The organism is Micromonospora sonchi (assembly GCF_014646235.1).
GTDB lineage: Bacteria > Actinomycetota > Actinomycetes > Mycobacteriales > Micromonosporaceae > Micromonospora > Micromonospora sonchi.
Genome location: NZ_BMNB01000029.1, coordinates 1 through 57,133, shown reverse-complemented (window position 1 = coordinate 57,133; position 57,133 = coordinate 1). Strand labels below are relative to the sequence as shown.

Sequence of the window (57,133 nt, the reverse complement as noted above, 5' to 3'; positions counted from 1 at the left end):
AAGCGCAGGTAGAAGTAGCTGCCGAGCAGGCAGGCGAAGAGGGTCGCCTCGGTGACGACGAACATCACCATGCCCCACCAACCGGTCGACCGCCCGACCGGCAGTTCGGTGGTCAGCGCCGCCGTCCCGGTGGCCGCCCGCACGCCGCCACTCACGCGCTCACCCCGAGTTCCCGCTCGGGCCGACGCGGCGGCCAGAGCCAGGTCGCCACGGTGCCGGCCACCGCGACGGCGGCCACCGCGGCCACCGGGTACCACGCGAAGAGCATCGCGGTGAAGAAGAGCAGCATCGCCAGGGCGAGCAGCAACGGTTGCCAGGAGGACGCCGGCATCTCCACCACCCGTTCCCGCCGGCCGTCGAGTTCGCTGGTGAGCAGCGTTCTGCGGCCGTCGGCCAGGACCCGGTCCGCCTCGGCGCCGGCCCCCATCGACTCGCGGCTCGACTCGTCCCAGGTCGGGTGCAGGCTGTGCACCTGCGGCAGGACCGCGAAGTTGTACGGCTTCGGCGGCGAGTCGGTGGACCACTCCAGGGTGTCGCCGCCCCACGGGTCCGGCGGTGCCGGCCGACCGCGCCGGATCGCGTGCACCACCCCGGCGAGGACCAGGAGCAACCCGACCGCCAGCAGGTACGAGCCGACGGTGCTGACCAGGTTCCACGCGTCCCAGCCCGGCTCGCTGGGGTAGGTGTAGACGCGGCGCGGCATGCCGAACAGGCCGTACAGGTGCATCGGGAAGAACGTCACATGCATGCCGGCGAAGACCAGCCAGAACGCCCACCGGCCGAGGCCCTCGTGGTACATCCGGCCGGTGATCTTCGGCAGCCAGTAGTAGACGGCGGCGAGGATCGGGAACACCGCGCCGCCGACGAGCACGTAGTGGAAGTGGGCCACGACGAAGTAGGAGTCCGTGACCTGCTGGTCGAAGACGGTCAGCGCGAACATCGTGCCGGTGAAACCGCCGAGCACGAAGGTGACGATGAAGCCGATCACGAACAGCAGCGGTACCCTGACCACCAGACGGCCGAGCAGCATGGTGGCCAGCCAGGCGAAGATCTGGATCCCGGACGGGATCGTGATGATCGTGCTGGCCGCGCTGAAAAAGCTGTAGGACAGCCGGGGTAGGCCGGTGGCGAACATGTGGTGCACCCAGACCCCGAACGAGATGATCGAGATCGCCACGATGGCGAACACGACCAGCACGTAGCCGACCACGCCGCGCCGGGTGAACGCCGGTAGCACCGCCGAGACGATGCCCAGTGCCGGCATCACGATGATGTAGACGTCCGGGTGGCCGAAGATCCAGAACAGGTGCTGCCAGAGCAGGACGTTGCCGCCGGCTTCGGGGTCGAAGAAGTGGGTGCCGAACCGGCGGTCGAGGAAGAGCATGGCGTTGTCGAGGTTCAGCGCCGGTAACGCGAAGATCACCATGAAGCCGGTGGCGACGATCGCCCAGACGAACAACGGCACCCGGTTCAGCGACATGCCCGGAGCCCGCAGCTTGAGCGCGGTGACGATGAAATTGATCGAGCCGGCCGCGGTGGCGATCCCGAGGAACAGCAGTCCGAGGCTGTAGACGTCCATGTGCAGGCCCGGGGTCTGCTGCTGGCCCGTCAGGGGCACGTAGGCGAACCAGCCGGCGTTCGGCGCGGCCCCGAAGGGCAGGCTCGCCCACATGAACAGGCCGGCGAACAGGAAGATCCAGTAGCCCAGCGCGTTCAGCTTGGGGAAGGCCATGTCCCGCGCCCCGATCAGCAGCGGCACCAGGAAGTTGCCGAACCCGAAGAGCATCGGGGTGGCGAACAGGAAGATCATCGCTGTGCCGTGCATGGTGAAGAGCTGGTTGTACTCCTGTGGGGAGAGCAGTCCCGCCTCCGGCCGGGCCAGCTGGGTACGCATCGCCAGCGCGCTCAGGCCGGCGAGGGCGAAGAACAGTCCGGCGGTGACCAGATAACGTCGGCCGATCTTCTTGTGATCCACCGTGGTCAACCAGGCCCGTAGCGAGGGTCGTTCGCCCCAGTGTTCCTCCAGCCGGTCGAGCTGCTCCCGGCTGGCGCCGGGCACCGGTGCGGCGGTCGTGGACATTCCTCCTCCCTCGCTCACTTCAGTGACTGCAGGTACGCGATCAGGTCCGGCAGTTGGGCCGCCGGCACCGGTTGCGGCGGCATGTGGTTGCCGGGCTTGACCGTCTGCGAGTTTGCGATCCAACCGCCCAGGTGACCGCCGTCGTTGGGCACCGCCCCCGCGCCGATGCTCCACCGGGCCCCGACGTCGGACAGGTCCGGGCCGACCTGGCCGTTCGCGTCGGTGCCCCGGATCGCGTGGCAGCCGGCGCAGCTGCCCTGCGCGAACGCCTGCTGTCCGCGTCGCTGCGCGTCGGTCTGCGGCCCGGCGGCGGGTGAGCCGAGCCGGGCCAGCCAGGCGTCGAAGTCGCGGCGGGGCTCGGCCACCACGAGGAACGCCATGTGGGCGTGCTGGGTGCCGCAGTACTCGGCGCACTGCCCCCGGTAGCTGCCGGCCCGCTCGGCCCGTAACCAGGTCTCGCGGACCTCCCCGGCGATCAGGTCGGTCTTCGGCATCAGCTGCGGCACCCAGAAGCTGTGCAGCACGTCGACGGTCCGCAACCGGATCCGGACCTGCTCCCCCACCGGGATGTGCAGCTCGTTGGCGGTGGCGCCGGCGACACCCGGCACCCGCACCTCCCACCACCACTGGTGGCCCGTCACCTCGATGGTGGTCGCCCCGGGTTCCGGGCCGTCGCCCAGCGCCGCGAGGTCACGCAGCCCGAGGGCGTAGACCGTCACCAGGATCACCAGCGGCACCCCGGCGCCGGCGACGACCACGAAGCGCAGCGGCTGCCCGTGCCGGACCCGGGCGTCCCGGCGGCGACGGAACAGCAGTGCCCAGGCCAGCAGCACCATGACCTCGACGAAGACCGCTATGGAGATCCAGAACAGCACCCACCACAGGTCGGCGACCCGCCCGGCCCCGGTGCCGGCCGGGTCGAGGGCGGACGGCGCCTGGCCGGAGCAGCCGGCGAGCGCCAGCACGCCCCCCAGCACCGCCACCGGGGCGAGGCGCTGGGAGCGCGTCGTCGGATCAGCTCGCGTCTCCACCGGAACCGACCCTAACCACTTCGTCGCACTATGAGGCCTATTGGACTAATTGAGGCTATTGAAGGTAGATGACGGATAAGGTCGGGTCCGGCAGCAGTAGGCGAGCGTCGACGGCGCGGACGGGACGATGATGCGAACCTCCACCGTGGAACTGACCGTGGACTCCCCACCGGGCGCCGTCGCCCGGCGTACGACCGGCTGGATCGGAGCCGGCCTCGCCGCCGCGGCCGGCCTCGCCGGCGGTCTGCTGGCACCGGCCGACGCCGTGCAGGGTCCGGCGCAACGCCTCATGTACCTGCACGTACCGGCCGCCTGGGTGGCCTACCTGGCCTTCGCCGTCGTCCTCGTGGCCGGCGGCGCCCACCTCCTGCGGGCCGACGCCCACTGGGACCGCATCGCCCTGGCCGCCACCGAGATCGGTGTCGTCCTCACCGCCCTCACCCTCGCCACCGGCTCGCTCTGGGGCCACCTGGTCTGGGGCGCCTGGTGGGCCTGGGATCCCCGGCTGGTCGGGACCGCGCTGCTGTTCCTGGTGTACGCCGCCGCGCTGGCCCTGCGCCGGGCGCTCGCCGAGCGGGCCGGCGTGCCGCCGCACGGCGACCCACGGGTCACCCGTCCCGTGGCGGTGGTCGGGATCGGCGGCTTCCTCCTCGTACCCGTGGTGCACTTCTCGGTGCGCTGGTGGCGGTCGCTGCACCAGCAGGCCACTTTCCTGGCACCGGAACGGCCGCCGGCCGACCCCCGGATGGCGCTGGCGTTGCTGCTGGCCGTCGCGGCGGCGAGTGTCTGCGCGACCTGGCTGCTGGCCCACCGGGTGGTGCGGCTACAGCGTCAGCTCGACGCGGCCGGCGCCGCCGGAGGGCGGCGACCTGGCCGTTCGGGCCCGCGCCGGCCGGCGCCGGTGGGATGATCCGGCGTCCCGGCCGCCTGGCCCTGCTCGTGGTGCTGCTCGCCGGCGGCGGTCTGCTGATCACCGGCGCCCTGCGCGGCACCCTCACCTACTACCGCACTCCCGGTGAACTGCTCACTCACCCGGCCGCCACGGGCGAACGCGTCCGGCTCGGCGGCGAGGTGGTCCCCGGATCGGTGCGCCACGACGGCGGGCTGGTGCTGTTCCGGCTCAGCGACGCCGGCCACGAGGTGCCCGTCCGGCAGCGCGGGATGCCGCCGGAAACCTTCCGCGAGGGCGAGGACGCGGTCGTCGAGGGGCGGCTCGGCACCGACGGGGTGTTCGACGCCGACCACGTGGTGGTGCGGCACGGCAACGAGTACCGGCCCTCCGCGCCCGCCCCGGAGCCGCCCGATGCTCGGTGACCTCGGCAGCGCCGGCCTCGCCGTCGGGCTGCTCGCCGCGCCCCTCGCCGCGCTGCTCTGGCTGCGGGTGGCCCTGGTCGGCGCGCCGGCCCGACCCGCCCGGCTGGCCTCGACCGGCGCGCTGCTCGCCGCCGCCGCAGCCTGCGTGACGCTGGAGGCGGCGCTCCTCGGCCACGACTTCAGCGTGCGCTTCGTAGCCGAGAACGGCGGCCGGCACGTGCCCGCCTACTACACGGTGACCAGCCTGTGGTCCGCCATGGACGGATCGCTGCTGCTCTGGCTGCTCGTCCTCGGCGGGTACGGCGCCCTGTTCGCGCGGGGACGGCCGGACCGGCTGCAGGCGTACGCGATGGTCGTGATCAGCGTGGTCACCACGTTCTTCTTCGCACTCTCCACCTTCGCGGCGAACCCGTTCCGGGCCGTGGATCCGGTGCCACTCGACGGGCCGGGGCCGAACCCGCTGCTGCAGGAGCACGCGGCGATGGGCGTGCACCCGCCCCTGCTGTACGCCGGATACCTCGGCATGGTGGTGCCGTTCGCGCTGGCGCTGGCCGCCCCGCTGGCCGGCCCGGCCGGACGGCAGTGGCTGCGACTGGCCCGCCCCTGGGCACTGCTGGCCTGGTCCACGCTCACCGTCGGCATCGTCCTCGGCGCCTGGTGGTCGTACGCGGTCCTCGGCTGGGGTGGCTACTGGGCCTGGGACCCGGTGGAGAACGCCTCCCTGCTGCCCTGGCTGACCGCCACCGCCTTCCTACACACCAGCCTCGGCGGCGGCCGGGGCCGCGAGCGGTGGAACAGCGTCCTGGCCTGCGCCGGCTTCCTGCTGGTGCTGCTCGGCACCTTCCTGACCCGGTCCGGCGCCGTGGCCAGCGTCCACGCCTTCACCGACTCGCCGCTCGGGCCGCTCCTGCTCGGCTTCGTCCTGCTGGCCGCGCTGGCCGCCACCGCCATCACCGGCCACCACCGACCGGCCACCGCCCGGGCGACCGCGCCGCCGCTGTGGTCCCGACCCACCGCCGTGCTGGTCAACGCCACCCTGCTCGGCACGGTCGCCGCCGCCGTGCTGATCGGCACCGTGCTGCCGCTGCTCGCCGAGCCGCTCACCGGGAGCCGGGTCGGCGTCGGGCCCGGCTACTACCAGCGCACCGCGGTGCCGCTGGCCGTGGTGGTGCTGCTGCTGGCCGGGCTGCCACCGGCGCTGCGCAGCCGGACCCGGGCCGACGCACTACGCCGGCTCGCCCTGCCGGGCGCGGCGGCGCTGGCCACCGTGGCGGCCGTCGGTCTGCTCAGCCGGCCCGGTCCGGCGGCGCTCACCGCGTTCGGAGCGGCGGCCTTCGTCCTCACCGGCCTGTTCGCCGCAGGTGCCCGAGGCGGCACCCGACGCTGGGCCGCCACGCTCGGGCACGCCGGGCTCGCGCTGCTCGCCGTCGGCGTCGCGGCCTCCGCGAGCTACCAGCGGGTCGACGAGGGGACCCTGCGGGTGGGCGAGACGATCCGGGTGGGCGACGTCTGGGCGCGGTTGGAGTCGGTGCAGCGTGCCGCGCCCGGCGGCCGGATGACCGTACGCGCCCGCCTGACGGTCTCCTCCGCCGGCAGCACCCACACCGCCGCCCCGGCGATGCGCTACGACCCGGCCCGGGACACCGCCGTCGCGGTCCCGGCGATCGACACCGGTCCTCGCCGCGACGTCTACCTCACCCTGCTCGCGGTGGCTGCCGACGGCGACAGCGCCACCGTACGCCTGGCGGTGACCCCGCTCGTCGGTCTCGTCTGGGCCGGCGGCGCGGTCGGCACCGCCGGTGGGCTGCTCGCCCTGGCCGGGGCGGCCCGCGCAGGTCGACGGCGGCGACCCCAACCGGCCGGACGGCGTGCCCCCGCGACGACCAGGATGCCGGCATGAACCCGGCAATCCGACGGTCGTGGTGGCGACGGGTGGGGCTGGCCCCGGCAACCGTCCTGCTGCTGACCGTCGGCCTCGGGGCCCTCCTCGTCAGACACCGCTCCGGCCCGGACGACGTCGGCCGGCCGGCGGTGGCCGCACCGGCGCTGGCCGGGACCACCCTCGACGGCACGTGGTTCGACCTGGCGGCCGTGCGCGGGCAGGTCGTGCTGGTCAACGTCTTCGCGTCCTGGTGCGGCCCCTGCCGGGACGAGTTGCCGCTGCTGGCCGAGACCGCCCTGCGCTGGTCACCGCAGGGGCTGCGCGTGGTCGGGCTCAACCTGCGCGACGGGCCGGAGGCGGTACGCACCCTGCTGAAGCAGACGCAGGCCGAGCAACTCACCGTGCTTCCCGACCCGGACGGCACCCGCGCGGTCGACTGGGGCGTACGCGGCGTGCCGGAGACCTTCGTGGTGGACCGCGACGGACGGATCGTCGCATACCAGCCCGGCGTGGTCACTCGGCAGTGGCTTCAGGATCAGCTGTCTCCCCTGCTGGGCGCGGCCTGATGCGGCGCCTGATCGTCGTGCCGGGCCTGGCGGCGCTGCTCGCGCTGGCGGTCGCCGGGTTGCTCCGCTCAGCCGGACCGGCCGCACGGACGGACCCGGTCGCCGCCACCGCCGCCGAACTCCGCTGCCCCGCCTGCCAGGGGGAGTCGGTGGTCGACTCCCCCTCCCCGATCGCCGCCTCGATGCGGCAGGTGATCGCCGACCACCTGGCGCAGGGCCGCAGCCGGGAGGAGATCCGGCGGTGGTTCGTCGCGCGCTACGGCGACGAGGTGCTGGCGCAGCCGCCCGCCCGGGGACCGGGGCTCCTGCTGTGGGTGGTGCCCGCGATCGCATTGCTCGGTGCCGGCGCCGCCGCCGCGCGGACCCTACGCCCCCGGCTCGCCGGCAGCGCCCGCCGGTCCGGCGCGCGGACCCGGTGGCCCCGGCACCCCGGCAGCGCCCGCCGGTCCGGCGGGCGGACCCGGTGGCCCCGGCACCCCGGCGGCGCCCGCCGGGCCGACGGCGCGACCTCGCGGTGGTCCCCAGGGCCCGTCTGCTCGCTTACCGCGGCCGGGCTGATCGCCCTGGTGGCGGCGGTGGCCGTGGCCGCCGACGGGTTGGCGCCACCGGCTCCGCCGCCAGCCGACCCGGCGGCCGTCGCGCTGCGGCTGGCCTGGGACCTGGAGGGAAGGCAACAGTACGAGGCCGCCGCCCAGATGTACCGGGAGGCGCTGCGGGAACGGACCGACGACGGCGTCCAACTGCGCCTCGCCTTCGCCCTGCTGCGCTCCTCGGACGCCGCCGGGGCGGAACGGGCCGCCCGGGAGGTCCTCGACCACGCACCCGAGTCACCCGACGGGCTGCTGGTCCTGGGTCTGGCCCAGCGGGCCACCCGACCCGCCGACGCGACGGCGACGCTGCGGCGGTTCCTCGCCGTCGCGCCGTCGCACCCCGCCGCCGCGGAGATCCGCCGGCTGCTCGACCCTTGACCGGCCTGGACCCGCTGCACGCCCGGCAGCGGCTGCACCCGTCACTCAGCGGTGGCGCCGAGACCGGGCCAGCAGGTAGCCGAGGCACAGGCCGGCGGCCAGCGTGACCACGGCACGGGGCCTGACGGCGGAGCGTAGCTTGCCGGCTCCCGCCTTCGGATCCACCACGCTGCCGGCCACGTCACCGGCCGTCCCCACCACCATGTCACCGAGCTTGCCGAGATTCACCTGTCCACCGCCTTCCAGCCGCCGCCGGCTACCCGATCCGCCAGGATCGAAACATTTCAGGCGACCCGGCCGGCCCTGGCCGAGGGGGCCTCCGCCCCGCGCGGCTCGGCATCCGGGCTCGGCTTGCGCCCATTGGTCAGCCGGACATCGTCGAAGTGCACCTCGACCGGCTCGGCGTACCGGCGGCCGTTGACCGGGTCGTGCCGCATGAAACCCGCCGGCGCCACCCGTACGCGCACCCGGTACGGCCCTTCGTCGGGCACCACCGCGTTCGTGCCGTAATGGTGCAGGAACGGATGCCACAGGAACGGCAGTTCGGTGGCGAGCACCGGCGCACCGTCGCGAGTCAACTCCAGCCGCACCGACAGGCCTGGCACGAACCGCCCGTCACCGGCGTCGGCCACCACCACCTCCAGATGGACGTTCGCGTCCTGGGCCGCCTCCCGCCAGACCAGGCGGTCGCCGTCGAGGGCGTACATTCCCTCCGCCGCTTCGTTGACGAAGCCGATGACGAGGTCGCCGGCCTCGGCCGTCACCGCACCCTCCTCGTCGGCCATCGCCCGCATCGCCCGCCGGTAGGCGTCACCCTCGGCGCGTGCGACGTCCAACTGCTCCAGGGTGGCCTCGTTGCTCGGCGCCATCGGTGGCGTGCTCCGGTTCATCATCCGATCACCTCTCTGGTCGCTCGCCGGTCGTGGCGACCACCCACGGTCACGGTGCCGCCGAAAGGCCCAGCACTCCTGGTCGTCCACGGCGTCTCTTCCCCCGGCTCCGGCTACCCGCTGGCTCGCCGAAGACACGGCGAGGCCAACGAGAACACGCCCGCTGGTGGTCCGACGTTCCACGACGGGCGGGGCGCCCACCTCCGCGCCCGCTCCGTACCCCGATAGCACCGTTACCCCACTGCGTTGATCATGAGGTTAGCGGCGAAGTTGATCTCCTTAACTGCCGCTAACCTCATGATCAACGGAGAGAGGGGGCCCGATGGGGAGCGGCGGTGCTAGCGGGGGGCCATCCGCAGGGCGCCGTCCATTCGGATGGTCTCGCCGTTGAGGTAGTCGTGTTCGATGATCGACAGGGCGAGTTGGGCGTACTCGTCGGGGCGGGCCAGACGCTTGGGGAACGGGATTCCGGCGGCGAGGCCCGCGCGAAACTCCTCGGAGACCGTGGCCAGCATCGGGGTGTCGACGATGCCGGGGGCGATGGTGCAGACCCGGATGCCGTACTGTGCCAGGTCCCGGGCGGCGGGAAGGGTCAGGCCGAGGATCCCGCCCTTGGATGATGAGTAGGCGGCCTGGCCGACCTGGCCCTCGTACGCGGCGACGGATGCGGTGTTGATGATGACGCCGCGTTGGCCGTGCTCGTCGGCGTCGGTCTCGGCGATCCGCTCGGCGGCCAGGGTGAGGACGTTGAAGGAGCCGATGAGGTTGACCTGCACGACCTTGGCGTACAGGGCCAAATCGTGCACGCCCTTCTTGCCGAGAATACGCATCGACGGGCCGATGCCGGCGCAGTTGACGACGGTACGCAGCGGCAGGCCCGAGCCGGCCGCCTGCCCCACCGCGGCCCTGACCTGTGCCGGGTCGGTGACGTCGACCGCGACGTACTCGATACCAGTGCCGCCCTGGGCACCCTCGATTGCGGTGGGCAGATCGAAGGCGAAGACCTTCGCGCCACGCTCGGCGAGCGCCTGCGAGGTCGCCGCACCCAGCCCGGAAGCGCCTCCGGTCACGATGGCGGCAGTGTTGTCGATGTGCATCTCTCTCCTTGGTGTTCGGTGTGCCGGCCGCCGTCGCTGCGGTCAGGAACGGCTGAGGAACCGCTCGACGCGGGCGGAGGCCTCCGGGCCGGCGAGGAGGCGGGCGATGGTGTCGGCCTCATCGCGTGAGATGTTCTCAGGCGACTCGTTCCAACCGGTACGCAGCAGCCGTTTCGCCTCGCCGTAAGCCCTGCTCGGGCCGGCGGCGAGTTGTTCGGCGATCGCCGTCGCCCTTGCCAGCACCGCCTCATCTTCCACCACTTCGGCGATCAGTCCCCAATCCCGGGCCTGGTCGGCGTCGAGTGGACGGGGGGTGAGCAGGACCGCCCGCACCTCGTCATCGGCACCGGCCCGCTGCACCACCACCTCAGAACGCGTGTGCGGCCGGCAGGTCGACGGCGTTGGACACCTCCGGACGGTTCAGGGTGATGCGGGCGACGTTGCCGTCGACGGCGTACCGGACGGGCTCAGCCATTGACCGGTCCTTTCTCAGACGCGGCGGAGGAGAGCGGCCATGGCCTGTCCCCCGCCGATGCACATGGTGACGATGCCGAGTTCCCCGTCGGTGCGGGCCAGGTGCCTGGCCACCCGCAGGGCCAGGATCGCACCGGTGGCGCCGACCGGGTGGCCGAGCGCGATGGCCCCGCCGTACGGATTGGTCCGCTCCGGGTCCAGCTTCGCGTCCCGAATCACCGCCACCGCCTGGGCCGCGAACGCCTCATTGCACTCGACCACGTCGATGTCACGGGCAGTCGTGCCCGTCATGTCGAACAGCTTCCGCAACGCCAGAACCGGGGCATAACCCATCAGTTCCGGCTCCATCGCCGCGGTCGCCACCGCCTCCAGACTCACCAGCGCGGTCAGACCCCGCTGCGCGGCAACCGACTCCCGAGCCAACACCACCGCGGCGGCCCCGTCGTTGATCCCCGACGCGTTACCCGCCGTGACCGTGCCATCCTTGTCGAACACGGGCCGCAGCCCGGCCAACCCCTCCAACGTCGTCTCCGGCCGGGGATGCTCGTCCCGGTCGACCGTCACCGGCCTGCGCCCACCCACCTGCACGGGGACGATCTCCTCCGCGAACGCCGCCGCGGCGGCATCCGACGCCGCGCGCCGCTGCGACTCCACCGCGAACTCATCCTGATCCTCACGGGACACGCCATACTTGCGGGCCACGTTCTCTGCGGTCACGCCCATGTGAATGCCGTGGAACGGGTCGGTCAGCATCATCACCGTGCCGTCAACCAGAGTGCGGTCACCGAGCCGATAGCCCGACCGGGCGCCGAAATCGTAGAACGGCATCCGCGTCATGTTCTCGTCGCCACCGGCAACGGTCAGGTCGGCGCCGCCCCACCGCAACTGCATCGCCGCCGACCAGATCGCCTGCAGCCCGCTGCCGCACAGCCGGTTCACCGTGTACGCCGGAGTGCCCACCGGCAGTCCGGCGGTCAACGCCACCCGCCGCGCGTTGTACGCATCCGGCCCCACCTGGCCGATGCAGCCCATCACCACCTCGTCGACCGCCTCGACGGGCACGCCCGCGCGGGACAGGGCCTCCCGGACGGCGGTCGCCCCAAGCTCGTGGGCCGGCACGTCCTTGAACGCGCCACCGAAACTGCCCACCGGGGTCCGGGCCCCCTCGACCAGGAGAATCTTCTCCGAGCTCACCATCCACCTCCAGTTGGCCGCACCGAATCCCGGCACGGGCGAGTTGCGTCAGACGTTGCGGCGGTACTGGCCGCCGACCTCGAAGAACGCTTCGCTGATCTGCCCGAGCGAGCAGTAGCGGACGGCGTCCATCAGCGCCTCGAAGACGTTGCCACCGCTGGTCGCGGCGGCCTTGAGCCGATCGAGCGCGGCCGGGGCCTGCGCCGCGTGCCGGGCCTGGAAGTCGGCGAGCCGGTCCAGTTGCGACTGCTTCTCCTCGTCGGTGCCGCGGGCCAACTCGAGGACCTGGGCCGGGGCGTCGGAGTCATCGCCGAGGAAGGTGTTGACGCCGATGATGGGCAGCGACCCATCGTGCTTGCGGTGTTCGTAGAGCATCGACTCGTCCTGGATGCGGCCACGCTGGTAGCCGGTCTCCATCGCGCCGAGCACGCCACCGCGGTCGGCGATGCGGTCGAATTCGGCGAGCACCGCCTCCTCGACCAGGTCGGTGAGCTGGTCGACGATGTAGGAGCCCTGCAGTGCGTTCTCGGTGTCCGCGAGCCCCCACTCGGCGTCGATGATCATCTGGATGGCCAAAGCGCGGCGCACCGACTGCGCGGTGGGGGTGGTGACCGCCTCGTCGTAGGCGTTGGTGTGCAGGCTGTTGGCGTTGTCGTAGATGGCGCACAGGGCCTGCAGCGTGGTGCGGATGTCGTTGAAGTCCATCTCCTGGGCGTGCAGGGACCGGCCGGAGGTCTGCACGTGGTACTTCAGCTTCTGCGCGCGCTCCCCGGCGCCGTACCGGTCGCGCATCGCGACCGCCCAGATCCGGCGGGCGACCCGGCCGATGACGGTGTACTCCGCGTCCATGCCGTTGGAGAAGAAGAACGACAGGTTCGGCGCGAAGTCGTCGATGTTCATCCCCCGGGCGAGGTACGCCTCGACGAAGGTGAAGCCGTTGGCCAGGGTGAAGGCCAACTGGCTGATCGGGTTCGCCCCGGCCTCGGCGATGTGGTAGCCGCTGACGCTGACCGAATAGAAGTTGCGGACCTGGTGGGCGATGAACCACTCCTGGATGTCCGCCATGGCGCGCAGGGCGAACTCGGTGGAGAAGATGCAGGTGTTCTGCCCCTGGTCCTCCTTGAGGATGTCGGCCTGCACCGTGCCGCGTACCGTCGACAGGGCCCGCGCCCGGATCTGGGCGGTCTCCTCGGCGGCGGGCTCCCGCCCCTCGGCCTCGCGGAACCGGTCCAGTTGCTGCTCGATCGCAGCGGTGAAGAACATCGCCAGGATCGCCGGCGCCGGACCGTTGATGGTCATCGACACCGAGGTGGTGGGCGAGCAGAGGTCGAACCCGGCGTACAGCTCGCGCATGTCGTCGACGGTGGCGATCGACACGCCCGAGGTGCCGATCTTGCCGTGGATGTCGGGGCGCCGATCGGGATCGCGGCCGTAGAGGGTCACCGAGTCGAAGGCCGTGGACAGGCGGGTCGCCGGCTGGCCGGCGCTGAGCAGGTGGAACCGGCGGTTGGTGCGGAAGGCGTCGCCCTCACCGGCGAACATCCGCGCTGGTGCCTCCTCGGTCCGCTTGAACGGGAACACGCCGGCGGTGAACGGGAAGTAGCCGGGCAGGTTCTCGTCACGCAGGAACCGCAGCAGCTCACCGTCGTCGCCCTCGCGCGGCAGCGCCACCCGGGGCACCTTCGTGCCCGACAGCGTCGTGCGCGTCAACGGGGTACGGATCTCCCGGCCCCGGACGGTGTAGACCTGCTCGTCGCCGTCGTACCGGGCCCGGACGGCCGGCCACTGGTCGAGCAACCGGCGCACGTCACCGTCGAGGCCCTGCTCGGTACGCTCCAGCAGCGCGGCGACCGACGCCTCGGCCGCGTCCGCCCCGGCCGCGAGCAGGTCCCGCGTGGTGGCGAGATGCTGCCGCTGGCGGACCAGCTCCACCTGCTCGGTCGTCGTGGCGTGGTAGCGGCGCACGGTCTGCGCGATGTCGGCCAGGTAGCGTTCCCGGCCCGCCGGCAGCACCGAGGTGAGGCCGGTGGAGGTGCGTCCGCTCGCCAGCGGCAGGACACCGTCGAAGGCCCGGAGTCCACGCTGGCCGAGCAGCTGCTTGAGGTGGTGGTACAGCGCGGTCACGCCGTCGTCGTCGAACCGTGCCGCGCTGGTGCCGAAGACCGGCATGTCCTGCCACGGCGTGCCGAACTGTTCCCGGTTGCGCACCAGCTGCCGGGCGACGTCCCGCAGCGCGTCCTCCGCTCCCCGGCGCTCGAACTTGTTGATGGCCACCACGTCGGCCAGGTCGAGCATGTCGATCTTCTCGAGCTGGCTGGGCGCACCGAACTCCGGCGTCATCACGTACAGCGACACGTCGGCGTACGGCACGATCGCGGCGTCGCCCTGGCCGATACCGGGCGTCTCGACGATGACCAGGTCGTAGCCGGCGGCCTTGCAGGCGGCCAGGATGTCGTCGAGGTGCTCGGGCACCTGCGCTCCCGGCGTACGGGTCGCCAGCGAGCGGAAGAACACCACATCCGGGGCGATGCTGTTCATCCGGATCCGGTCGCCCAGCAACGTCCCGCCCCGGCGACGGGTGGGGTCGACCGCCAGCACCGCCACCCGGAGCTTGTCCTCACCGTCGCGGCGCAACCGGCGTACCAGTTCGTCGGTCAACGACGACTTGCCGGAGCCGCCCGTGCCGGTGATGCCCAGCACCGGGACCGTGCGCGACGCCGCGGCGGAGCGCACCGCGGCGGCCAGCTCGGCGTCGGCACCGGCCTCCAGCACGGTGACCGCCCGCGCCAGCGCGGCGTCGTCGCCGGCCAGCAGGGCTTCCACGTCGGGCCGCCGGGCGGCGAGGTCGACGTCGCAGTCGCGGATCAGCTCGTTGATCATGCCGGGCAGGCCCAGCCGCTGGCCGTCCTGGGGGCTGAAGATCCGGACACCCCGCTCGGCCAGGCCCGCGATCTCCTCGGGCACGATCGTCCCGCCGCCGCCGCCGAACACACGCACGTGTCCGGCGCCGCGCTCGGCGAGGCGCTCCACGAGGTAGCTGAAGTACTCGACGTGGCCGCCCTGGTAGGACGAGACGGCGACCCCCTGCACGTCCTCCTGCACCGCCGCCGTCACCACCTCCTCCACGCTGCGGTCGTGGCCGAGGTGCACGACCTCGGCGCCCTGACTCTGCAGCAACCGCCGCATGATCGTGATTGCCGCGTCGTGCCCGTCGAAGAGACTGGCCGCGGTCACGAAGCGCACCGGATGCACCGGCACGTGCAGCGGGGGCCGGGCGGAGGAATTCGGCTGACTCATGGCACTCCTAAGCCGGGGGTCGTGACGGTTCGCATGACGCGTGCGTGGGCTATGAGGCCGTCCGGGAAAACAGTAGGACATGCAACTATCCGATGTCCATGCACCCTGCGCCACGCTCTAGGATGGCCCTGTGTCCGCCCATGACCGCCTCTCCCTCGACCCGATCGCCGAGGCACGCCGCCAATGGGCGGCCCACGGCTGGGCAGCCGCGGCCGACGGGATGGCAGCGGTGACCTCGCTCATGCGCGCGCAGCAGATCGCCCTCGCCCGCGTTGAGGCCGTCCTCCGTCCCTACGGAGTGACCTTCGCCCGCTACGAGGTCCTCATGCTGCTCTACTTCAGCCGCGTGGGCTCCCTGCCGATGGCGAAGATCGGCAAGCGGCTGCAGGTCCACCCGACCAGCGTCACCAACGCCGTCGACCGCCTGGAGTCCGCCGACCTGGTCCGGCGTACGCCACACCCCACCGACCGCCGCACCACGCTCGTCGAACTTCTTCCGAAGGGACGGGAACTGGCGGCCACCGCGACCGAGGAACTCAACACCCGGGTGTTCGCCGCGCCCGGCCTGCCGCCGGAGAACGTCACGGCCCTGGTCACCATCCTCGCCGAGCTGCGCCACGAGGCCGGCGATTTCTCCGGCCCGCGACCCTCGTCATCCGATGCAGAGCTGCCCGCCGTCGATCATCAGTGACGATCCGGTGATGAAGGCCGCCTCGTCGGAGGCGAGGAAGACCGCCGCGCCAGCGATGTCCTGAGGCGTCCCCAACCGTGCAACAGCAACACACACCGGGGGTATATACGCGATGTATACACTCAGGGTACTGTCTCGGCATGAGTGTTTCCATGACCCTTCTCGGCCTGCTGGACCGTGAGCCCAGCCACGGCTACGACCTCAAGCGGCACTACGACACCTTCTTCAGCCGGGGCAAGCCGCTGCCGTTCGGCCAGGTCTACTCGACCCTCGGCCGGCTCGCCCGGGACGGCAAGATCGTGGTCGGCGAGGTCGAGCCGGGCGAGGGCCCCGAACGCAAGCGCTACGTCATCACTGAACGGGGCGCGACCGAGGTCGAGTCCTGGCTGACCGAGCCGGTCGAGGCCGAGCCCAACCTGCAGACGGTGCTGTTCACCAAAGTCGTGCTGGCGCTCATGCTCGGCCGGCCCGCCGAGGAGTACCTCGACCGGCAGCGCGCCGCGCACCTGCGGCGGATGACAGAACTCACCGAACTCCGGCGCAACGGCGAACTGGTCGACGTCCTGCTGGCCGACCACGGCCTGTTCCACCTGGAGGCGGACCTGCACTGGATCGACACCACGGTCGCCCGGCTGGACGCCCTCCGCAAGGTGGTGAGGAAGTGAAGGCGATCGAGGCGCGCGATGTTCACCTGTCCTTCGGCGAGACCCCGGCACTGCGGGGCGCCAGCATCTCGGTGGCCCCGGGCGAGATCGTCGCCATCATGGGCCCGAGCGGCTCCGGGAAGACCACTCTGCTGCACTGCCTGGCCGGGATCCTCGTCCCGGACGCCGGCGAGATCCACTTCGGCGACCACCGGATCGACACACTGAGCGAGAACCAGCGCAGCGTCCTACGCCGGGACGAGTTCGGGTTCGTTTTCCAGTTCGGACAGTTGGTGCCGGAGCTGACCGCGGAGGAGAACGTCGCGCTGCCGCTGCTGCTCGGCGGCGTCAAGCGGACCGCCGCGCTCGGGAAGGCGCGGCCCTGGTTCGAACGGCTCGGCCTGGCCGGGCTGGAGCGACGCCGCTCCGGTGAGTTGTCCGGCGGGCAGGCGCAGCGGGTCGCGCTGGCCCGTGGCCTGGTCGCTCGGCCCGGGGCACTGTTCGCCGACGAGCCGACCGGCGCACTCGACTCGCTGACCGGCGAGCAGGTGATGGACCTCCTGGTCGCCTCGGCGCGCGAGCAGGGCACCACCGTCGTCCTGGTCACCCACGAGGCCCGCGTCGCCGCGTACGCCGACCGGCAGGTCATCGTGCGCGATGGCAAGGTGAACGCGCTGGTGCACTCATGATCCGGTTCGCGCTACGGCTGTCGCTGGCCGGCGGCCGGGAGGCTGTCAGCCGGCTCGTCATCATCGCCACCGCAGTGGCGCTCGGCGTTGGCATGCTCCTGGCGTCGCTCGCAGGCATGAACGCGGTCGGCGCGCAGAACCAGCGGTACGCCTGGCTCAACACCGCCGTCGCCCCGGCCTCGACCGACCCGTCGGCCGATGCGATGTGGTGGTTGATCCGGGAGGACTACCACCAGGGCCGGTCCATCGGTCGAGTCGAGGTCGCGGCACTGGGCCCACACGCGCCCGTCCCGCCGGGCATTCCGCGCCTGCCCGGGCCGGGCGAGTTCTACGTCTCGCCCGCTCTCGGCGAATTGCTGCGGACCACCCCGGCCGCGGAACTCGGCGACCGCTTCCCCGGCCACGAGATCGGGACGATCGGTCGGGCGGCGCTGCCCTCGTCGGAGTCGCTGCTGATCGTCATCGGCCGCACCCCTGCCGAGCTGGAACAGTTGGGAGCCCGGGAGGTCGACCAGATCATGGTCGCCTCCCCGAGCGACGGCTGCAACGGCTGCTACGTCGGCATCAACGGTGACGGCATGGCGCTCGTGTTGTCCGTCGTCGCGGTCGCGTTGCTGTTTCCGGTGCTCATCTTCATCGGCACCGCGACCCGGCTGGCCGCGACCCGCCGCGAGCAGCGCTTCGCCGCGATGCGCCTGGTGGGCGCCACGCCTCGACAGGTCTCCGTCATCTCGGCCGTGGAGTCCGCCGGTTCCGCCCTGCTGGGCACCGTATTCGGGCTCGGCCTGTTCTTCGCGTTCCGGCCGGTGCTCGCCGCGATTCCGTTCACCGGGGAACCGTTCTTCGCCACCGACCTGTCGCTCACCGCCGTCGACGTCCTGCTCGTCGCCCTCGGCATCCCGATCGGCGCCGTCGTCGCATCCTGGCTGGCGCTGCGCCGGGTGCAGATCTCGCCGCTGGGCGTGAGCCGTCGAGTGGCCCCGAAGCCGCCGCGTGCCTGGCGACTGCTCCCGCTGGTCGTCGGGCTCGCCGAGTTGGCCTACTTCATCGGTCGGCGCCCCGACACGACCAATGGCCAGTTGGCCGCGTACCTCTCCGGGTTCCTCCTGATCCTGACCGGGCTGGTGCTGGCCGGACCCTGGCTGACCATGATCGGCGCCCGGGTGCTGGCCGGGCGGGCGAGCCGGCCCGCCGCGCTCATCGCCAGCCGGCGGCTCGCGGACAACCCGCAGGCAGGGTTCCGCTCGGTGAGCGGGCTGATCGTGGCGCTCTTCGTGACCAGCGTGGCGACCGGCACGATCACCACGTTCGCCGCCAACCGTGGTGAGCCCCGTACCGACTCGGTGGCCGCCACCTCGCTGTCCAGGACGTTCTGGCCCGAGGACGGCCCGGCACCGACCGCGGACCAGGTTCCGGCCGGGCTGGCGAACATCGCCGGGGTGCGCAGTGTGACCCTGGTGCACCGCAATCCCGACCCCAACGGGTGGCACGGCCTCATCACGTGCGCCGAACTGGACCGCCTCGCGGTGTTCGGCAACTGCCGCGCCGGGGCCGAGGTGGCGGCCGTGGCCAGCAACCTCATCGGCATGCGCGCGCTCGACCTGACCAGCGACACGTACGTATGGGAGGACGCCAGCCTCGCCGCCACGGAGGTCGACCGGCAACCGATCCTGTCGGTGGTCGTCGACACGACCAGCCGCTCTGCGTTCGAGGAGGCCCGAACAATGCTGATCAACGCATTTCCGCAGGAGCGCTTCCCGGCAAGCGTCGGCGAGTGGGAGGCGGCCTCCGCGCGGCAGCTGATCCAGTTCCAGCAGTTGGCCAACGTCATCATGCTGGCCAGCCTGCCGATCGCGGGTTGCAGCCTCGCGGTGGGCGTGGCCGGCGGGCTGAGCGACCGGAAGCGGCCGTTCAGCATGCTGCGGCTCACCGGGATGCGGCTGCGTACCCTGCGTCGGGTGGTCGCGCTGGAGACCGTCGTGCCGCTGCTGGCCGTCGCCACGGTGGCGATCGGGATGGGTTTCCTGGCGGCGCATCTCTTCCTGCGCTCGCAACTGGACTACACGCTGCTTTCGCCGCCTCTGTCGTTCTACCTCATGGTCGGCGGCGGCCTGGCGGTGTCGCTGGGCATCATCGCCTCCGCGCTGCCGCTGCTGAACCGGATCACCGGACCGGAGACGGCCCGGAACGACTGAGGTACCTGGGTAACCGGTCCGACCTCACGGCCCGTGGGACCGTGAGGTCGGACGCGAGCAGGCGCCGCGCGGTTCAGGGGTGTCCCGGCGGTGCCTGACACTGCGTGACTACATGCTGGTCGAGAGTTCTCAGATGAGTCCCTGGGCGAGCATGGCTTCGGCGACCCGGCGGAAGCCGTCGATGTTCGCCCCGGCGACGTAGTTGCCCGGCATCCCGTACTCCTCCGCGGTCTCGAAGCAACGGGTGTGGATGTCCTGCATGATCTGCTGGAGTCGCTGTTCTGAGTAGGTGAACGTCCAGGAGTCCCGGGTGGCGTTCTGCTGCATCTCCAAGGCGCTGGCGGCCACGCCGCCGGCGTTGGCGGCCTTGCCCGGCGCGAAGCGCACCCCAGCCTCGGTGAAGATCCTGATGCCCTCGGGCGTCGTCGGCATGTTCGCGCCTTCGACCACCGCGATGACGCCGTTCGCCACGAGGGTCGCGGCATCCTCGCCGCTGATCTCGTTCTGCGTGGCGCACGGTATCGCGACCTCGCAGGGCACCTCCCACACCCGGCGGTGGGGCACGAAGGTCGCGTGTCGTCGCGCCTCGGTGTAATCCCGGATCCGGCCGCGCTGCGTCTCCTTGAGCTGCTTGAGAACGTCGATGTCGATGCCCTTCTCATCCACCACGTAGCCGGAGGAGTCCGAGCAGGCCACCGCGATGCCACCGAGTTGCTGGATCTTCTCGATGGCGTAGATCGCGACATTGCCGGACCCGGAGACCACCACCCGCTTGCCGTCCAGCCCGTTTCCGGCGGCGCGCAGCATCTCGTCGGCGAAGAACACACAGCCGTACCCGGTGGCCTCCCGGCGTACCTGGGCGCCGCCGTACGCCAGCCCCTTGCCGGTCAGCACCCCGGATTCGTACCGGTTGGTGATGCGCTTGTACTGGCCGAACAGGTAGCCGATCTCGCGGCCGCCCACGCCGACGTCACCGGCCGGCACGTCGGTGTACTCGCCGATGTGCCGGTACAGCTCGGTCATGAAGCTCTGGCAGAAGCGCATCACCTCGCGATCCGAGCGGCCCTTGGGGTCGAAGTCCGAGCCGCCCTTGCCGCCGCCGATCGGCAGACCGGTCAGGGCGTTCTTGAAGACCTGTTCGAAGCCGAGGAACTTCACGATGCCCAGGTAGACCGACGGGTGGAACCGCAGGCCCCCCTTGTACGGCCCCAGGGCGCTGTTGAACTCCACGCGGAAGCCGCGGTTGACGTGCACCTCGCCCCGGTCGTCCTCCCACGGCACCCGGAAGATGATCTGCCGCTCCGGTTCGCAGATCCGCTTGATGATCTTCGCCTCGGCGTACTCCGGATGCTTGACGAGCACCGGGTGGATGCTGCCCAGCACCTCGCGCACGGCTTGGTGGAACTCGTCCTCGCCCGGGTTCCGTCGGATCACACTGGTCAAAAAAGGCTGAAACTTCTCAGGTGTGCGCAAAAGTCCTCCAGGCATGCTGATCAAGCGAACTCGTGCCAAGGGAAATCAGACGGCCCCATGGCAGTCGCCCACGCCGTTGTGGACCATGGCCTCGGTATAGAGTATGGGCGCAGAACTCGGCGATGATGCGGGGGTTCCTCGTCTCAGCGATCCTGGGCTGCGCATCCGCCACGTCAGAGGGCGAAATCCCCCGAAGATCATCGATATGCGAGGATGCCGGGCATCGGTGTCATCTAGGCGGAGCTGTCGCTTCCGGCGCGCCTACGGCCGTCGGCTTCTCGATGTCTTCTGCGGCGCAGGTATCCCACGAGTGATTGCAGTGCGGCGCCCGCGCTTGCGATGAGGATCGCTGCTGCCGCGACAAGCCAGATCGGTGGTGGGCCGAAGTCGGGGCTGCCGGACTCGCGTACGGCGCCGTCGATGGCGAGGCTGGCTGCGACCGTCAGTTCGGTGATCCCGGCCGGGGTGCGGAAGAGCACATCGGGTGAGGCGGCACCTCGACGCAGCAGCACCAGTTGGACCGACGCCGTGCCGTGCTCCTGGTGTGGGCTGGTAGCGATGTCGTGGGTTTCCGGGCGATCCACCGCCGCCGGGCCGGGCACGCCGACCAGCGCGACCGCCTCGTCCGCCGAGCGCCACCCGACGAGATGAACGTACGTGGCGGAACGCAGGTCGGGGAAGGCCGGCCCGGGTACCATCGCGCCGTCGGCCACGGTGTGGGTCTCCAGCCGCCAGGTACGCGGGTACGACGGCACCGGGCAGTCTGTGCAGGTCGACCGGGTCAGGGTGGCTACTGACCGCCCGTCCGGCAGCCAGGCCCCGGCCCCGGGCAACCGGCCGCCGTTCAGCGGCAGTTTGCGATACGGCCCGGCGGTGCCGTCGGGGTCCGCGTCGGCGACTCGGGCCAACCACACCTCGTCGCGCACCTGCACCGCCAGCTCAGCGCCGTCTGGTGAGACCGCTGCCCGTCCGGGTGGCACCCAGGCGACGCCCACCCGCATCCGCAACACGTCCGTGTGACGGTCCCGGTCGTACAGCCCGACGTAGGGAGTGGCGTAGGTGTTCGGCGGGGTGAAAGTCTCGTGGTCGGCGTAGGCGAGGCGCTTGCCGCCGGGCGCGAAGGCGAGCGGATAGCCGTCCATGCCAGCCCGGGTGGACCGGCCGGACGTCAGGTCGTACAGCAACCCGCCGGCCCAGACGTACCGCCCGTCTGGGGAGAGCAGAGCCTCGAACCCGGCGGTTTGGCGCTCCGCAGGCGCGAGGACACGGTAGCGGTCGGCATCCCCGGCCACCACCCCCATCCGGTTCTCGTTCCAGCCGTCGCGCACCGCCGGGCCGCCGAAAAGCATCGCCGCCGCACCGGGTGCCGACTGCCCCACGCTCGCGGTGCGCAGCGGCGGATCGACCAACCGGGTGGGCAGACCGGGAGCGGTGGAGTCGGCCGCCGTGGGCCACCGGACGGACCCCGCGCGTAGCGCGTACCCCGCGCCCAGCAGCAGCATCACGACGGCGAGCGCACCGGCTGCGGCGGCCCGGCGGCGTCGGTGCCGGGCCCGCGCCCGGTCGAAGAGCTCCTCGGGTACGGCGGCCGCCGGCACGCCGTCGGCGAGGCCGCGCAGCGCCTCGCTGAGTCGGCTGGTCATCTGGTCACCTCCTGTGGGGTCCGACCGACGAACTCGGCCAGCTCGGGGGCGAGGCTGCGCAGCCGGCCGAGGGCGTGCCGGGTCTGGCTCTTGACCGTGCCGATTCGGCTGCCGAGCAGCTTGGCGGTCTCGGCCTCCGTGCGGTCCTCGTAGTAGCGCAACACCAGCACCGCCCGCTGCCGCACGGTCAACCGGGCCAGCGCCGCCTGGAGCACCATCCGTAGGTCGACATCATCGCCGGGGCCTGCCGGGCGGTCCGGCACGAACCCGTCAAGCTGTTCCGGCGGCCGCGCCCGCCGCCACCGCCACCAGCTGGCCGCCTGGGTGTACAGCACCCGGCGCAGGTACGCACCAGGGTCGTCGAGCCGCTCCCACCGGACCGCGACCCGGGCCAGGGCCACCTGGACCAGATCCTCGGCGTGCTGCCGATCGCCGGTGAGCAGGTACGCGAACCGGGTCGACGCGGCGTTCTCCGCCCGTACGAACTCGGCGAAACCGGCCCGAGTCCGGTCCTCATTCATCAACGGATCGCCCCCTCACCTACACAGACGCCGAGGCGGCCGCCACGGAGGGAACTCCGCTCCAACTTTTTAGCGGACGAGCAGTTGCGCCCAGAACGGGGCCAGCACGCAGACGCTAGCCATCGACCGCCGGCGCCGGCGCCGGCGCAACCACCCGGACAAACGCTGATGCCCACGCCACACCGAGCCCCGGGCCCCGGGCCCCGGGCCCCGGGCCCAGATGATGTCGTTGTCGGCTGCTGTCGAGCTGACCCGTTTGCGCTATCACGACCCGCCAGCCGAGCGTTCGGCCCGGCCACCGTCAAGACGCACACCCACCCAACTGCCGCCGATCACCGCGATCCATTCCCGCTCTCAACTCGACAGGCCCCGAACCCGACACGACAACCTTCGGGTCACCTCGCCGAGGAATGGATGCCCGGCCTTGGCAGGTTCCGGTTGACCTCAACCGGAGTTCAGGTGCTTCACTGTCGGCCATGGATCTTGACGGGTTGCGCGTCGCCATCACCGGCGCGGCACGTGGCACGGGTCGACTCCTGGCCGAGGCGTTCGCCGAACGCGGCGCACGCGTCTTCCTCTCGGCCCGCGATCCGGTGGCGGCCGGACGGGTCGCGGATGCGATCAGCCAGCGGGGACCGGGTCGCGCTGTTGCGTTTCGCTGCGACCTCGCCGCACCGGATTCGGTGCGTGGGTTCGCCGCGGCCGTGGCCGACCGGACGAGTCACCTCGACGTGCTGATCAACAACGGTGCCGCGTACATCGAAGGTGACGACCTGGCGGATGCCTCGGACGACACGATCGAAAGTGTGCTGGCCGCAGGTGGGACCGGCACCGTACTGCTGACCAAGCATCTATTACCGCTGCTGCGTGCTTCGTCGCGGCCCGACGTCGTCAACATGATCTCCACTTGCGGCGAGGTGGGGCACCGCCGATCCGACGCCCATCCCGCGTTCTACGCGGCCAAGCATGCCCACGCGGGGCTCGCCGAGATCCTGTCGTACCGGCTGCGGCCAGAGGGAATCCGGGTGATCTCCTTGTTTCCACCGGACTTCGTCCAGGACGGGCCGCGGCGGGCGGAAAGCGACCTCACCGCGCAGTCGGTCATCGACTGCGTGGTGTTCGCGGTTGGTCAACCGCGAGACTGCTTCATCCGCGAGTTCCACTTCGAGCAGGTACGGAGTCTGAATCTCTGATCGTCCGGGTGGCCGGCAGCCTGGGCCGGAGTCTCCGCCTTGAGGTTGGCCACAACGGGTTCTGGTGGGCAGCCGGGTACTGTTCGTCGGCCCCGCTTCTTAGCGTCGTACGCATGCGATTGTTGACCGATTCGGAGCACCGGCTGCGTCTTCCTCTCCGGCTCGCTGTCTACGTGGTGACGGTGCTCGCCGCTGCGGCGGTGGTCACCTACGGGATCGTCGGCTCCGGTGCCACGGCGTCGATTGTGGTCCTGGCGACGGTTGCCGCGTTCGCCACCGCGATGCTCGTCACGTATGTCTTCCGTCGGTATCTCGACCGGCGGCCGTGGGGCGACATCGGGATGTCGCGGCCCGGACGGCGGGAGCTGATCGGCCTTGCCGCCGGATTCGTCGTCGGGGTCGCGGCGATCGCCGCCTGGTTCGGCATCGAGATGGCCGCCGGCTGGGCGCAGGTCACCGGGTGGTCGGTCACCGCCCGGGGGGCGCTTCCCGCCACGCTCACCGTCGTCGTCGGAGCTCTGCTCGTGATGGTGCGGGCGGCGGTCGAGGAGGTCGCGTTCCGGGGATACGTGTTCGCCAACCTGGCCGAGCGGATGCCTGTGCCCATCGCGGCGCTGGTCGCTGCTGCCGTCTTCGCGCTGCTGCACCTGTTCGGCGGTGTCACCTCGATCGGGTACTTCGTCGCCGGGATGGCCGAGTTCATGCTGTTTGCATGTCTGCTCACCGCCGTGCGGGTCTCCACCGGCACGCTCTGGGCAGCCATCGGAATCCATGGCGGCTGGAACTGGGCGCAGGACTACCTGTTGGGCGTCGGCACGGCGACTGAGTCGGACCACGGCGACGCGTTGCTTCATCTGCGGTTGACCGGACCGGGTTGGGCCGTCGGCGGCACCGGCAATGTCGACGCCGGCCTGGTGAACTTCCTTGCCCTGGCCGTGGTGGCCGTCGGTGTGCTGGTGCTCGCCCGCTGGCGAGCCTCGAGTGGTGAGCGCCGAGCGAGCCCCCACCTGGTTGACTGAGGAGCGCTGATGACACCCTCGCTGAACACTCCGCCGGCCAGCGCACGCTCCACCAGCACACGCCTGGTCGGGGCACTACTGGCGCCCGTCCGGTTCGACACCTGGCGGTACAGCGCCCATCTTCTGCTGGGCGCTCCGGTCGGCGCGTCGATGATCGCTTACGTTGGCCTGACCGGCTACGCGGCGGTTGCCGGTCTCACAATCGTGGGTCTCGCCCTGCTCGCGATGTTCGTACGCGGCGCAAGGCTCGCGGCATGGCTCGAGCGTTGGCGAGCGCGGGTGCTGCTGCGCCTTGATCTGCCGTTGCCGGCTGCCGTGCGGCGACGGTCGCCCGGCATCGTCGGCTGGGTACGCGACGGGCTCACCGACGCCATCGGTTGGCGCATCCTGGCGTTCCTGCTACCCGGCGGGCCGCTGGCGATCGCGATGGCGTACGCCACCGTCCTCGTCTGGGCGCTGCCCGCCGCAGCAACCACCTACCCGGTGTGGTTCCGGTACACCCCGCCCGGCTGGGACGGGCTCGAGTTCGCCGGAGTCCGGTGGCATCCGGACGTCTGGCCATACCCGTTGCTCGTCGGCCTGATGGGGATCGCGGGCCTGGTTGCCGCGGCCTGGATCGTTCGGGGTCTGGCCGCACTCGACCGGCTACGGTTGCGATGGATGCTGCGGCCGGCCGCCGGCCCTGACCTGGCTCGGGTGCTGGAGCGCCGCCGCGACCAGGCGGTGGAACAGGCCGGGGCGCATCTGCGGCGCATCGAGCGTGATCTCCACGACGGCGCGCAGGTGCAGATGGTGTCCGTGGCCATGGAGCTGGGGCGGGCTCGGCGGGAGCTCGACGGCGGCGGTGACCCACGGGCGGTGGCGCGTCACGTCACCGCCGCCCACGAACAGGCCAAGCAGGCGCTCGCGGAGCTGCGAGATCTCGCCCGCGGCATCTACCCTGCGGTGCTGACCGATCTGGGGCTCGACGGCGCGCTGCCGCTGCTCGCCGCACGTTGCCCGATCCCGGTTGTCCTCGACCTCGACGTCCCGCGACGCCCGTCCCTCGTGGTCGAGTCGACGATCTATTTCTGCGTCGGCGAGCTGCTCGCCAACGCGGCAAAGCACAGCCGTACCGAGCGGATCCACGTCGTCGTCGTCCGCGAGGCGGCAGCCTTGCGGCTTCAGGTTCGCGACGAGGGTGTCGGTGGCGCAGCCATCACCGAGAACGGTGGGCTCGCCGGCCTGGTCGACCGGGTGGAAAGCCTCGGCGGCCGGCTCGAACTCGACAGCCCGGCCGGTGGGCCGACGACCATCACCGTGGAGCTGCCGTGCGCATCGTGATCGCGGAGGACGCCGCACTGCTCCGGGACGGACTACGGCGGCTGCTCACCGACACCGGCCACACCGTCGTGGCCGCCGTCGCCACCGCCGACGCACTACTCGACGCGGTCGACCTGTATGACCCCGACCTCGCCGTCGTCGACATTCGGATGCCGCCCACGTTCACCGATGAAGGCATGCAGGCCGCGCTGACCATCCGGGCGTCGAAACCGGATGTCGGGATCCTGCTGCTGTCCCAGTACGTGGCCGAGCGATACACCGACGGGCTGCTCGCCGACTCGCACGGCAGGCTCGGCTACCTGCTGAAGGACCGGGTGGCCGACATCGGCGACTTCCTCGACGCGGTCGAGCGAGTCGCCGCCGGCGGCACCGTCCTTGACCCCGAGGTGGTCCGGCAACTACTCGGCCGAAGCCGCCGGGCCGATCGCCTCGCGGCCCTGACGGACCGTGAACGCGACGTGCTCGCCGGGATGGCCGAAGGCCGGTCGAACGAGTCGATCGCCGCTACGCTGCACCTCTCCGAGAGCTCGGTGGAGAAGTACGTCGCGTCGATCTTCGCCAAGCTGGGCCTGGTCACCGATCGTGATACCAACCGGCGCGTCCTCGCCGTCGTCACCTACCTGAGGTCCTGAAGCGTCACCTTCAGCTGCCTGCTGATCTCAGCTCATCGCGGCGCGCCGGCCGATACCGAGTCTGTTGGCGAGGCGGCCCATGGCCTGGGCCATGCGGGAGGGCAGGGAATCGGGGTCCGGGATGCCGACAGGTCGTACTCGGCCGTTGTGCAGCGCGGTGAACCGCCATCCGTCCTCGGCGCGCACCGCGACAAGAGTCTGCCGTGACAGCCGTCGCTTGGGCAGCGTAGAACGCCAGGGCATCAGGACCGATGCGGTGCCGTGAATGACGGCGACGTCGTGGTGGACGTAGCGAATCGACTCGATACCGCCGACCAGTGCGGATCCGGCGAGTACACCGCGGAAGAGCTGGTCGTGGGCGTGCTGCATGGGCAACTTGCCGATTGCCCGGGTGCCGTCGTAGGAGACGTAGTCAGAGTCCTCGGTGAAGCAGGCGGCGTACGCGGCTGCGTCGTTGTCGGTCCATGCCTGCATCAGCCGGTCGAACAGCGCCGCGATCGCGTGGTCGTCGGTGGTCATCGGTACTCCCTCGCCCGTAGACTTAGATCGTCGGACTTTACGATAACAGGAGGTTTCGAGTGTCGAAAGATGAGTTGGTGCGCGAGGTGGCGACCAGCCTGCGCCTGTTGCAGCAGAGCTTCGACGCGTTCGACGAGGCCGCTGCCACAGCGCTCAAGCTCAACCGCACGGACCTACGGGCGCTGGATCTCCTGCTGGCGGGCAGCACTCCCCTGTCGGCGGGCCAACTGAGCGCTGCGCTGAAGCTCAGCCCTGCCGCCACCACCACGGTCATAGACCGGCTGGAGCGAGCCCGCTTGGCTGGCCGAATTCAAGATCCTCACAACCGGAGGCGCATCCTCGTCGCCGCAACCGACACGGCGCGCGAAGTCGAGCAGGACGTCTACGCTCCGGTTGGTGTCGCCGGCGCCAAGGCTCTGGCCGGATACACCACTGAGCAGCTCGCCATCATCCTCGACTTTCTGCGCGTTGCTCGTCACGTCCAGGAAGAGCAGGCGACCCGGTTGACTTCCGCCCGGCCGTGAACGGCCGCGGCTGCGCCATCATGTAGCGATGCCGCATTGTCTGTCCTATGCCGACGCCGTCAGGATCCTGGGTGGCCGCGGGCCGCTCGCGAAGGCCGTCGACAATCTGCTCGGCGGCGCGCTCACCGTGGCGACCGCGGGCGGCAGCGATCTCGCGATCAGCCTCTTCGACGCCAAGGCCGAGGTGATTCGGCTCGGCAACCTGGTCACTGCCAAGATCAGTGATGCCGTACGCGGGCTGGGGCGCCACGACCGCAGCGAGCGGCTCCAGGCCGCGCACGCCGTCCTGGTGATCACCGCGTTCTTCGAAGAGCTCGACGAGTGTCTGACCACGGCGGGCATACGCAGGCCCGACTTCACCCGGGACGACCAGATCGAATTCGCCGCCGGCCGAGGCGAGGGCACGCTGGTCGAGCACTTCCTGCGTGCGCCCGTCCCGCTGCCAGCGCCCGACCTCCCGTACGCGAGCCTCCTGACCGCGCTGAAGGGCTGGTTCGCCGATCAGGCGGCACGAATGGGCCGCCATCTCACCGGGCTGGCCGTCTGGGACCGGGCCGACGAGCGTGCCCGCCGCACCCTGGCCGACCTGCTCGACCGACGGCTGCCCGATGCGGCCGTCACCCGCTACGACGAGATCCATCGCCGCCTCGCCGAGGAGATCCCCGAGTTCGCGCTCTGGGCTGATCGCCTCGAGGCGCGCGCCACCACCCGCGGCCTGGAACGTCTCGAGGCGCTGCTGCTGCGGGCCGGCTCGGGCCGCGACCCGGGCCGGCACCGGGCCGCGCTGGCCCACGCCTATCGCGCCGAGCTCGACCGTCCCGTCCTCGACGGCGACCCGGGGAAACTGCACCTGCCGGCGCTCGGAAACGTCTACCTCGATCCGCGCTTTCGGGTCCGGGCGGCCGATCCGGGCGCCCGTCCCGCCGACGACCAGTGGTGGGCCGGCGCCGAGGTTCGCGACGACTTCGCCGGCTTCCTCGCCGCCCACCTGACCACGACCCAGGCCACCGAGGCTCCGATGCTGCTGCTCGGCCAGCCGGGCGCCGGGAAGTCCTCGCTGACCCGGATCCTCGCCGCCCGCCTGCCGGCCGGCGACTTCTTCGTCTGCCGGGTCCCGCTACGCGAGGTGCCCGCCGAGGCGGAGATCCAGGACCAGATCGAACGGGCCCTGCGCCTCGCGATCGGCGAGACGGTGTCCTGGGTTGAACTCTGCCGCGACGCCGACGGCGCCCTGTCGGTCATCCTGCTCGACGGCTTCGACGAACTCCTACAGGCCACCGGCCTTCATCAGTCCGACTACCTGCATCGGGTCGCCAGGTTCCAGCAGCGGGAGGCAGCACTGGGTCGCCCGGTCGCGGTGATGGTCACCAGCCGGATCGCCGTCGCGGACCGCGCCCGCCTGCCGGCCGGCGCTCTCGCCGTACGCCTCGAGCCGTTCGACGACACCCGGATCGCTCGCTGGCTGACCATCTGGAACGAGACCAATCCGCTCGTCAAACCCCTGGTGCCGGAGGTGGTCCTCCGTTTTCGCAATCTCGCCGAACAACCGTTGCTGCTGCTCATGCTCGCCCTCTACGACAGCACCGGCCACGCTCTGCAGGACGATGCCTCGGGCCTCGACGCCGGTCAGCTCTACGAGCGGTTGCTGGCCTCGTTCGCCGAGCGTGAGGTGCGCCGGGTACACGCGGGACAGCCCGATTCGGCCATATCGGGGCTGGTCGAGCAGGAGCTGCTGCGCCTGTCGGTGGTCGCCTTCGCGATGTTCCACCGCCTGCGACTGTGGGCCACCGAGCGCGAACTCGACGACGACCTCGCCAGCCTCGGCATCAGCCCGTCACGCCCGGGCCGCGCCGAGGCGTTCCGCAGCCCGCTCACCGCCGGCCAGGAGATGATCGGCCGGTTCTTCTTCATCCAACGTGCCCAGGCCGTTCAGGAGGACCAGACCCGGCAGACGTACGAGTTCCTGCACGCGACCTTCGGCGAATACCTCGTGTCCCGGCTCATCGTGCAGGCCGTCCGCGACACCGAGGCGCGCGAGTCGGCGCGCACGCTGGCCCTGCGCCTGAGCCCGTCGAACGACGACGACCTGCTGCGCTGCCTGCTCGGCTTCACGCCGCTGACCGCCCGCGCCACCGTCCTGCCGTTCATCGCCGGGCTACTCGACGGCCCCGACCGCGACCGCATCCGCGCTTGGCTGACCGGCCGCACCGCCCAGGCCGTGACCCGCCCGCAGTACGCCGAAAGCCGCTACCGCCCGGTCGACAAGCGCATCGACCACTGGATGGCCACCTACTCGTTCAATCTCCTCCTGCTGACCCTGGCCTGCGGCGGCAGACTGCGCGCGTCGGACCTGTTCACCCGGGCCGGCGACCCGGCGGCCTGGCTGCGTAACTCGGCTCTGCAGTGGCAGGCCGCCGTTCCCAGCGGCATGTGGATGGATACCATGAAGCTCCTCAAGGTCACCCGCACCTGGCAGGACGGCCGCCGCGACATCGTCCTCGAACACGCACCCGACTGGACGGCCGGCTGCGACCCGACGGACGTCTACTGGATCAACAGGCTGGAACCCGGTGAGGGCGGCGACCTGCCCTTCAAGGCCGCCTTCGAGTTACCGCTCGCGCTCAGGTCCATGCATCTGAGCAACCACATGAGCGACGACACCCTGCTGCACGCCCTGGAACCGTTGATCCGTCGGATACCCGCAGCGTTGACCCAGTTCACGGCGGCGGACGACAGCAAGCACAGGTCGGCCGCGCACTGCCTCATCCGGATGTGGCTGGCGGTCTCGCTGCACGTCCCCGCAGCGGAACTGATCGCGGCCTGCCACGACGCTTCCTCCGCCGTGGCGGACCTGGCCTCATTCGAGGGAGGGACTACGTCGGCCGTGGCGGACGCCACGGAGATGGTGCTGGCCACGATGCGCGCCGCCGCACACCGTCTGCCGCCAAGAGAGGTGTGCGCGATGGTCCATGAGTTGATCGACGAAGCGGGCATGACTCCGCGCGCGACGGCCAGTGCGATTGATTGCCTGGTTGCGTCGAGGGCCACGGACGACTGGTACGGCGCCGGGCTCGCCGCGGACCTGATCCGAAAGCACCCACACCGCATCGACGGTCCCGTGCTCGTCCCGGCGTTGCGGGCGATCGTCGGTGGCGAGGGAGCCGAGCATGCCCACCTACTGGCGGTGGCCCTGATCGAGGCCGGACGCCGACCGGAAGTCGAACATGCCGCCCCGGACCTCACCGAGCCCTTGTTCGCCCGACCACGAGAGCACAACTGAGGGGAAACATTTGTTCGGCCGTCCGGGTTGTCCCTGGGGTCTGCTGCCCTCCGGAACCGGATTGGACAAAGCTCTCTTGGTCGACGTTACGGCTCGTCACAGCCGATACCGCCGCGTCGCGATGATCGGAACGCTCGTCGTCGTCATCGCGGCGATGCTCGGCTCCGGGCTCCGCTGGTACGACCCCGCGGTGGGATCCGTCGACCCGCAGAACTTCGTCAACCCCGTTCACGCCGCGGACAGCCCGGATCCGCAGGCCATTCGGGTCGGCTCGACCTGGTACCTGGTGCACACCAACAGCGGCGGGTCGAACGTGCCCGTGCTGACCTCGCCGGATCTCGTGACGTGGGCGCCGGCCGGCGACGCGCTGCCCACCCTGCCGACCTGGGCCGACCCCGGGCGGACCTGGGCACCGGAGATCATCGACAGCGCATCGGGCTACCTGCTCTTCTACAGCGCCGCCGACCGCGCCTCAGGCACCCAGTGCGTCGGGCGGGCGGTCGCCGACGCACCCGCCGGACCGTATCGGGACCACTCCACCGCTCCCCTGGTCTGCTCGCCGGATCAGGGCGGCGCGATCGACGCCAGCCCGTTCCGGGACAGCGACGGCAGCCTCTGGCTGGTCTGGAAGAACGACGGCAACGCCATCGGCGCGGACACCTGGCTGTGGTCGCAACGCCTCACCGACGACGGGCTGCACCTGGTCGGCGAGCCGACGCGGCTGTTCAAGCAGACCAGCGCGTGGGAGGGGGCGGTGGTCGAGGCACCCTTCTTCTGGCGCCACGACGGCCGGCTCTTCCTCTTCTACTCGGGCAACGACTACGCCTCGAAGGCATACGCCGAGGGGTACGCGACCTGCGACACGCCCGCCGGCCCCTGCCAGAAGGCGCCGGAGAATCCCATCCTGCGCAGCGACTCCGCGGCCGCCGGCCCCGGGCACGCCACCATGGTCGAGGACGACGGACGCACCTGGCTGCTGTACCACGCCTGGCAACCGGGCGCTGTCGGGACCAACTCGCCCGGCCGGCAACTCTGGCTCGACGAGGTCACCTGGGAAGGGGGTCGGCCCCACGTGCACGGTCCGACCGGCACTGCCCAGCCGCGCCCCCTCCCGCCGGTGGACGGGGACGCCGCACTGACGGCGGGAGCCACTGCGCCGTCCTGACCGGGACGGCCCCCTGCGAACTCGGCGGATCACTGCGGTTCGGCGCGCCCGAATCGGGGAAGCCACCGCCGTCGGTGACCAACGGCGCGGGGAAAGGCAGTGGAATGACGTACCGCTCGGGCGGCGGTGGCCGGGCGGCCCCGACCGGTCCGAGGGCGGATCAGGGTCGGCGATGAGCGCCGCGCGCCGGCGTACGCCGGTGGCCAGGTGGCCGGGATCCTCGGGCGGGAAGGTGCTGATCGCGCTCGTCGCGCTGGTGCTCGCTGCCGGCCTTGTGCTGCGTTTCTGCGCCACCTCCCCGCTCTGGCTGGACGAGGCGCAGAGCGTGGCGATCGCCCGACTGCCGCTGCCTGAGATGTTCGCGGCGCTGCGCGGCGACGGCGCCCCACCGCTGTACTACCTGCTGCTGCACGGCTGGATGGGGCTGGTGGGCACCGGAGACTGGGCGGTGCGCAGCCTCTCCGGGTTGTTCGCCGCCGCCGCGTTGCCGCTCTGGTACGTCGCGGCCCGCCCCTCGAACGCGGGTCTGGTCACGCTGATTCTCGCGGCCGGCAATCCGTGGCTGGTGCGCTATGCGACCGAGGCCCGCCCGTACGCTCTGGTGATCCTGCTCGTGCTGCTCGGCGTCCTCGCCCTGGACGGGGTCCGCCGACGCCCCGGTCCGGCCCGGGCGCTCGGCCTGGCTGTCGTCACCGGCCTGCTGTTGCTCACCCACTACTGGGCGCTCTTCCTGTACGCCGTGGTCGGAGCCGGCCTGCTGGTGTCGCTGCTGCGGAAGCGTTCCCGCGCAGCCTGGTGGAGCCTCGGTGGGCTGGCCGCCGGGGCCGTGCCGTTCCTTCCCTGGCTTCCGACGTTCCTGTACCAGAGCCAGCACACCGGTACGCCCTGGATGGGACGCAGCGGCACCAAGGTCCTGCTCTCCGTGGTGACCGAGTGGTCGACCGCCGGCGTGTCCGTCGCCAGCGCGCTGGTGCTGGTCACCTGGCCGCTCATGACGTGGGGAGCAGTCGCGGACGGCCGTCGGGCCCGCCTGATCGGCGGAACCGGCGCCGCCACCCTGCTGCTCGCCGTCGCGGTGGCCTGGCTCACCGGGTCGGCGGTGGTCACCCGGTACGCCGCGGTCGTGCTACCCCTGGCGGTGCTGGTGCTCGGGGTCGGCGCGGCGCTGCTGCCGAGGTTCTGGATGATCCTGGTGGTCGCCGGTTTGGCGATCTCCTGGCTGGCGGTGGACGCCGTGCTGGTGGCCCGCCCCCGCACCGACGCCGGGGCCGTCGCTGGTCTGCTCAACCGGCAGGTCACCGACGCCGACACGGTGGTCTTCTGCCCCGATCAGCTCGGGCCCGACGTCATCCGGCGGCTGCGTCATCGGCCGCGACTGCTCAGCTTTCCCGAGCAGGAGTGGCCGGGCCGGCTGGACTGGACCGACTACCGGCAGCGGATCGAGACTCAGGACCCGGCCGAGCTGGCCCGGCAGGTGGCGGCCGGACCCGGCGGCGGAGCGGTCTGGTTGGTGCCCCGCTACGGCTTCCGCCCCTTCGGTGAGCGCTGCGAGCAACTCGGTACCGCGTTGACCGAGATGCTCGGGCCGCCAGAGCGGCAACAGGTACGCAGCGGCGGTGGCTCGGAGACGGTGTGGCGCTGGGCGCCGCGATAGACAGCATCAGCCTCGTGGATCCCGCCGTGCCAGCGGCGGGATCCACGAGGGCCTGAAGCGGGCGGTCAGCCTCCGGGACGCAGGACCCGGCTCGCCGCGGCGGCGTTGTCGGCCGCGGCCTGGGTGCGCTGGGTGCCGAGGACGCAGACATCGTCACCGATGAACGCATCCCGCCAGACGTACCCGGAGATGCAGGTGTGCGGCCCGTACGCCCCGTTGACCCAGCGCGACGCGGCCACCGCGTTGTCGGCGGCGACCTGGCTGCGGGTCGCACCGGTCACGCAGACGTAGTCGGACTGGTCGGCGCCGCGCCACACGTAGCCGCTGACGCAGGCGTTCGGCCCGCTCACCAGCCGGGCCGGGTTGCGTCGGCTCGCCGCGGCGGCGTTGTCGGCGGCGGCCTGGGTGCGCTGGGCGCCGGTGACGCAGACATCGTCACCGGCGAACGCCTCCCGCCAGACGTAGCCGGAGATGCAGGTGTGCGGCCCCGACGCCCCGTTGACCCAGCGCGACGCGGCCACCGCGTTGTCGGCGGCGACCTGGCTGCGGGTCGCACCGGTCACGCAGACCAGGTCGCTGGGGCGGGCCGCGCGCCAGACGTACCCCTGCAGGCAGCGGTTGATGATATCGGTGGTGATGGTGACGGTCGCGTTGTTGCCGGCGCGGCTGTTCACGCTGATCTGGACCCCGTCGGCGTTGAGCGACTGCGCGGGGCCGCCGCCGGCTCCGGTGCGCAGCAGGTACGGGGTGCCGTTACGGACCTCGTGCAGCAGGACGGTGTCGGCCGGGATGGCGGCACTCCAACCGGTCTTACGGCGGTACTCGACGGTGTAGTAGTTGAACAGGTCACCGGGGTTGAACGGAATCCGGACGAGCTGCGGTCCGGCCGCCGCCGGCGTCTCCAACGCGGCAAGTGAGATGGTTCGCGAGCCGACCCCGTCCGCGCCCATCGTGAAGATCCGGTTGCTCGGCAGCCAGCCGAGTTCGTCCCGGTGCGGGCCGTTGAGCCCGACCGCGCTGGTGCCGTAGTTCGCCGTGCCGAAGGCGTAGATGTGCATCGCGCTCATCTCGTCCCACGGATCGTCGTACTCGCCCGGCTGTGACCAGGACGCGTTCTGGTACGTGGTGTCGTTGGAGAACGAGTGGCCCAGGCCCATGCCGTGCAGCATCTCGTGCGCGGCGAAGCCGACGTTCCACGCGCCGGGGTCGAGCAGCACCCGGCCGCCGGAGGCGCCCGAGTCGACCCAGTCGTTGAGCATCACGGCGATCCGGTGACCGGCCGGCACGGTGTAGCCGTTGGCCGCCGCAGTGTCGACGCACCGCTGGATCCGCGTCCACCGGTCGATGGTCCGGTACTGGTCCAGCGTCCAGGACATCGTGTACCAGCCCCGCACGGCCGAGCCGGCCAGTGAGACCCGACCGCCCGACTGGTCGGTGAAGTAGTCGGCCACGCCGCCGGTGCCCGCACCCGTCGAGGTGAGGAAGTTGGCGAAGAACGACGCCGGCTGCGGGGTGGCGGGCCGGTCGCTGAACCGGCACAACAGAATCGACCAGGGCGTGTTGTTCCGGATCGGGGTGGCTGACGCGGGCCCTGCCGTCACGAAGACGGCGCCGACCAGGGCGCCGAAAAGGGCGAGGGTACCCGCCATGACCCTTCGGGCGACTCTCGAACGCAACGCGAACCTCCATTGTGGAAAGCGTCCCGGGAGGTCGGGACGGTGCGAGCATCAGACACCGAGAGCCGACGGTTTGGCGTAGCCAAGTCGGGTTACCGACCAGCGGGCATCCGACGATGCGCCGCAGCCTGGTCAGTACGAACCGGTCCGCGCGGTGGGTAACCTGTTGATTTCGTCGATGTACTCGGCGAGCCGGGCAGCCCCGGTGAGCATGGCCTGGCCGCGCTCGGTGAGCCGTCCCCGCCACTGGTGCAGCGATGCGGCGAATGGTTCGGCCCCACCGGCGTCGCGCACCCGGCGCAGCACGCCGGCGATGTGATCGAGCCGGTACCCGCCGCGGCGCAGCAGGTGGGCGAGTTCCGCGTCGCGGACGTCGTCCGGCGAGTAGCGGCGGTGGCGGGTGGCCGGGTCGCGCGCCGGCTGCAGGATCCCGGCCCGCTCCCACTTGCGCAGGGTCGCGGGCCGTACGTCGAGCCGATGTGCCAGCACGCTGATCGGCACAACTTTCCGGCCCTGCGGTTGTGGATCTGTCGCGGTCAGAATCGCGACCGCCGCCTCGACCGCGTCCAGGGTCTCCCGGTCGCGCTGCAACAGGGCATGGCTGCGGTCGATCGTACGCAACGCCAGGTCCATCTCGCCTCGGTTGACGGCACGCATGATCTCGCCGCTGGCCGGGTAGCCGTGGCCGGCGATCAGCGCCAGGTAGGCGCTGAGCGCCTTGGCGTGCACCTCGGTGAACCGGCGGTAGCCGGTCGGGCTGCGCCGGGCCGGCGGCAGCACACCATCTCGTTCGTAGTTGCGCACGGCCTGCGCGGACAGGCCGTGGCGGCGCGCGAGGTCGACTGGTCGGCATACCCCCGGGTTGGAGGGTTTCGTGGCTGTCACCGCGCTCCATCGCTCGTAAGTTTCAACCGCTGGTTCAACGATACGGTTGATGCAATGACCACTCTTCTCGACCTGTTTGCCGTACCGCCGACCCTGCTCGCGCTCGGCGAGCCGACGCATGGCGAGTCCGCGTTCCTGCAGATCCGTAACGAAACCTTCATGTCGCTGGCCGAACATGGCTACCGGTCGATCGCGCTGGAAAGCGACCGGGCCGCGGGGCTGATCGCCGACGAGTTCGTCCAGGGCTCCGCGACCGTCACGCTCGACCGTGCGCTCGCCGATGGATTCAGTCACGGGTTCGGCGCCGCCCCGGCCAACCGCGACCTGCTGCTGCGGATGCGCGAGTGGAACGCCGGGCGGCCGGCTTCCGAGCACCTGACGTTCCACGGCTTCGACGCCCCGCTGGAGACCGAGGGTGCCCCGAGTCCACGGCGCCACCTCACCCAGGTCTGCGACTTCCTCGGCCTCGACCGATCAGCGGAGATCGACGACCTGGTCGGCGACGAGGGCCGGTGGAGCGACACGGCCGCGATCTGGGAGCCCGGCAGGTCGATCGGGCGCTCGGCGGACGCCCAGCACCTGCGGGTGATCGCCGACGACCTGCTGACCGAGCTCTACCTGCAGGCACCCCGACGGACCGAGGGCTGGCAGGCGGCGTTCGTACACGTCACGTCCGCGCTCGCCGTGCTGCGCTACCACGCCGCAGCCGCCGCACCTCTGCCGCGTGAGGAACGCTTCGCCCGCCTGGCCGGGGTCCGGGACGCGTTGATGGCCGAGAACCTGCTGGCGATCCGCGCGGCCGAGGCAGACCGCGGACCCACGCTGGTCTTCGCGCACAACGCGCACCTCCAACGCCACCTGAGCACGATGACGATGGCCGGTAGGGACGTGTCCTGGGCCGGGGCCGGCGCGATCATCGCATCGCTGCTCGGCGACCGGTACGCGGTGATCGTCGGCAGCCTCGGCGCGAGCCCCGCACTCGGCATCGAGGCACCCGCCCCGACCACTTACGAAGGCAGACTCCAGCAGGGGTCCAACCTTCCCCGGTACGTCCACGCATCCGAGGCGGAACCGGCCGAGCGCAGAACTCACGACTACCGCTACTTCCCGCTCGATGAGGCCACCATCGACAACGCCGACGCGGTGCTGCACATCCCGACTGGCGTCGACGCGGCCATGCTCGCCGATCGGATCCGCGCACTGCCCGGCGTCGAGCAGCTCGTGGCGAGCAAGGAGAACGGATCACCCGAGGGCTCCTGGGGCGACCGGTTCTTCTACGTCGGCCCGGACCGGCGCCAGCCGTTCGCCACCATCGTCGAACAGAACGTGCCCGGCTTCGACGAGGCCTCGGAGCTCGACCGCCCCGGCGTGTTCCGCCTCAACCTCGACCTGGGCCGGGCCGAATTCGAGGCACTGTTCGGCTTCCCACCCGGGGACTTCGAGGACCACCGGCACGAATTCGACTTCGCCAGACTGGACATCGTCGTGCCGCACCCCGGCTACGCGCTGTACGGCTTCGGTAGCGTCGTCATGCCCGGCCCGCAGATGCTGCCCGAGATCGACCGGGTGCTCGCGATCGCCCACGCCCGCGCAGTCGACCGCCACGAGCGCGCAGCGCGCCGCAGCTGACCATCAGGTTTCGTAGTGCTCATATGATCGCCTGGTGAACAGGGAGCAGGTCCGGCAGGCGTACGCATCCGTCGCGGAGCTCTACATCGGGCTGTTCGGGACGAGCCAGCAGGTACACCCCGACGACCTCGCCTTCATCGGCCGGCATCTGGCGGGGCGACCCGGCACGGTGCTCGATCTGGGCTGCGGGCCTGGCCACATCACCGACCACCTTCGCTCACTGGGCGCCGACGCAACGGGAATCGACATGGTCCCCGAGTTCATCGCCCACGCGCAGGCAGCGCACCCGACCGGTAGCTACCAACTCGGATCGATGGACGATCTCGCCGTTGCCGACCACTCGATCGCCGGCATCCTGGCCTGGGGCTCGTTGATCCATCTGCCGCCGAACGACCTCGACGGCGTGCTCGCTGAGTTCCGGCGAGTAATGACCCCGGATGGGACGTTGGTGGTTGGCTTCTTCGTGGGTGATGAGGTCGCCGCCTTCGACCACAAGGTCGTGACCGCCTATCGCTGGCCCGTTGACGAGTTCTCCGAACGACTGGCGCAAGCCGGCTTCACGGACGTGGAGCGCCTACAGCGGCCCAGCGAAGGCACCCATCGGCCACACGCCGCCATCGCCGCACTCGCGACCGCAGGGTGAGCCGAGCGGAAAACAGCGGAGCTCCTGGTCCCGGGTGTCTTGGTGAGACGACCCTCTTCACCGGAGCTCCGCTGCTTCACATCCGCGGCGCGCCTTGACGCGCCAATAACCTGACCATCACCAGTTCGTCACCGTTGCAGGGTCAGCAGACCCGGGCGGTAGGGCAGGAGGCCGTAGTCGCCGCCGGAGCTGGGGGAACGCCCCTGGTAGAGCAGTTGCAGGTTGCAGGGGTCGATGGTCATGGTCTGGTCGGCGTTGCTGCGGATCAACTCACCGTGGCTGATGTCGTTGGTCCAGGTCGCGCCGCTGTTGGCCTTACCCGCGAAGGGGTTGCTCTCACTCGTCGCCTGCGGCGTCCACGTACCACCCAGGCTGGTGGCCGTGAACGACCGGAAGTACCGACCCTGCGAACCGATCGCCTCGACCAGCATCAGGTACCGGTTCTGCCCCTGCAGCTTGTAGACCTGCACCCCTTCGAACAGGTTGTTCGTCGTGTCGGTCATGATCGTCGTGTAGTTCGACCCGAAGCTGCCCGGGAAGTTCCCGATCGGCATGCTCGCCCGGTAGATCCGGCCGTTGTCCCCGGCGAAGAACAGGTACATGTTCTGGTCGTCACCGATCACCGCCTGATCGATCGGACCCGTGCCGGAGTTGGAGATGCTGCCGGAGAACAACGTCTGCGCCGACGACCAACTGTTCACGTTCGCCGGGTTCGTCGAGGTCCGGTACGAGAACGCCGGGCCGCCCCACTGGTAGGCCAACACCCAGACGTTGCGCGGCGCGAAGTAGAACAAGCTCGGCGCGACAGCCGCGAACGGCATCTGGTTCTGACTGGCCGACCCCATCTGGTTCCAGTTCGAGAACAAACCAAAGTTCATCGAACCCCACGTCGAACCCGTGTCATGCGTCGTGGCGTACACCAGGTGCTGACCGTTGTACGGCGCGTGCGTGAAGTCCTTCAACGACACCCACCCCGACCTCGGCTGCGCCAACGCACCCGACGACGACCACCGGTACGACGACGGAAGATTGCACGTACCACCCGGCGGCGGCGTCGTCGGAGGCGGCGGCGCGGTGGTCGGGGGCGGCGGTGCGGAGGTCGGTGGGGTGGTTGGTGTGGTGCCGCCGGTGCAGGTCACGCCGTTGAGGGCGAAGCTCGTGGGTACGGGGTTGCTGCTGGTCCATGAGCCGTTGAAGCCGAACGAGGTGGAGCCGTTGGTGGGGATGGCGCCGTTGTAGCTGACGTTTTTGGCGGTGACCGCGGCACCGCTCTGGGTCAGCGTCGTGTTCCACGCCTGTTGGACGGTCTGCCCGGCGCCGAAGGACCACGTCAACGTCCAACTGGTCATCGGATCACCCAGGTTCCTGCCACTGCGACGACACGGCGTAGTTCACCGAACAACCCGCCGCCGCGGCACTGGCCGGCAACGCCACGGCGGCCGCCGCCGACGCCAGCAACGCGACGCCGACCGACGCCAGGCCGACCTTGATGGGCTTGAATCTGAACATAATGCACCCTCCTGACGGGATGACAGTTTCACATTGGCGACTGTCGCTAGGTGAGTGAACGTTAACAGCTGCGTCGGGTATATTACGGGAGCGCTCCCACCCCCTCAACCATCCGTTGGAGGCAAGGCCACGCGGCGCAGGTCGATCAGATAGTGAACGTTCCCAGCGAAGGGACGGGTGATCCGCCACCGAGCCGGGCCACTCCTGCGCGCCCTGAGCGAACTCGGACCCAACCACCAAGTCGCAAGATTTCCCCCACCCCCACCCCCACTCCGGAAAGGGCACAGCAGCGATGAGACACGCCCAGAGAAGACTCAGAGTCAACGCCGCTCGGGTGTCGGCCGGTGCCATGCTCCTGGCGTCGGCTGCGGTCGCCGTGGCACTGCCCGCCGGCGCGGCAGCTGCGGGTTGTTCGGTGAACTACGCCGTGTCGTCGCAGTGGCAGGAACCTGGGTGATCCGTTGACCAGTTGGACGTTGACGTGGTCCTTCGGCGCCGGGCAGACCGTCCAACAGGCATGGAACACCACGCTGACCCAGAGCGGTGCCGCGGTCACCGCCAGGAACGTCAGCTACAACGGCGCCATCCCCACCAACGGCTCCACCTCGTTCGGCTTCAACGGCTCATGGACCAGCAGCAACCCCGTACCCACGAGCTTCGCCCTCAACGGCGTGACCTGCACCGGCGGCACCACACCAACCACCCCACCACCGACCACCTCCGCGCCCACGACGTCGCCCACGACGGGGCCGACGACCGGGCCGAGCAACCCGCCCCCCACCGGGCCGGCGGACATCACGGTCAACAGCGCCACCAGATATCAGACGATCGACGGGTTCGGGGCTGCCACGCCGATCTGGGGCGGCACCTGGTCGACGGCTGAGACGCAGACGCTGGTCGGGTTGGGGGCCAACCAGCTCGGGCTGTCGATCGTGCGTACCGGCATCTCGCCGGTCTCCGGTGAGTGGTCGACCCAGGTGAACGCCTTGCGTACGGCGAAGTCCGCCGGATCGGGGGTGAAGATCCTCGCCTCGCCCTGGACGGCGCCGGCGGCGTGGAAGACGAACAACAGCCGGGTCAACGGCGGCAAGTTGCGCACCGACCGCTACGCCGACTACGCGAACCACCTGAACAGCTACGTCCAGTACATGCGCGACCAGGGGGTGACCGTCGACGTCACCTCGGTGCAGAACGAGCCGGACTGGCACCCGGACTACGACTCGATGGACTGGAGCGGCACCGAACTGCGCAACTTCGTACGCGACCACGGTGCGCGGGTGCAGAACACCAGACTGATGGTCGCCGAGGCGGTGAACCTGAACTACAGCTACACCGATCCGACCCTGAACGACACGACCGCCCGGAACAACATCGGCTACATCGGCGGCCACCTGTACGGCACCGAGGCCTCGGGGCGGCTACGGTCGTACCCCCTGGCCGACCAACACAACAAGCCGGTGTGGATGACCGAGTGGAACCTACACGAGGCCGACGGCAACGGCTCCAACATCTGGGGCAACCCCGGCAACCAGGCGGTCTGGAACGAGACGCTCGACGACATCATGCGTACGGTCCACAGGTCGATGGAATCGAACTGGACCGCCTACATCTGGTGGTACGGCAAGCGTTACTACTCCTTCATCGGCGACGGCGAAGCGGCCTTCGGCACCACGGCGGGGGCTCCGCTGAAGCGCGGGTACGCCTTCTCGCAGTACGCCAAGTACGTCCGCCCCGGCTACCAGCGAGTCGCCCTGACGAAGAGTTCAAAGGCCTCGCCGCTGGAGGTGACCGCCTACTCCGGTGACGGGAAGACCACGCTGGTGATCCTGAACCGCTCGACCAGCGCGGTCAACAATGCCGTGATCCAGGTGCCGCAGGACATCACCCGTGCGGAGCATTACCTCACCTCGCAGAACGCCAATGCGGCCAGCCAGCCGGTCAGCCTGAACGGCGGACAGGTCAGCGTCAACGTCGGCGCCCGCAGCATCTCCACCGTTGTGCTCACCCCCTGACCAGTCCTCGGCGACCTGATCACCTCGTGGTGGGCGTGCGGGTGTGTGTCTGCACCCGCACGCCCCGGCGGCATTTCCGATCAGATCGGAAAACGGCCGCAGCGCCACTGCCAGTGGCGGCCGGCCTTCAGGTGGTCGACGACCGCCCGCTGGAGCGCGGTGCGGCGCGGCAGCCGGTCGAGCGGCGTGGTCAGGGTGCGGAACACGAACCGCAGCACCTCGACGTCGGCGTCCGGCCCTTCCGTCTCCTCGTAGGGCTCCAGTTCGAACCTCCGCTGGAACCGGACGATGTTGGAGTCCTCCGGCAGGTATTCCCGCAGCTGCGGGTCGAGCAGCCATGAGGCGCAGGAGAACTCCGTGTAGTGCTCGTCGGGGAAGTGGCGCGGGAAGAACGCGCGGGCCTCGTCGAGTGACGCCGCGACTGCCTCCGGCGTCATCGGCCCCGACTCGGGGATGTGCAGGCTGATGGCGGTATCGCCGCGATGGTGCTGAAGCCGGCCCAGCTCGTAGACGGCACCACGCGCGTGCAGCGTCAGCCAGCTCTGCATGACCGGCCAGCCCTCGCGGTGCATGCGCCGGTCGATCGCGAGGTTGCGGCCCAGGTCCGCGAGGGTCACCCAGGACACGGAGTCCGGGACGCCGTGGTCGCGGTGGTAGCCCCTGACCACGTCGACCAGAGCCAGGTACGCGTACACGTAGAGATGCCGCCAGGCGGGACCTCGTTCGCGCGGTAGCGCCGGGCCGGGCGCCAGCCATTCGTGGCCCCCGAGATCGGCGCGGACCAGAGCGATCGAACGGTCGAGCAGCCAGCGCAGCTCCGGTGCCCACAATGGGGAGTCAGGGTCGGGCCAACCCGCCATGATCTCGGCGGCGTCGTCCGGCCGCACCGCGAGTCGGTCGAGGAGCGCGGGCGCGTCGGCCTTGGCGGGCAGCGGCGCCGACGGCCGCTCACCGGCGAGCCGGTGCACGCGATCGACCTCCTCGACGGGTACCCCGAGCCGGGCGGCAGTGTCGTCCAGATCCACGCGGACGACCCTACCGGTAGGCGATCGGATGGTAGGCGAGGTTGACGGTGAGTGCGGCCAGAGCGAGTCCGAAGAAGAGTGCCCAGGCGCCGAGTCGGAAATTTCCCGCCCACACGTGTGCGCCCAGCGCGCCGAGGAAGTACAAGACCAGACCGGCTGCCGCGAGCGTACCCACGACCGGCACGACGAACCCGGCCAGCAAGCCGAGCGCGCCCGCGCCCAGGAGCATTCCCAATGGTCGTACCCACGATCGGGGTACCCGATTGCGATCCGCCTCCGTCTTCGGGTAGTCGTGGCCGACCAGGTTCGCGATGGCGGCCGCACCGTTGAGGGCTGAGGCGAGCAGGGTCACCGTGAGATAGATGGCGAACATCGGCGTCTCCGTGAGCGTGGAAGTGGCGGTTGACCAGTCGCTCACGGACGAGATGGTGACCCCGATGTGTGACACGTCATCGAGTGGCCTGGGTCACAGCACTATGGCTGTCAGCTTCTGTGGGTTGCTGACGACGTGAATGGTCCGAACCAGACCCTCCACCATGTGCAGGGTCATCGCGAGCACCGCCGTCCCGTCACAGCACACGACGACACCCGGGCCACCGTTGAGGTGAAGCACCCCGGCCGTCGAGCCCACCGGCTGTTGCCGGGAGAGCACGACGATGGCCCGGGCCACGAGGCCCGCGCCATGGATGGGCTTGCGTGGCGCACCGGTGCGACCGCCGCCGTCACTGACCATCGTCACGTTCGGTGACAGAACCTCGATCAGTGCGGTGATGTCGCCACCGGAACAGGCGGCCAGGAACCGCTCGGTCACCTGCTGCCGGGTCACAGGGTCACTGTCATATCGGCGCCGGCGGCCTTCGACAGCCTTTCGGGCCCGGTGCGCAAGCTGCCGTACCGCCGGTACCCCACGTCCCAGGAGCTGCGCGATCTCGGCGTACGGGTATCCGAACGCCTCGTTCAGCACGAACACCGCACGTTCCAACGGAGACAGCGTCTCCAGAACGAACAACAGCGCGGTGGAGACGGAATCGGCAAGGACCACATCGTCGGCGATGTCCGGTCGGGTGAGGATGGGCTCCGGCAGCCACGGACCGACGTACGACTCACGCCGCACCCGGGCGCTGCGCAGCTGGTCGATCGCCAGCCGGATGGTCACTCGTACCAGAAAGGCTTCGGCATCCACGACGGTGGCCGGTTCGACACGACTCCACCGCAGCCAGGCCTCCTGCACCACGTCTTCGGCTTCCTTGACGCTGCCGAGCATCCGGTACGCGACCGCGTACAACAACCCACGGTGCTTCACGAAGGGCGGCTCATGCTGGGCCCCTGACACGTGTTCGGCCACCCCACCCATGATCCGGCATGGCGCGTCAGGTGTTCAGACGGGCATGATCGACCGGGGCGCAAGCCCCCGGTCGATCATGCGAAACCCAAGGCGCTTCCCGACGGTTGGCTACTCGGTGCGCAGGGCGACGGCGGTGCGGGTGCGGGCGGCCCAGCCGGCCGGTAGGAACGCGCCGGCGACGGCGATGAGCAGGCCGCCGAGACCGAGGAGCAGCAGCATGGTCGGCTGGTAGACGTCAATGACGGAGGTGGGCAGTTTGGTGCCGGCAGCGTCGCCCATCGCGGGCGTGACCGCCCGATGCACGGCGACGCCGGCCGTGACGCCGATCGCGCCGCCGGCCAGTCCGGTCACCAGCACCGACGCGATGACCATCGCGATGGTCTGGAGGGGTGTCATGCCCAACGCCTTGTGGATGCCGAGATCGCGGACGCGCTCGCGGGTGTCGAGCACGACCATGTTCAGCACGCCCATGGCGGCGACCGCGACCAGCATCAGGGTGAGCAGGGCGGCCAGCGCGTCGAGAAGCACGATGGTGCTGCTGCCCCCCGTGGATTGTTCCGACGCCGCGGTGAAGCCCGAGGTTGCCAGCGCGCTGTTCAGGCCGGTGAGGTATTCGCTCACGTCGACGCCGTCGGCCAGGCGGATGTGGTAGCTCGCGGCGGTCAGGTTCGGTTTCGTGGCGGCGAACGTCGCGGCGTCGGCGAACACCAGCAGGTTGTTGGTCGGGTGGAGCACCTCGCCGACGATCCGGACCGGCACCGCCTTACCGTGGTCGGTCAGCACGACGCTGTCGCCGATCCGGGTGCCGGTCGCGGTCAGGAACGTGCTCGGCACCGTCACCTCTCCGGGACGGGTGAACCACCTACCGGAGATCATCTCGTAGCCGCCCCAGGAGGCGTCACCGGTGAAGGCGTCGAGGCGGGCGAAGCCGGTCATCCCGGCGACGGCGACCTGGGTGGTGGCGACGCGGTAGTACTCGGCCGTCCCGGGTTGCGCCTGGATCGCCGTGGTGACCTTCGCGGTGTCGTCGGCGCTCAACGCTCGCGGTGCGGTGTTGGGGGCCGGGCCGGTTCCGCGCGGTGGCGCGAAGGTGTCGATGACGACGTCGGCGGCGGCGTGGTCCTTGGCGATCTGCACCCGGTTCAGTGAAGCGGCCACGCCGACGGCGAAGGTGACCGTGGTGGCGCCGAACATGATCGCGGCGAGCACCGCGGCGGCGCGGGCGGGCCGGGCGAACGGGTGGGCCAGTCCGAGGCTGACCGATCGCGGCAGCGGGAGCCGGGCGGTCAGCCGGGCCGCCCATCGCCCGCGACCGGGGCGAGGCGTACGTCCGACGGCGATCGCATCGACGGTGCGGAGCCGGCCGGCCCGCAGCGCCGCGGCCCACGCGGTCAGCGCCACCATGCCCAGCGCGCCGGCGACCACGACGGCGTCGATCCACCAGGTGACGCCGGTGGTGGTCGTGCCGTAAAGCTGATCGGTGTCGGCCAGCACCGGGATGGCCAGGAGATTCCCGGCCACGACCCCGGCCGCGATGCCGACCGTGGCCGGAATCAGCGCCTGGGCCACATACGCCCGCACGGCCTGCACGGGAGTGAACCCGATGGCCTTGAGGACGCCGATGCGTCGCGTCGCGGTGCCGACCGCGCCGGCGATCACGGTGCCGACGACGAGCACGGACATGACCAGGCCCAGTGCCCCGAACGCGACCAGGAACGGCAGGAACAGCGCGACTTCGCGTTCGCTGGCGTCCTTGATCGTCAGCCATGACTGCGCCCCCAGCAGCGCCGGCGATCCGACGAGCGCGAGCACCGCAGCCTGGCCCCGCTCGACGTGCGCGGCGGTGCTCGCCTCGGCGAAGCGGTAGAGCATCTGGTAGCCGCCGGTCGCATCGGGTGCGGTCAAGGCGGCGACGTCGGACGGTGACGCCCAGGCGTCGGCGGTACGGCCGACCGACCGGGCGACGCCGACCACCGTCAGCGTCGGCTGCCCCGGCAGGTCGGGAAAGCGCAGGTCGGTATCCAACGGGGACGGCCCGACGGGGTAGTCGGCGGAGAGCACGATCTGGCCGGGGCCGTTCACCCACCGTCCCTGGCTCAGCGACACGTGGTCCACTTCTCCGTCGGGCGTCGTACGGCCGACGATCGTCATCGGCGGCAGGTCGAACTCGGCGGCGACATCGCGTGGCGCGGCGGTCGCGGTCGGGAACGGACCGGCGGCCGCGATGACCCCGGTGGCCCCCGCGGAGGCCATCAGCCGCGCGGCCGTCGTCCTGGCCGCGTCGAACTGCGCCGTGAGGTGCGCGCCGTGCTGCTGGGCGAACGCGCGGTCGAACGGCCCGCTGGAGGCGGCCAGCAGCGACCCGCCGAGCACCGAAGCGGTCACCGCCATCATGGTGGCCAGCGCGATCACCACGGTCTGTACCCGGCGGCGGGCCACACCGGAGCGCACCACGCGGCCCATCGCGCTCATCGGCCCCGCCCCGTCGTGACGGCGCGAACATCGTCGGCGACGACCCGGCCGTCCACGAGCCGGATCGTGCGGGTTGCGCACGACTCCGCCAACGGCAGGTCGTGGGTGACCAGGACGATCGTCTGGCCGTCGGCGTGCAGGTCGTTGAACAGCCGCTTGACCTCCTCGCCGGAGGCGGTGTCGAGCGCGCCGGTCGGTTCGTCGGCCAGCAACAGCGTCGGCCGGTTCATCAGCGCTCTGGCCACGGCGACGCGTTGCCGTTCGCCGCCGGAGAGCCGGCCCGGATAGGCCGCGGCGTGCCGGGCGACGCCGAGCGCGTCGAGCAGCTCGGCCGCGCGGAGGCGGGCCGCACTGCGCGTCACGCCGGACAGTTGCGCGGGCAGGACGACGTTGTCGATGACGGTCAGGTCGTCGAGCAGGTTGAAGAACTGGAACACCATGCCGATCTTCGCGCGCCGGTAGCGGGCCGAACCCGTCTCGTTGAGCTTGTCGACGCGTACGCCGTCCACGGTCACGGTGCCGCCGCTCGGCCGGTCCAGACCCGCGATCAGGTTGAGCAGCGTGGACTTGCCGCTGCCGGACGGTCCGAGGATGGCGACCGCCTCGCCGGGCGCGACGCTCAGTGTCGTGTCATGCAGTGCGGGTGGCCCGTCGTCGTATCGTCGCGTCACGTCGTGCAGCTCGATGGCTGGCACGGTCATTGTCGTCTCCCTCGGCTTGCTGATGTGCTGGTGGACGACGCTAGGCGCGGCCGGCGTCCGGACGCGTCGGCCCGGCGAGCGATCTTCGGCAGCCTCGCGGGATGAAGCCGAGGGGTGTCATCCTCACGGCCTACGCTTCCGGCGTGAGCCCCATGATTCTTCCGGCCGACGCCGTCGGCCGTGGCGCAGGGCCAGAATGGGTCGGGTGACGGAGACGGCAACGATGGCACCCCAGCTGCGGGGGTGGCTGAGCCAGCTGCTCCGGCCATCGGGTCCATTGCCGCGGCCCTCCTGGCGCGCCCAGGTTTTCGACGGGGTCCTCGCGCTCGGTTTCGGTCTCGTCGCGATCCAGGCCAGCTACGGCGTGCCCTCCCCCGCCCTCAGCGGGGGCACCATCAGGCCGGAACTGCCCGCGCCGCCGATCCCGCTGGACCCGGCGGACACCCTCGATGCGAACGTCGGGGCGCTGGCCCAACATCACCTCATCTGGGTGATCGTGATGCTGCTCATCGCGGTGCCACTGGTGGTGCGTCGCCGCTATCCGTTGGCGGCACTCTGGACCGTCATGGGCACGGCCGGGGTACTGGCCATGGTGACGGATGACCGCGCCACGCTGCGGTTCTCGTTCTACGTCTGCGTCATCGCCGCGTACAGCGCCGCGGTCTACAGCCCGTACCGCCTGCCCGCGCTGGCGAGCCAGTCCGCAGCGGCCCTGCTGTACCAACAGATCCAGTCATCGTCGACGCTGCCGACCGTCTCCACCGACGCCGTCCCGTTCCTGGTGCTGATCCCCATCGCCATCGCGACCGACGGGCTACGCAGGTGGCGACGCCGGGCCGAGGAGGAACGCGCGCGGACGGACGCGCTGCGACGCGAACGGCAGGAGGCGCTACGCCGCGCCGCCGAGCAGGAACGCGCCCGCATCGCCCGGGAACTGCACGACGTCGTGACCCACAACGTCAGCATGATGATCATCCAGGCCGGCGCCGCTCGCCGGGTGATGGCGGCCGACCAGGAGCAGGCCCGCGAGGCGTTGCTCGCGGTCGAGACCGGCGGCCGGGCGGCGATGTCGGAGCTGCGCCACGTGATGGGGCTGCTGACGATGCACGCCGACGGCGCCGACCCGGCCGGCACCGCCGACCTCACACCCCAACCCGACCTCGACCGGCTCGACGCGCTCGTCGCCGGGGTACGGGCCAGCGGCGTACCGGTCGATCTGCGTGTGGCCGAGCCGCCACGTCCGGTGCCGGCCGGGATCCAGTTGGCGGCCTACCGGGTGGTGCAGGAGGCGCTGACCAACACCGTCAGGCACGCGGCCGGCGCGTCCGCGACCGTCGTCGTCGACTACCACGCCGGCCACCTGGGCGTGGAGGTGGTCAACACCGGCGGCGCACCGGGCGGGCCGGCAGCGACCGGCAGCGGGCGCGGGTTGATCGGGCTCCAGGAACGGCTCGCCGTTTACGGTGGAAGCCTGCACGCCGGGCCGCGTCCCACCGGCGGCTACCGCGTCCACGCGCAGATCCCCCTGGAGGCCCCGTGACCGTGCCACCACGCGTCGTGATCGCCGACGATCAGGCGCTGGTCCTGGCCGGCTTCCGGATGATCCTGGCCAGCGACGGCATCGACGTGGTCGCCGAGGCCACCAACGGCAGCGAGGCGGTCGACGCGGTCCGACGCACCCGCCCCGACGTGGTCCTCATGGACATCCGAATGCCCGAACTGGACGGCCTGGAGGCCACCCGACGCATCCTCACCGACGCCGCCGCCGACCAGCCAAGCGTGATCATGCTGACCACCTTCGACCTCGACGAGTACGTCTACGCGGCGCTGACCGCCGGAGCCAGCGGGTTTCTCCTCAAGGACGTCAGCCCCGAACACCTGCTCGCCGCCGTCCGGCTGGTCCGCACCGGCGACGCGCTCCTCGCGCCCGCGATCACCCGCCGTCTCGTCGAACGATTCGCCCGCCGCGGCAACAGCGAGACGTCCCCGCTCCCCCGCGACCTGGCTGCCCTGACCGCACGCGAACTCGAAGTCCTGCACCTGCTGGCCGAGGGCCTCAACAACGCCGAGATCGCCGACCGCCTCACCGTCTCCGAAGCGACCGTCAAAACCCACGTCGCCCACATTCTGGCCAAGCTCGGACTCCGCGACCGCGTCCAGGCCGTCGTCCTCGCCTACCAGACAGGGCTGATCAGCCCCGCGACGTCCCCATAGCCGTGCCACGCTCGGGCACGGCGGAGGGCGCGGGCTCGCGGATATCGAGGTGACGATGATCGTGATGGTGATCAGTGGTGTGCTGCTGTGATTCCTGCCTGTGGACTCAGGTGCAGGTGGAGGCGACCAGCCAGTGCGCGGAACTCTTCGACTGCAAGGATGCGGACCTGAGATCGATCCTCATAGCAGTAGCTGAAAAGGGCGTGACAGTTATCGGGCCCTGAAGCTGGTCACTCGCTCCATCGTGTCGGACGGATTGGCGACCGTTGCTGAGCTGCTGCGATCCGACCAGCTACGCTCCGGCGGGGCGTTCGCCCGACTCGCCGAACTGGGATTCGGCCCCACCAGGTTCGTGGAACGGGTCCTCAGCCGCGCACCCACCCCGCAGGAGATCGGTGGGGTGGATGGCCGCAGCGGCGGTTCAGTCCTTGTTGAGATTGACGATCACGCCCTGATCCGCGCATGCCGTCTGCAACCCGCTCATATGCGTACCGAGCGGCCCCATGAACGCCAGAGCCCCCAAGGCCTCTTCGTCGTCCAACTGATCGACCTGCCATACGATGTCCATCAGCGCCGTCCCGTGTTCGCGGATTTTTTCGTGCCGCGAGTCCTCGAACACTTTCCGCGCCTCCCGGTACTGGGCCTCGGTCAGCTTCGCGTCCTCACCGGCATCGTCGCTGCCGTCGGGCTGCCGGCCTTCGGACATCGCCTTGCAGGCGGCAACACCCGAGTCCTCCCGAACGAACGTGTCCCACACCGTGTAGCCAACCACTCCGATGACGAGTACCGCGAGGACGGCAGCGCCGGCGGCGATGAGCCGCACTCGGTTGTCCTTGGCTCCGCCGCTGGCGGCGGAGCTGGTTGGTGGTGGCGGTAGGGGCTGACCGTCCGCTCCGGTCCACGGCTGCGGCTGGCTGGGCGGGATGTTGCTGTATGCGTCACCAGGATGCGGCTGCTGCGGCATGGTCAAGGGTGGCTCCTCAAATTTTCGGGCTAGCCGGTCGATGGTGGTCCTGATAGTTCGATCGTTCACGGTTCCTGTCAGCAAGGCGACTGCAATCTTGGACGGTTGGGTGGAAGGCCGGACTCGGGCGCCACGATCTGCGTGCATCGCCGTCTTGCCGAGAGGGCCGGGCTGCGCCGTGCGGTCAGACTGCTTCCATCTTCAGTCGCCCGTTGACGTAGGGCTGAACGGATCGCTGGAAGCACGCGCCGGAGACGCGGGATTCGATGGTGCGGACGTGGCGGAAGCCCTGGCGGCGGTAGTAGTCGTGCAGCCGGTGGTTGGAGGTCCAGGCGTCCAGCCGCAGCCAGGTCAGCCCAGCGTCGTAGGCTCGGCCTCCGGCCCAATCCAGTAGCTCACCGCCCAAGTTCTCGCCGGCATGTGCGAGCGGGATCATCATCTTCGCCGCGTACAACGCGTCTGCGAGGTCGCCCTCCGGATGCCACAGTGCCTCTGGGTCGCGGTCGGGCTTCCATAGGCTGTCGACGTCGAGGTATGCGGTCAGCGTGATGGTGGCGATTGGGTCCTGGCCCTCCCACACCATCCACGTCTGTCCGGCTGAGACCGTCGATGCCACGGCCGAGCGGGGCAGCGGGATGGACCATTGCTCTTCACCTCGGGCGGCGAGCCACGCCACGCGTTCCCGTCGCCAGCTCATGATGACGTCGACGTCTTCCAGTCGAGCCGGCGTGATGATCATTCGGGAGCTTCCTCCGGGCGGAACTTCGCGATGATGCGCACGTCGCCGTGCGTGGTGACGATCTGATTGCGGTCGCCAGCGAGCACGTTGAAGGACACGCGTACGGGCCGGTGTTCCGTGTAGCCGGTGCGGACGTGCAGCGAAACTGCGTGCCAGGTCACAGCTTCCCTCAGAGGCCACGCACAGGCGATCCTCAATGCTGCCCGACGGAGTGTCAGGGAGTCTCGGTCTCCTTTGCTGGCGACCAGGGGTCGATGGGCATCTCGTAGACGAGTCGGTATCGGTCGCCGGGGAAGACGATGTCAGCGGTCTCGACTGCGGTTGGCCCGGCGTAGTAGGTGCGCTCGATCGAGATCACCCACCTGCCGCTGCGCGGGTCGAGTGCGAGGGCGGTGATCTCCTCGGGCATCGCCGGTCGAGTGGTGACCTCTTCGACGAACCGGTCGATGGCCACGCCGATGAAGTCCATCCGGGCAACAACGCCGATGATCGGCCCCTGCTCGGGATACTCGACCTGCGTGCCGCCGGTGACGGCGAGCGGCTCGTACGAGTCCGCAAGTTGGATGGGATTGCCGTCCGCGAGGTACCGATATTTGGTGTGCATCACCGAGTCGCCGGGCCGGATGCCGAGTCGTCCCGCGACGTGCGGCGTCGCAGGGATCTTCTCGCTCTCCGACTCCCAGCTCGGTTGCCTCCCGGCCGCTTCGCTGTCTCGCGCGAACGGCGATGTGCTGCCAAGGCGCTTGCGCAGGTCTCGAGAATGGGCGCGACGCACGAGTTGGGTCCGGTCGCGCACGTAGTTGCCGGAGCCGCGTCGACCCTCGATGAACCCTTCGCTCCGCAGCAGAGTGAGAGCGTGCTTGACGATGGTCGTGGAGAAGCGCCATCGCTGCTGTAGCTCCCTTTCGGTGGGCAGCTTATCCCCCGCAGCCAGTTCACCAGAGAGGATCCGCGAGCGCAGGTCGTCCACGATGCGCTGGTAGTTCGGCGGTTCCTTGTTGGTCATGGACAGCCCTTCCGGTTTGGCCCAGGTATCCGGGTCAAGTCGACCATGCACCCCGGGGTGTAGCAAACGAGGGTGCGATCCGACACGAGCATAGTTCGCGCGCTTATCTACTTCACATCGCAAAGTTAGTGCGCTAACTTGCGTTTGGTGGAGACAGAAGAGAGCCCTCACTCGCGGTCATCCGACCAAGGCCTCCGGCATGAGGGCTTGCCAGAACCCGAAGGGATCTGCGATGGGCACTATTTTCAATGCACCACGCCGAACGGGCGCGGCCCTCGCGGCGGGTCACCTCCCTCCGATGTGTCCATGGCTGCGGACACTGCCCCGGCTCTCGGTCTCGGTGGAAGGTGAGCGGCCGTGGGCGTCGAGGTGGTGATGATGTTGGTGCTCAGTGGGGTGCTGCTGGGGTTCCTGGCTGGGCTGTTCGCGTTCAAGGTGAAGTCGCGGTGGTGCCCACGCTGCGGGGAGCCCACCCACGCCACGCCACCGGTGGAGGGGAACCGATGAACCGCCCCCACCGGCGCGACCACAACTCGATACCCCTCGGCCGGCGGGTCGCCGAACTGCGGGCCGGCCGAGGCATGAGCCAACAGGCCTTCGCCGACCGGCTCGGCAAATCCAAAAGCTGGGTCGACAAAATCGAACGCGGCGTCCGCAAACTCGACCGCTACTCCGTCATCCGCGACATCGCCGACGTCCTACGCCTCGGCCTGGACATGCTCCTCGGCCCCCGCCAACCGCCGCCGGCCGCCCCCAGGCTGGACGGGGTCGACGCCGTCCGCGCCGCCCTCGCCCACTACCACGATCGACCCCACCGCACCGCCACGGCGGACCAGGCACGCCGGCAGGTCGCGTACGCCTGGATGACCTACCAGCACGCCCGCTACCCGCAACTATTGGACGCCCTGCCCGGCCTGCTCGACACCACCCGCGGCACCCGAAGCCTGCTGGTGGCCACCTACCGCATCACCGCCAACGTCCTGGTCAAACTCAACCACGCTGACCTCGCCTGGCTCGCCGCCGACCGGGCCGTCACCACCGCCGCCGACATCCCCACCCTGACCACCACCGCCACCATCGCCGTCACCCAGGCGCTACGCGCCCTCGGCCACCACCAACTCGCGCTCACCGCCGCCCTCACCGCCACCGGCACCGCAGACGACGAGACCGTACGCGGAACCCTCTTCCTCCAAGCCGGACTCGCCGCCGCCGGCACCGGCGACCGCCGCAACACCCACGACCTGCTCGACCACGCCGCCACCCTCACCGACCGACGCGCCAACCACACCGACCCCCACCACACCGGCTTCGGGCCGACCGCCGTCGAGTTGGCCCGATCCCTCGCCGCCCATCACCTCGGCGACACCACCGACGCCATTCATCAACACGAGCATGTGATCCGCAGCGACGGGTGGCGACGGTTACCACCCGAACACCGCGCCGCCCACCTCATCGACACCGCCCGGTTGCACCTCGACACCGGCGACCCCACCCAGGCTGGCCAAGCCCTGCTCCACGCCGACCGCATCGCGTCCGCCGAGGTCCGCAGCCGACCGGTCGCCCGTACCCTCCTCGCCGAGATCATCCAACGCGGACCGGCACCGGCCGACCTGGCGCGACTGGCCACCATCGTCGGCCTGACCCGCTGATCTGAAGCGAAGCAGTCGACCTGAGCCCCGCCGACAGCCGGTATGCACGAAGTTACCGTGACAAGTAAATTGGCACTCATCTCTGGCATCGGAAGCGGCCGGGTGTCCATGATGGCCGACCCGACTGTCCGGAGAAACGTCCGCCCTGTCGCTTGACGTGCTCGGCGGGGTCGGTCCCGCAGACGGTCGAGTCCACCTCGACAACGGTCTCACTGATCAGCATGGCCCGGCCGGTACGTGTCGGTGGTTCGCTCCTACTCGCGCCAGCCGGTCAGCTCGACCCCCTTGGCCAGGTCCACCCGGAAACCCAGCGCGACCTCGCCGCTCTCGCCCGGCGCGAGCGACAGCCGCCAGGTCAACTCACCCAGTTCCGTACGCTCGCCCCCCGATGAATCAATCCCCCTTGGGACGGGCGAGGCCGTATCGGATAAGCAGTCCCGCAGCCACGAAGAGGCATCCAAGCCCAGCGAATGCAGCAAGCAGCATCAATACGCCACTACTGCGCGCTGCGGTCTGGACCAGAGCAATAGCCAGTCCGGTGAGCAGGAACCCAGCGCCGGAGACCCAGTTCGGGTGGGGGGATTTCGGCGCCTTCCCGGTCAAGAGGACCAAAAGACCTGCCCCGATGAAGGATCCTGCCACAAGAAACGTTCCCGCCAGGGCAATGGTCGACATCTTTGCATCCTCCCAGATGGCACGGCACCTCACCACTCCCCCGACGGCACTCACCTGGACAGACCGTTCCACCGAAGTAGCAGACGCTCCGGTGGAACGGTGACGCAGGCCGGTCCTAGCGTCGTCAGTACCCACCGCCCGTGCGGGTACCGACCCTGCGCACGGAGACCCTAAAGCTGTCCGATCTCGCGCTTCTCGGGGTTAACCAGATCGGGTCCAGGACTGTACTCGCCGCGCCTATTCCAGACGACAAAGACTTCTTGCTCGTTGTAGCCGCCCGACCAGAACTCGAACCCCGCATCGGGCACGACCAGGTGAAGGAACCGGTGTTTCCCCCGACCGACCAGGTCGACGACGGTTGCAACGGGGTCGCCGAGTAGTCACCTGCCGGCCCGGAAGCGTCTGCTGCCACCGCCACCAGCGTGCCCGCCGCCGCTACCGGTAGTTGGGCCGAAACCGTCCGGGCAGCCGGGTTGTTCCGCGACTTCACCGGCGTTCCGGCACAGCGCTGCTGCTCCGGCGTGGTCAGCGCGCACTCCGGCAGGGTCATCAGCCGCAGCCGGGTAGCCCAGTCGGCGCCGTAGGCGGTGGCGAACGACGAGTAGTCGACTGTCATCCGCAGGTCAGCCGGCCCGGCGCCGGTGGCAGCGGTATCGGCTTGACCGACACGCATCAGCACGCCCCGGATTCCGGCCCGCTCGGTGGCCTTTCGGTCCAAGGTCTGCACCCGAACCCGCTGCGCGTCCAGACCCTGGGCGCTGGCGGCCCGCATGATCGCCGCAGCCGTCACCGCCGGGCGGCCGTGCCGGTGGGCGGCCGCCGACGAGGCCTACGGCCCAGGCACAAGCCATGACCAGCCACTACACCCGACAAGCCCTCACCGAGCCGTGATCACAATCCGTGGCTAGAGTACTAGGATATAGTGCGTCCGTCCCCGATACTTGACGCATGTCTTTCAAAGAGATGCGCCTCGCGCTCTTCCTTCTCGGAACGTTGCTCTTCACCGGAATCACCGCCGTGGCTTTCGCCCTACAGGCTGGTTGGGGTGCAGCGTTTCTACCTCTGATAGGGGCCATCCTCGCAGCACTTTTCGGATTCGAGCTGCCGCGGAATGCCACGGGAGGAAACGAGAAGTCGCGCCCCGCAAGACCGTGAGAACTCCGCGCAGTAGACGTTCGAGAACGCCGGACATCTGTCCCTAAAATAGCACCACCGAAGATGCCTGGGTTCCGGCTATCGCCGCGACGCCCCGGAAGGTCTTCACGTTCACGCTGATGCCTGCCCAGTTTCGCAAGCCGTTCGACTGGTCAACGAGCGCGGTGCTGACGCGATCGCTGACAGCCGACCCGGGACGCTGGACTTCGCCGCACTCGAACAGGAAACCGGACCCGCCGAAACAAACCTATCGGCGGGCCCGATGCCAGCAGCATAACTATTTATTCGAGCCCTCTTCAATCACACCAAACAGCCATCACTCTCGCGCCACTTCGTAACGCTCAGGAGTCATCCATATCGGCTTAGGCGCACGTGAGTCGAAGAAGCCCTCGTGAGGGTCGAAACTCAGCGCGCTCGCGCCACCTGCCATATCGTCTATGCATACACCTACGTGGATTGAATGATCGATGGGTCTGGTCACGACAGTCGCTTTCGGCATGGCTGCGACCGTGCTGAGCAGCACGATGGTCGGCGCCCCGGCCGCCGCCACCACGTTGACCGTCGATGCTGAATGCGATGCCTGGTATGGCATCGGCCCGTGGCGCGACTTCTATTGCACCGCATCGGCCTCTGGTGGCAGCGGCAGTTTCCTCTACACATGGCAGCCGGTGACGCCGTTTACAATCTTCTATTCGGACCAGGGCCCATCGAGCAGCGGATACTGCACGTCATACCAAGATGTGCAGGTAAGTGCGTCCGCCAGTAGGTCATCGGATGCGAGGGCTGCGGGGTCGGGTTTCCCATCGGTAGTGTTTCCAGGCTCGGACGATGAGGCTGCGGATCGTGATGAGGATGCAGGCCGCGTCGAGGTAGAAG

The 57,133-nt window shown here is 70.2% G+C and carries 50 protein-coding genes and 2 pseudogenes (1 of these 52 cut by a window edge); 25 read left to right on the top strand and 27 right to left on the bottom strand.

What is annotated here, in order from left to right; all coding sequences use genetic code 11:
* The 3 genes in view from IEY61_RS24625 to coxB are tightly spaced (at most 14 nt apart) and all read right to left on the bottom strand, a layout consistent with a single transcriptional unit that may run on beyond the window.
* A protein-coding gene (locus IEY61_RS24625) for a cytochrome c oxidase subunit 3 (protein WP_189048364.1) crosses the window boundary here: on the bottom strand, window positions 1-155 show its start. 466 nt of this gene lie to the left of the window's left edge; the window shows 155 of its 621 coding nt (coding positions 1-155); it begins with the start codon at window positions 153-155; its stop codon lies off the left edge, out of view.
* Window positions 152-2,080 (bottom strand): cytochrome c oxidase subunit I, encoded by a 1,929-nt coding sequence (gene ctaD / locus IEY61_RS24620; RefSeq protein ID WP_189048362.1) that lies wholly within the window; start codon window positions 2,078-2,080, stop codon window positions 152-154. The genes IEY61_RS24625 and ctaD overlap by 4 nt, the downstream gene beginning before the upstream one ends.
* Window positions 2,081-2,094: 14 nt before the next feature.
* Window positions 2,095-3,111 (bottom strand): cytochrome c oxidase subunit II, encoded by a 1,017-nt coding sequence (coxB, locus tag IEY61_RS24615; protein WP_189048360.1) that lies wholly within the window; start codon window positions 3,109-3,111, stop codon window positions 2,095-2,097.
* A 127-nt stretch (window positions 3,112-3,238) separates the two neighbouring features.
* Here coxB and ccsA (IEY61_RS24610) point away from each other — a divergent pair, with 127 nt between their 5' ends.
* From ccsA (IEY61_RS24610) to IEY61_RS24590, 5 genes are read left to right on the top strand one after another with little or no spacing between them, the layout of a single operon-like run.
* Window positions 3,239-4,021 carry a cytochrome c biogenesis protein CcsA gene (ccsA, locus tag IEY61_RS24610; protein ID WP_189048358.1) on the top strand — a complete coding sequence of 261 codons (783 nt, stop codon included), beginning with the start codon at window positions 3,239-3,241 and terminating at the stop codon, window positions 4,019-4,021.
* The gene (locus IEY61_RS24605) at window positions 4,018-4,425 is read left to right on the top strand and encodes a cytochrome c maturation protein CcmE (RefSeq protein WP_189048356.1); all 408 of its coding nucleotides are present in this window, start codon (window positions 4,018-4,020) and stop codon (window positions 4,423-4,425) included. Before ccsA (IEY61_RS24610) ends, IEY61_RS24605 begins: the two co-directional genes overlap by 4 nt.
* A complete protein-coding gene (ccsA, locus tag IEY61_RS24600) occupies window positions 4,415-6,325 on the top strand; it encodes a cytochrome c biogenesis protein CcsA (RefSeq protein ID WP_189048354.1) in 1,911 nt (636 codons plus the stop codon). Before IEY61_RS24605 ends, ccsA (IEY61_RS24600) begins: the two co-directional genes overlap by 11 nt.
* The gene (locus IEY61_RS24595; RefSeq protein WP_189048352.1) at window positions 6,322-6,873 is read left to right on the top strand and encodes a TlpA family protein disulfide reductase; all 552 of its coding nucleotides are present in this window, start codon (window positions 6,322-6,324) and stop codon (window positions 6,871-6,873) included. The genes ccsA (IEY61_RS24600) and IEY61_RS24595 overlap by 4 nt, the downstream gene beginning before the upstream one ends.
* Entirely contained in the window at window positions 6,873-7,841 is a 969-nt protein-coding gene (locus IEY61_RS24590; RefSeq protein ID WP_189048350.1) for a cytochrome c-type biogenesis protein CcmH, read from the top strand. The genes IEY61_RS24595 and IEY61_RS24590 overlap by 1 nt, the downstream gene beginning before the upstream one ends.
* A gap of 45 nt (window positions 7,842-7,886) precedes the next feature.
* On the opposite strand, the gene IEY61_RS24585 is transcribed toward IEY61_RS24590, so the two are convergent.
* From IEY61_RS24585 to icmF, 6 genes are all read right to left on the bottom strand, one after another.
* Window positions 7,887-8,069: a hypothetical protein gene (locus IEY61_RS24585; RefSeq protein WP_189048348.1), complete on the bottom strand. Its 183-nt coding sequence runs from the start codon at window positions 8,067-8,069 to the stop codon at window positions 7,887-7,889.
* Between the two features lie 56 nt (window positions 8,070-8,125).
* Complete coding sequence (locus tag IEY61_RS24580; RefSeq protein ID WP_229706416.1) at window positions 8,126-8,731, bottom strand: iron transporter; 606 nt, start codon at window positions 8,729-8,731, stop codon at window positions 8,126-8,128.
* A gap of 338 nt (window positions 8,732-9,069) precedes the next feature.
* Complete coding sequence (locus tag IEY61_RS24575; protein WP_189048344.1) at window positions 9,070-9,828, bottom strand: SDR family NAD(P)-dependent oxidoreductase; 759 nt, start codon at window positions 9,826-9,828, stop codon at window positions 9,070-9,072.
* Between the two features lie 42 nt (window positions 9,829-9,870).
* Window positions 9,871-10,194 carry an enoyl-CoA hydratase/isomerase family protein gene (locus tag IEY61_RS24570; RefSeq protein WP_189048342.1) on the bottom strand — a complete coding sequence of 108 codons (324 nt, stop codon included), beginning with the start codon at window positions 10,192-10,194 and terminating at the stop codon, window positions 9,871-9,873.
* A 123-nt stretch (window positions 10,195-10,317) separates the two neighbouring features.
* Entirely contained in the window at window positions 10,318-11,496 is a 1,179-nt protein-coding gene (locus tag IEY61_RS24565) for a thiolase family protein (protein ID WP_229706415.1), read from the bottom strand.
* Between the two features lie 48 nt (window positions 11,497-11,544).
* Window positions 11,545-14,793 (bottom strand): fused isobutyryl-CoA mutase/GTPase IcmF, encoded by a 3,249-nt coding sequence (icmF, locus tag IEY61_RS24560; protein WP_189048338.1) that lies wholly within the window; start codon window positions 14,791-14,793, stop codon window positions 11,545-11,547.
* A gap of 130 nt (window positions 14,794-14,923) precedes the next feature.
* On the opposite strand from icmF, the gene IEY61_RS24555 reads away from it, so the two are divergent.
* Entirely contained in the window at window positions 14,924-15,484 is a 561-nt protein-coding gene (locus IEY61_RS24555; RefSeq protein ID WP_189048336.1) for a MarR family transcriptional regulator, read from the top strand.
* On the opposite strand, the gene IEY61_RS31485 is transcribed toward IEY61_RS24555, so the two are convergent.
* A complete protein-coding gene (locus IEY61_RS31485; RefSeq protein ID WP_308424591.1) occupies window positions 15,446-15,580 on the bottom strand; it encodes an SDR family oxidoreductase in 135 nt (44 codons plus the stop codon). The two genes, IEY61_RS24555 and IEY61_RS31485, sit on opposite strands and share 39 nt — an antisense overlap.
* A gap of 44 nt (window positions 15,581-15,624) precedes the next feature.
* Between IEY61_RS31485 and IEY61_RS24545 the strand changes: the two genes are divergently transcribed.
* The 3 genes from IEY61_RS24545 to IEY61_RS24535 are packed head-to-tail and all read left to right on the top strand — an operon-like array spanning window position 15,625 to window position 19,012.
* Window positions 15,625-16,149 (top strand): PadR family transcriptional regulator, encoded by a 525-nt coding sequence (locus IEY61_RS24545; RefSeq protein WP_189048333.1) that lies wholly within the window; start codon window positions 15,625-15,627, stop codon window positions 16,147-16,149.
* Window positions 16,146-16,817: an ABC transporter ATP-binding protein gene (locus IEY61_RS24540; protein ID WP_189048331.1), complete on the top strand. Its 672-nt coding sequence runs from the start codon at window positions 16,146-16,148 to the stop codon at window positions 16,815-16,817. Before IEY61_RS24545 ends, IEY61_RS24540 begins: the two co-directional genes overlap by 4 nt.
* The gene (locus tag IEY61_RS24535) at window positions 16,814-19,012 is read left to right on the top strand and encodes an ABC transporter permease (RefSeq protein ID WP_189048329.1); all 2,199 of its coding nucleotides are present in this window, start codon (window positions 16,814-16,816) and stop codon (window positions 19,010-19,012) included. The genes IEY61_RS24540 and IEY61_RS24535 overlap by 4 nt, the downstream gene beginning before the upstream one ends.
* 129 nt (window positions 19,013-19,141) lie before the next feature.
* Here IEY61_RS24535 and gdhA read toward each other — a convergent pair whose 3' ends face one another.
* From gdhA to IEY61_RS24520, 3 genes are all read right to left on the bottom strand, one after another.
* On the bottom strand, window positions 19,142-20,500 hold the full coding sequence (gdhA, locus tag IEY61_RS24530; protein ID WP_189048327.1) for an NADP-specific glutamate dehydrogenase: 1,359 nt from the start codon (window positions 20,498-20,500) through the stop codon (window positions 19,142-19,144).
* 218 nt (window positions 20,501-20,718) lie between these two features.
* Window positions 20,719-22,128: a hypothetical protein gene (locus IEY61_RS24525; RefSeq protein WP_189048325.1), complete on the bottom strand. Its 1,410-nt coding sequence runs from the start codon at window positions 22,126-22,128 to the stop codon at window positions 20,719-20,721.
* Window positions 22,125-22,649: a SigE family RNA polymerase sigma factor gene (locus tag IEY61_RS24520; RefSeq protein WP_189048323.1), complete on the bottom strand. Its 525-nt coding sequence runs from the start codon at window positions 22,647-22,649 to the stop codon at window positions 22,125-22,127. The genes IEY61_RS24525 and IEY61_RS24520 overlap by 4 nt, the downstream gene beginning before the upstream one ends.
* 476 nt (window positions 22,650-23,125) lie before the next feature.
* Here IEY61_RS24520 and IEY61_RS24515 point away from each other — a divergent pair, with 476 nt between their 5' ends.
* The 4 genes from IEY61_RS24515 (at window position 23,126) to IEY61_RS24500 (ending at window position 26,816) form a co-directional block, all read left to right on the top strand.
* Window positions 23,126-23,842 (top strand): SDR family oxidoreductase, encoded by a 717-nt coding sequence (locus IEY61_RS24515; protein ID WP_189048321.1) that lies wholly within the window; start codon window positions 23,126-23,128, stop codon window positions 23,840-23,842.
* A gap of 113 nt (window positions 23,843-23,955) precedes the next feature.
* The gene (locus IEY61_RS24510; RefSeq protein ID WP_189048319.1) at window positions 23,956-24,861 is read left to right on the top strand and encodes a CPBP family intramembrane glutamic endopeptidase; all 906 of its coding nucleotides are present in this window, start codon (window positions 23,956-23,958) and stop codon (window positions 24,859-24,861) included.
* 9 nt (window positions 24,862-24,870) lie between these two features.
* On the top strand, window positions 24,871-26,184 hold the full coding sequence (locus tag IEY61_RS24505) for a sensor histidine kinase (protein WP_189048317.1): 1,314 nt from the start codon (window positions 24,871-24,873) through the stop codon (window positions 26,182-26,184).
* Entirely contained in the window at window positions 26,172-26,816 is a 645-nt protein-coding gene (locus IEY61_RS24500) for a LuxR C-terminal-related transcriptional regulator (protein ID WP_189048315.1), read from the top strand. Before IEY61_RS24505 ends, IEY61_RS24500 begins: the two co-directional genes overlap by 13 nt.
* A gap of 27 nt (window positions 26,817-26,843) precedes the next feature.
* Here IEY61_RS24500 and IEY61_RS24495 read toward each other — a convergent pair whose 3' ends face one another.
* Complete coding sequence (locus IEY61_RS24495; RefSeq protein ID WP_189048313.1) at window positions 26,844-27,335, bottom strand: SgcJ/EcaC family oxidoreductase; 492 nt, start codon at window positions 27,333-27,335, stop codon at window positions 26,844-26,846.
* A gap of 59 nt (window positions 27,336-27,394) precedes the next feature.
* On the opposite strand from IEY61_RS24495, the gene IEY61_RS24490 reads away from it, so the two are divergent.
* The 4 genes from IEY61_RS24490 (at window position 27,395) to IEY61_RS24475 (ending at window position 33,958) form a co-directional block, all read left to right on the top strand.
* A complete protein-coding gene (locus tag IEY61_RS24490; protein ID WP_189048311.1) occupies window positions 27,395-27,859 on the top strand; it encodes a MarR family transcriptional regulator in 465 nt (154 codons plus the stop codon).
* 28 nt (window positions 27,860-27,887) lie between these two features.
* Window positions 27,888-31,139, top strand: a complete 3,252-nt coding sequence (locus IEY61_RS24485) for an NACHT domain-containing protein (RefSeq protein ID WP_189048309.1) — start codon at window positions 27,888-27,890, stop codon at window positions 31,137-31,139.
* Between the two features lie 121 nt (window positions 31,140-31,260).
* A complete protein-coding gene (locus tag IEY61_RS24480; RefSeq protein WP_189048307.1) occupies window positions 31,261-32,304 on the top strand; it encodes a glycoside hydrolase family 43 protein in 1,044 nt (347 codons plus the stop codon).
* A 172-nt stretch (window positions 32,305-32,476) separates the two neighbouring features.
* Window positions 32,477-33,958 (top strand): glycosyltransferase family 39 protein, encoded by a 1,482-nt coding sequence (locus IEY61_RS24475; protein ID WP_189048305.1) that lies wholly within the window; start codon window positions 32,477-32,479, stop codon window positions 33,956-33,958.
* A gap of 65 nt (window positions 33,959-34,023) precedes the next feature.
* Here the strand turns inward: IEY61_RS24475 and IEY61_RS24470 are convergent, their stop codons facing one another.
* Together IEY61_RS24470 and IEY61_RS24465 are read right to left on the bottom strand one after the other, a co-directional pair.
* On the bottom strand, window positions 34,024-35,607 hold the full coding sequence (locus tag IEY61_RS24470; RefSeq protein ID WP_189048303.1) for a metallopeptidase domain-containing protein: 1,584 nt from the start codon (window positions 35,605-35,607) through the stop codon (window positions 34,024-34,026).
* A gap of 159 nt (window positions 35,608-35,766) precedes the next feature.
* The gene (locus IEY61_RS24465) at window positions 35,767-36,519 is read right to left on the bottom strand and encodes a TioE family transcriptional regulator (RefSeq protein ID WP_229706414.1); all 753 of its coding nucleotides are present in this window, start codon (window positions 36,517-36,519) and stop codon (window positions 35,767-35,769) included.
* 54 nt (window positions 36,520-36,573) lie between these two features.
* On the opposite strand from IEY61_RS24465, the gene IEY61_RS24460 reads away from it, so the two are divergent.
* Together IEY61_RS24460 and IEY61_RS24455 are read left to right on the top strand one after the other, a co-directional pair.
* A complete protein-coding gene (locus tag IEY61_RS24460; RefSeq protein WP_189048299.1) occupies window positions 36,574-38,148 on the top strand; it encodes a DUF6194 family protein in 1,575 nt (524 codons plus the stop codon).
* A gap of 34 nt (window positions 38,149-38,182) precedes the next feature.
* Window positions 38,183-38,791, top strand: coding sequence for a class I SAM-dependent methyltransferase (locus tag IEY61_RS24455; RefSeq protein WP_189048297.1), 609 nt, complete (start codon window positions 38,183-38,185; stop codon window positions 38,789-38,791).
* Window positions 38,792-38,919: 128 nt separating this feature from the next.
* Here IEY61_RS24455 and IEY61_RS24450 read toward each other — a convergent pair.
* Window positions 38,920-40,300, bottom strand: a pseudogene (locus IEY61_RS24450) (non-reducing end alpha-L-arabinofuranosidase family hydrolase).
* A gap of 292 nt (window positions 40,301-40,592) precedes the next feature.
* Between IEY61_RS24450 and IEY61_RS24445 the strand changes: the two are divergent.
* A pseudogene (locus tag IEY61_RS24445) lies at window positions 40,593-42,312 on the top strand (cellulose binding domain-containing protein).
* Window positions 42,313-42,392: 80 nt separating this feature from the next.
* Here the strand turns inward: IEY61_RS24445 and IEY61_RS24440 are convergent.
* The 5 genes from IEY61_RS24440 to IEY61_RS24420 form a co-directional block, all read right to left on the bottom strand.
* Complete coding sequence (locus IEY61_RS24440) at window positions 42,393-43,337, bottom strand: acyltransferase domain-containing protein (protein ID WP_189048295.1); 945 nt, start codon at window positions 43,335-43,337, stop codon at window positions 42,393-42,395.
* A gap of 10 nt (window positions 43,338-43,347) precedes the next feature.
* Window positions 43,348-43,710 carry a DoxX family protein gene (locus IEY61_RS24435; RefSeq protein WP_189048409.1) on the bottom strand — a complete coding sequence of 121 codons (363 nt, stop codon included), beginning with the start codon at window positions 43,708-43,710 and terminating at the stop codon, window positions 43,348-43,350.
* A 93-nt stretch (window positions 43,711-43,803) separates the two neighbouring features.
* On the bottom strand, window positions 43,804-44,691 hold the full coding sequence (gene sigJ, locus IEY61_RS24430) for an RNA polymerase sigma factor SigJ (protein WP_189048292.1): 888 nt from the start codon (window positions 44,689-44,691) through the stop codon (window positions 43,804-43,806).
* A 99-nt stretch (window positions 44,692-44,790) separates the two neighbouring features.
* Window positions 44,791-47,154: an ABC transporter permease gene (locus IEY61_RS24425; RefSeq protein ID WP_189048290.1), complete on the bottom strand. Its 2,364-nt coding sequence runs from the start codon at window positions 47,152-47,154 to the stop codon at window positions 44,791-44,793.
* Window positions 47,151-47,855: an ABC transporter ATP-binding protein gene (locus IEY61_RS24420; protein WP_189048288.1), complete on the bottom strand. Its 705-nt coding sequence runs from the start codon at window positions 47,853-47,855 to the stop codon at window positions 47,151-47,153. The genes IEY61_RS24425 and IEY61_RS24420 overlap by 4 nt, the downstream gene beginning before the upstream one ends.
* A gap of 205 nt (window positions 47,856-48,060) precedes the next feature.
* Between IEY61_RS24420 and IEY61_RS24415 the strand changes: the two genes are divergently transcribed.
* Both IEY61_RS24415 and IEY61_RS24410 read left to right on the top strand, forming a co-directional pair.
* On the top strand, window positions 48,061-49,395 hold the full coding sequence (locus IEY61_RS24415) for a sensor histidine kinase (protein ID WP_229706413.1): 1,335 nt from the start codon (window positions 48,061-48,063) through the stop codon (window positions 49,393-49,395).
* Window positions 49,392-50,069 carry a response regulator gene (locus IEY61_RS24410; protein ID WP_189048284.1) on the top strand — a complete coding sequence of 226 codons (678 nt, stop codon included), beginning with the start codon at window positions 49,392-49,394 and terminating at the stop codon, window positions 50,067-50,069. Before IEY61_RS24415 ends, IEY61_RS24410 begins: the two co-directional genes overlap by 4 nt.
* Window positions 50,070-50,490: 421 nt before the next feature.
* On the opposite strand, the gene IEY61_RS24405 is transcribed toward IEY61_RS24410, so the two are convergent.
* The 4 genes from IEY61_RS24405 to IEY61_RS24390 all read right to left on the bottom strand — a co-directional run bounded on the left by IEY61_RS24405 (window position 50,491) and on the right by IEY61_RS24390 (window position 52,742).
* On the bottom strand, window positions 50,491-51,039 hold the full coding sequence (locus IEY61_RS24405; RefSeq protein WP_189048282.1) for a hypothetical protein: 549 nt from the start codon (window positions 51,037-51,039) through the stop codon (window positions 50,491-50,493).
* Window positions 51,040-51,217: 178 nt separating this feature from the next.
* Window positions 51,218-51,772: a GNAT family N-acetyltransferase gene (locus IEY61_RS24400; RefSeq protein ID WP_189048280.1), complete on the bottom strand. Its 555-nt coding sequence runs from the start codon at window positions 51,770-51,772 to the stop codon at window positions 51,218-51,220.
* Window positions 51,769-51,933 carry a hypothetical protein gene (locus IEY61_RS24395; protein ID WP_189048278.1) on the bottom strand — a complete coding sequence of 55 codons (165 nt, stop codon included), beginning with the start codon at window positions 51,931-51,933 and terminating at the stop codon, window positions 51,769-51,771. Before IEY61_RS24395 ends, IEY61_RS24400 begins: the two co-directional genes overlap by 4 nt.
* 53 nt (window positions 51,934-51,986) lie before the next feature.
* Window positions 51,987-52,742: a GntR family transcriptional regulator gene (locus IEY61_RS24390; protein ID WP_189048276.1), complete on the bottom strand. Its 756-nt coding sequence runs from the start codon at window positions 52,740-52,742 to the stop codon at window positions 51,987-51,989.
* 393 nt (window positions 52,743-53,135) lie between these two features.
* On the opposite strand from IEY61_RS24390, the gene IEY61_RS24385 reads away from it, so the two are divergent.
* Window positions 53,136-53,285, top strand: coding sequence for a hypothetical protein (locus tag IEY61_RS24385; protein WP_189048274.1), 150 nt, complete (start codon window positions 53,136-53,138; stop codon window positions 53,283-53,285).
* Complete coding sequence (locus tag IEY61_RS24380) at window positions 53,282-54,427, top strand: helix-turn-helix domain-containing protein (protein ID WP_189048272.1); 1,146 nt, start codon at window positions 53,282-53,284, stop codon at window positions 54,425-54,427. The genes IEY61_RS24385 and IEY61_RS24380 overlap by 4 nt, the downstream gene beginning before the upstream one ends.
* Window positions 54,428-54,820: 393 nt before the next feature.
* On the opposite strand, the gene IEY61_RS24375 is transcribed toward IEY61_RS24380, so the two are convergent.
* Window positions 54,821-55,102 (bottom strand): hypothetical protein, encoded by a 282-nt coding sequence (locus IEY61_RS24375; protein ID WP_189048417.1) that lies wholly within the window; start codon window positions 55,100-55,102, stop codon window positions 54,821-54,823.
* Window positions 55,103-56,724: 1,622 nt separating this feature from the next.
* Between IEY61_RS24375 and IEY61_RS32225 the strand changes: the two genes are divergently transcribed.
* The coding region (locus IEY61_RS32225) for a hypothetical protein (RefSeq protein WP_189048270.1) at window positions 56,725-57,133 on the top strand (409 nt) is incomplete at its 3' end.

What these genes read in the sequence shown, in the direction of transcription:
- IEY61_RS24580 (WP_229706416.1), bottom strand. Translation starts at nt 8,731, where the DNA reads ATGAACCGGAGCACGCCACCGATGGCGCCGAGCAACGAGGCCACCCTG.
- IEY61_RS24420 (WP_189048288.1), bottom strand. Translation starts at nt 47,855, where the DNA reads ATGACCGTGCCAGCCATCGAGCTGCACGACGTGACGCGACGATACGAC.
- IEY61_RS24380 (WP_189048272.1), top strand. Translation starts at nt 53,282, where the DNA reads ATGAACCGCCCCCACCGGCGCGACCACAACTCGATACCCCTCGGCCGG.
- IEY61_RS24545 (WP_189048333.1), top strand. Translation starts at nt 15,625, where the DNA reads ATGAGTGTTTCCATGACCCTTCTCGGCCTGCTGGACCGTGAGCCCAGC.
- IEY61_RS24480 (WP_189048307.1), top strand. Translation starts at nt 31,261, where the DNA reads ATGATCGGAACGCTCGTCGTCGTCATCGCGGCGATGCTCGGCTCCGGG.
- IEY61_RS24375 (WP_189048417.1), bottom strand. Translation starts at nt 55,102, where the DNA reads ATGTCGACCATTGCCCTGGCGGGAACGTTTCTTGTGGCAGGATCCTTC.
- IEY61_RS24515 (WP_189048321.1), top strand. Translation starts at nt 23,126, where the DNA reads ATGGATCTTGACGGGTTGCGCGTCGCCATCACCGGCGCGGCACGTGGC.
- IEY61_RS24505 (WP_189048317.1), top strand. Translation starts at nt 24,871, where the DNA reads ATGACACCCTCGCTGAACACTCCGCCGGCCAGCGCACGCTCCACCAGC.
- ccsA (WP_189048358.1), top strand. Translation starts at nt 3,239, where the DNA reads ATGATGCGAACCTCCACCGTGGAACTGACCGTGGACTCCCCACCGGGC.
- IEY61_RS24460 (WP_189048299.1), top strand. Translation starts at nt 36,574, where the DNA reads ATGACCACTCTTCTCGACCTGTTTGCCGTACCGCCGACCCTGCTCGCG.
- IEY61_RS24470 (WP_189048303.1), bottom strand. Translation starts at nt 35,607, where the DNA reads ATGGCGGGTACCCTCGCCCTTTTCGGCGCCCTGGTCGGCGCCGTCTTC.
- IEY61_RS24575 (WP_189048344.1), bottom strand. Translation starts at nt 9,828, where the DNA reads ATGCACATCGACAACACTGCCGCCATCGTGACCGGAGGCGCTTCCGGG.
- IEY61_RS24435 (WP_189048409.1), bottom strand. Translation starts at nt 43,710, where the DNA reads ATGTTCGCCATCTATCTCACGGTGACCCTGCTCGCCTCAGCCCTCAAC.
- IEY61_RS24605 (WP_189048356.1), top strand. Translation starts at nt 4,018, where the DNA reads ATGATCCGGCGTCCCGGCCGCCTGGCCCTGCTCGTGGTGCTGCTCGCC.
- IEY61_RS24520 (WP_189048323.1), bottom strand. Translation starts at nt 22,649, where the DNA reads ATGAATGAGGACCGGACTCGGGCCGGTTTCGCCGAGTTCGTACGGGCG.
- IEY61_RS24595 (WP_189048352.1), top strand. Translation starts at nt 6,322, where the DNA reads ATGAACCCGGCAATCCGACGGTCGTGGTGGCGACGGGTGGGGCTGGCC.
- icmF (WP_189048338.1), bottom strand. Translation starts at nt 14,793, where the DNA reads ATGAGTCAGCCGAATTCCTCCGCCCGGCCCCCGCTGCACGTGCCGGTG.
- IEY61_RS24400 (WP_189048280.1), bottom strand. Translation starts at nt 51,772, where the DNA reads ATGATCATCACGCCGGCTCGACTGGAAGACGTCGACGTCATCATGAGC.
- IEY61_RS24485 (WP_189048309.1), top strand. Translation starts at nt 27,888, where the DNA reads ATGCCGCATTGTCTGTCCTATGCCGACGCCGTCAGGATCCTGGGTGGC.
- IEY61_RS24495 (WP_189048313.1), bottom strand. Translation starts at nt 27,335, where the DNA reads ATGACCACCGACGACCACGCGATCGCGGCGCTGTTCGACCGGCTGATG.
- IEY61_RS24525 (WP_189048325.1), bottom strand. Translation starts at nt 22,128, where the DNA reads ATGACCAGCCGACTCAGCGAGGCGCTGCGCGGCCTCGCCGACGGCGTG.
- IEY61_RS24590 (WP_189048350.1), top strand. Translation starts at nt 6,873, where the DNA reads ATGCGGCGCCTGATCGTCGTGCCGGGCCTGGCGGCGCTGCTCGCGCTG.
- IEY61_RS24425 (WP_189048290.1), bottom strand. Translation starts at nt 47,154, where the DNA reads ATGAGCGCGATGGGCCGCGTGGTGCGCTCCGGTGTGGCCCGCCGCCGG.
- ccsA (WP_189048354.1), top strand. Translation starts at nt 4,415, where the DNA reads ATGCTCGGTGACCTCGGCAGCGCCGGCCTCGCCGTCGGGCTGCTCGCC.
- gdhA (WP_189048327.1), bottom strand. Translation starts at nt 20,500, where the DNA reads ATGCCTGGAGGACTTTTGCGCACACCTGAGAAGTTTCAGCCTTTTTTG.
- sigJ (WP_189048292.1), bottom strand. Translation starts at nt 44,691, where the DNA reads ATGGGTGGGGTGGCCGAACACGTGTCAGGGGCCCAGCATGAGCCGCCC.
- IEY61_RS24475 (WP_189048305.1), top strand. Translation starts at nt 32,477, where the DNA reads ATGAGCGCCGCGCGCCGGCGTACGCCGGTGGCCAGGTGGCCGGGATCC.
- IEY61_RS24510 (WP_189048319.1), top strand. Translation starts at nt 23,956, where the DNA reads ATGCGATTGTTGACCGATTCGGAGCACCGGCTGCGTCTTCCTCTCCGG.
- ctaD (WP_189048362.1), bottom strand. Translation starts at nt 2,080, where the DNA reads ATGTCCACGACCGCCGCACCGGTGCCCGGCGCCAGCCGGGAGCAGCTC.
- IEY61_RS24535 (WP_189048329.1), top strand. Translation starts at nt 16,814, where the DNA reads ATGATCCGGTTCGCGCTACGGCTGTCGCTGGCCGGCGGCCGGGAGGCT.